Origin of the sequence: Arthrobacter sp. zg-Y919 (assembly GCF_030142045.1) — a bacterium.
In the GTDB taxonomy this organism is placed as follows: domain Bacteria; phylum Actinomycetota; class Actinomycetes; order Actinomycetales; family Micrococcaceae; genus Arthrobacter_B.
The window spans coordinates 2,346,559-2,402,313 of the sequence record NZ_CP126242.1; the positions used below are offsets into that span (position 1 = coordinate 2,346,559).

59 protein-coding genes (2 of these 59 cut by a window edge) are annotated in these 55,755 nt (G+C 65.5%); 8 read left to right on the forward strand and 51 right to left on the reverse strand.

From position 1 onward, the window contains the following. The 10 genes from QNO10_RS10975 to groES form a co-directional block, all read right to left on the reverse strand. Positions 1–1,973, reverse strand: the 5' portion of a protein-coding gene (locus QNO10_RS10975) for a DUF4011 domain-containing protein (RefSeq protein ID WP_331460322.1). 1,882 nt of this gene lie to the left of the window's left edge; the window shows 1,973 of its 3,855 coding nt (coding positions 1–1,973); its start codon is at positions 1,971–1,973; its stop codon lies off the left edge, out of view. A 157-nt stretch (positions 1,974–2,130) separates the two neighbouring features. Continuing rightward, positions 2,131–3,720 (reverse strand): glutamine-hydrolyzing GMP synthase, encoded by a 1,590-nt coding sequence (guaA, locus tag QNO10_RS10980; protein WP_229947370.1) that lies wholly within the window; start codon positions 3,718–3,720, stop codon positions 2,131–2,133. A gap of 83 nt (positions 3,721–3,803) precedes the next feature. After that, entirely contained in the window at positions 3,804–4,220 is a 417-nt protein-coding gene (locus tag QNO10_RS10985) for a DUF3817 domain-containing protein (protein ID WP_229947368.1), read from the reverse strand. Then, positions 4,217–5,035 (reverse strand): SURF1 family protein, encoded by an 819-nt coding sequence (locus QNO10_RS10990; protein WP_229947366.1) that lies wholly within the window; start codon positions 5,033–5,035, stop codon positions 4,217–4,219. Before QNO10_RS10990 ends, QNO10_RS10985 begins: the two co-directional genes overlap by 4 nt. 86 nt (positions 5,036–5,121) lie before the next feature. Next, positions 5,122–5,598 carry a PTS sugar transporter subunit IIA gene (locus tag QNO10_RS10995; RefSeq protein WP_269437810.1) on the reverse strand — a complete coding sequence of 159 codons (477 nt, stop codon included), beginning with the start codon at positions 5,596–5,598 and terminating at the stop codon, positions 5,122–5,124. 102 nt (positions 5,599–5,700) lie between these two features. After that, positions 5,701–7,425 carry a glycerol-3-phosphate dehydrogenase/oxidase gene (locus tag QNO10_RS11000; protein ID WP_229947365.1) on the reverse strand — a complete coding sequence of 575 codons (1,725 nt, stop codon included), beginning with the start codon at positions 7,423–7,425 and terminating at the stop codon, positions 5,701–5,703. Between the two features lie 99 nt (positions 7,426–7,524). Next, positions 7,525–8,664, reverse strand: a complete 1,140-nt coding sequence (locus QNO10_RS11005; RefSeq protein WP_229947363.1) for a GuaB3 family IMP dehydrogenase-related protein — start codon at positions 8,662–8,664, stop codon at positions 7,525–7,527. A 155-nt stretch (positions 8,665–8,819) separates the two neighbouring features. Next, positions 8,820–10,337: an IMP dehydrogenase gene (gene guaB / locus QNO10_RS11010; RefSeq protein WP_229947360.1), complete on the reverse strand. Its 1,518-nt coding sequence runs from the start codon at positions 10,335–10,337 to the stop codon at positions 8,820–8,822. A gap of 214 nt (positions 10,338–10,551) precedes the next feature. Next, a complete protein-coding gene (gene groL, locus QNO10_RS11015; protein ID WP_229947358.1) occupies positions 10,552–12,162 on the reverse strand; it encodes a chaperonin GroEL in 1,611 nt (536 codons plus the stop codon). Positions 12,163–12,238: 76 nt separating this feature from the next. Then, complete coding sequence (gene groES / locus QNO10_RS11020; protein ID WP_229947356.1) at positions 12,239–12,535, reverse strand: co-chaperone GroES; 297 nt, start codon at positions 12,533–12,535, stop codon at positions 12,239–12,241. Positions 12,536–12,870: 335 nt separating this feature from the next. On the opposite strand from groES, the gene QNO10_RS11025 reads away from it, so the two are divergent. From QNO10_RS11025 to QNO10_RS11045, 5 genes are all read left to right on the forward strand, one after another. After that, on the forward strand, positions 12,871–13,818 hold the full coding sequence (locus tag QNO10_RS11025; RefSeq protein ID WP_229947354.1) for a siderophore ABC transporter substrate-binding protein: 948 nt from the start codon (positions 12,871–12,873) through the stop codon (positions 13,816–13,818). Positions 13,819–13,883: 65 nt separating this feature from the next. Next, entirely contained in the window at positions 13,884–14,924 is a 1,041-nt protein-coding gene (locus QNO10_RS11030; protein WP_229947352.1) for an ABC transporter permease, read from the forward strand. After that, positions 14,917–15,933: an iron chelate uptake ABC transporter family permease subunit gene (locus tag QNO10_RS11035; RefSeq protein ID WP_229947350.1), complete on the forward strand. Its 1,017-nt coding sequence runs from the start codon at positions 14,917–14,919 to the stop codon at positions 15,931–15,933. The genes QNO10_RS11030 and QNO10_RS11035 overlap by 8 nt, the downstream gene beginning before the upstream one ends. Positions 15,934–15,970: 37 nt before the next feature. Then, complete coding sequence (locus tag QNO10_RS11040; RefSeq protein ID WP_229947349.1) at positions 15,971–16,729, forward strand: iron ABC transporter ATP-binding protein; 759 nt, start codon at positions 15,971–15,973, stop codon at positions 16,727–16,729. A gap of 173 nt (positions 16,730–16,902) precedes the next feature. Beyond that, positions 16,903–17,202 (forward strand): hypothetical protein, encoded by a 300-nt coding sequence (locus QNO10_RS11045; RefSeq protein ID WP_229947348.1) that lies wholly within the window; start codon positions 16,903–16,905, stop codon positions 17,200–17,202. Between the two features lie 41 nt (positions 17,203–17,243). Here QNO10_RS11045 and QNO10_RS11050 read toward each other — a convergent pair whose 3' ends face one another. After that, positions 17,244–18,398 (reverse strand): MalY/PatB family protein, encoded by a 1,155-nt coding sequence (locus QNO10_RS11050; RefSeq protein WP_229947347.1) that lies wholly within the window; start codon positions 18,396–18,398, stop codon positions 17,244–17,246. Positions 18,399–18,451: 53 nt separating this feature from the next. Here QNO10_RS11050 and QNO10_RS11055 point away from each other — a divergent pair, with 53 nt between their 5' ends. Continuing rightward, the gene (locus QNO10_RS11055) at positions 18,452–19,681 is read left to right on the forward strand and encodes a class I SAM-dependent methyltransferase (protein WP_229947346.1); all 1,230 of its coding nucleotides are present in this window, start codon (positions 18,452–18,454) and stop codon (positions 19,679–19,681) included. Between the two features lie 39 nt (positions 19,682–19,720). Here the strand turns inward: QNO10_RS11055 and QNO10_RS11060 are convergent, their stop codons facing one another. After that, entirely contained in the window at positions 19,721–20,533 is an 813-nt protein-coding gene (locus QNO10_RS11060) for a shikimate 5-dehydrogenase (RefSeq protein ID WP_229947344.1), read from the reverse strand. A gap of 161 nt (positions 20,534–20,694) precedes the next feature. Here QNO10_RS11060 and QNO10_RS11065 point away from each other — a divergent pair, with 161 nt between their 5' ends. Beyond that, positions 20,695–21,840, forward strand: coding sequence for a glutamate--cysteine ligase (locus tag QNO10_RS11065; RefSeq protein ID WP_229947342.1), 1,146 nt, complete (start codon positions 20,695–20,697; stop codon positions 21,838–21,840). Between the two features lie 82 nt (positions 21,841–21,922). Here the strand turns inward: QNO10_RS11065 and tsaD are convergent, their stop codons facing one another. The 13 genes from tsaD to glmS all read right to left on the reverse strand — a co-directional run bounded on the left by tsaD (position 21,923) and on the right by glmS (position 37,933). After that, positions 21,923–23,005 (reverse strand): tRNA (adenosine(37)-N6)-threonylcarbamoyltransferase complex transferase subunit TsaD, encoded by a 1,083-nt coding sequence (tsaD, locus tag QNO10_RS11070; RefSeq protein ID WP_229947341.1) that lies wholly within the window; start codon positions 23,003–23,005, stop codon positions 21,923–21,925. Further along, positions 23,002–23,487, reverse strand: a complete 486-nt coding sequence (gene rimI, locus QNO10_RS11075) for a ribosomal protein S18-alanine N-acetyltransferase (RefSeq protein ID WP_229947435.1) — start codon at positions 23,485–23,487, stop codon at positions 23,002–23,004. The genes tsaD and rimI overlap by 4 nt, the downstream gene beginning before the upstream one ends. A gap of 29 nt (positions 23,488–23,516) precedes the next feature. Then, entirely contained in the window at positions 23,517–24,185 is a 669-nt protein-coding gene (tsaB, locus tag QNO10_RS11080) for a tRNA (adenosine(37)-N6)-threonylcarbamoyltransferase complex dimerization subunit type 1 TsaB (RefSeq protein ID WP_229947338.1), read from the reverse strand. Positions 24,186–24,241: 56 nt separating this feature from the next. After that, positions 24,242–24,847, reverse strand: a complete 606-nt coding sequence (gene tsaE / locus QNO10_RS11085) for a tRNA (adenosine(37)-N6)-threonylcarbamoyltransferase complex ATPase subunit type 1 TsaE (RefSeq protein WP_229947336.1) — start codon at positions 24,845–24,847, stop codon at positions 24,242–24,244. Beyond that, on the reverse strand, positions 24,844–26,124 hold the full coding sequence (gene alr / locus QNO10_RS11090; protein WP_229947334.1) for an alanine racemase: 1,281 nt from the start codon (positions 26,122–26,124) through the stop codon (positions 24,844–24,846). Before alr ends, tsaE begins: the two co-directional genes overlap by 4 nt. After that, a complete protein-coding gene (locus QNO10_RS11095) occupies positions 26,121–26,645 on the reverse strand; it encodes a GNAT family N-acetyltransferase (protein WP_229947332.1) in 525 nt (174 codons plus the stop codon). Before QNO10_RS11095 ends, alr begins: the two co-directional genes overlap by 4 nt. Further along, positions 26,646–27,692 (reverse strand): L-glyceraldehyde 3-phosphate reductase, encoded by a 1,047-nt coding sequence (gene mgrA / locus QNO10_RS11100; RefSeq protein ID WP_229947330.1) that lies wholly within the window; start codon positions 27,690–27,692, stop codon positions 26,646–26,648. Between the two features lie 119 nt (positions 27,693–27,811). After that, a complete protein-coding gene (gene treZ, locus QNO10_RS11105; protein ID WP_229947328.1) occupies positions 27,812–29,554 on the reverse strand; it encodes a malto-oligosyltrehalose trehalohydrolase in 1,743 nt (580 codons plus the stop codon). Then, the gene (treY, locus tag QNO10_RS11110) at positions 29,551–31,887 is read right to left on the reverse strand and encodes a malto-oligosyltrehalose synthase (RefSeq protein ID WP_229947326.1); all 2,337 of its coding nucleotides are present in this window, start codon (positions 31,885–31,887) and stop codon (positions 29,551–29,553) included. The genes treZ and treY overlap by 4 nt, the downstream gene beginning before the upstream one ends. Continuing rightward, positions 31,884–34,064, reverse strand: a complete 2,181-nt coding sequence (glgX, locus tag QNO10_RS11115; protein WP_229947324.1) for a glycogen debranching protein GlgX — start codon at positions 34,062–34,064, stop codon at positions 31,884–31,886. Before glgX ends, treY begins: the two co-directional genes overlap by 4 nt. A 49-nt stretch (positions 34,065–34,113) precedes the next feature. Further along, positions 34,114–35,673: an NAD(P)H-hydrate epimerase gene (locus QNO10_RS11120; RefSeq protein WP_229947323.1), complete on the reverse strand. Its 1,560-nt coding sequence runs from the start codon at positions 35,671–35,673 to the stop codon at positions 34,114–34,116. 10 nt (positions 35,674–35,683) lie between these two features. Beyond that, positions 35,684–36,034 (reverse strand): holo-ACP synthase, encoded by a 351-nt coding sequence (locus QNO10_RS11125; RefSeq protein ID WP_229947321.1) that lies wholly within the window; start codon positions 36,032–36,034, stop codon positions 35,684–35,686. A 12-nt stretch (positions 36,035–36,046) separates the two neighbouring features. Continuing rightward, complete coding sequence (gene glmS, locus QNO10_RS11130) at positions 36,047–37,933, reverse strand: glutamine--fructose-6-phosphate transaminase (isomerizing) (RefSeq protein ID WP_229947317.1); 1,887 nt, start codon at positions 37,931–37,933, stop codon at positions 36,047–36,049. A 70-nt stretch (positions 37,934–38,003) separates the two neighbouring features. Between glmS and coaA the strand changes: the two genes are divergently transcribed. Next, entirely contained in the window at positions 38,004–39,038 is a 1,035-nt protein-coding gene (coaA, locus tag QNO10_RS11135) for a type I pantothenate kinase (protein ID WP_442860239.1), read from the forward strand. A gap of 24 nt (positions 39,039–39,062) precedes the next feature. Here the strand turns inward: coaA and glmM are convergent, their stop codons facing one another. The 26 genes from glmM to rpsC all read right to left on the reverse strand — a co-directional run. Beyond that, positions 39,063–40,433, reverse strand: coding sequence for a phosphoglucosamine mutase (gene glmM / locus QNO10_RS11140; protein WP_229947314.1), 1,371 nt, complete (start codon positions 40,431–40,433; stop codon positions 39,063–39,065). Positions 40,434–40,798: 365 nt separating this feature from the next. Further along, entirely contained in the window at positions 40,799–41,296 is a 498-nt protein-coding gene (rpsI, locus tag QNO10_RS11145; RefSeq protein WP_227918696.1) for a 30S ribosomal protein S9, read from the reverse strand. 39 nt (positions 41,297–41,335) lie between these two features. Beyond that, entirely contained in the window at positions 41,336–41,779 is a 444-nt protein-coding gene (rplM, locus tag QNO10_RS11150; RefSeq protein ID WP_227918698.1) for a 50S ribosomal protein L13, read from the reverse strand. A gap of 306 nt (positions 41,780–42,085) precedes the next feature. Next, positions 42,086–43,015 carry a tRNA pseudouridine synthase A gene (locus tag QNO10_RS11155; RefSeq protein ID WP_229947312.1) on the reverse strand — a complete coding sequence of 310 codons (930 nt, stop codon included), beginning with the start codon at positions 43,013–43,015 and terminating at the stop codon, positions 42,086–42,088. Positions 43,016–43,053: 38 nt separating this feature from the next. Beyond that, entirely contained in the window at positions 43,054–43,608 is a 555-nt protein-coding gene (gene rplQ / locus QNO10_RS11160) for a 50S ribosomal protein L17 (RefSeq protein ID WP_229947311.1), read from the reverse strand. A gap of 65 nt (positions 43,609–43,673) precedes the next feature. Next, positions 43,674–44,684 (reverse strand): DNA-directed RNA polymerase subunit alpha, encoded by a 1,011-nt coding sequence (locus tag QNO10_RS11165; protein WP_229947310.1) that lies wholly within the window; start codon positions 44,682–44,684, stop codon positions 43,674–43,676. 184 nt (positions 44,685–44,868) lie between these two features. Continuing rightward, the gene (gene rpsK / locus QNO10_RS11170) at positions 44,869–45,270 is read right to left on the reverse strand and encodes a 30S ribosomal protein S11 (RefSeq protein WP_104052715.1); all 402 of its coding nucleotides are present in this window, start codon (positions 45,268–45,270) and stop codon (positions 44,869–44,871) included. A 66-nt stretch (positions 45,271–45,336) separates the two neighbouring features. After that, positions 45,337–45,714, reverse strand: coding sequence for a 30S ribosomal protein S13 (gene rpsM / locus QNO10_RS11175; RefSeq protein ID WP_227903828.1), 378 nt, complete (start codon positions 45,712–45,714; stop codon positions 45,337–45,339). A gap of 199 nt (positions 45,715–45,913) precedes the next feature. Beyond that, positions 45,914–46,027, reverse strand: a complete 114-nt coding sequence (gene rpmJ / locus QNO10_RS11180) for a 50S ribosomal protein L36 (protein WP_012397712.1) — start codon at positions 46,025–46,027, stop codon at positions 45,914–45,916. Positions 46,028–46,111: 84 nt separating this feature from the next. After that, the gene (gene infA, locus QNO10_RS11185) at positions 46,112–46,333 is read right to left on the reverse strand and encodes a translation initiation factor IF-1 (protein ID WP_055239372.1); all 222 of its coding nucleotides are present in this window, start codon (positions 46,331–46,333) and stop codon (positions 46,112–46,114) included. Positions 46,334–46,884: 551 nt separating this feature from the next. Beyond that, positions 46,885–47,709: a type I methionyl aminopeptidase gene (map, locus tag QNO10_RS11190; protein WP_229947309.1), complete on the reverse strand. Its 825-nt coding sequence runs from the start codon at positions 47,707–47,709 to the stop codon at positions 46,885–46,887. Between the two features lie 47 nt (positions 47,710–47,756). Continuing rightward, positions 47,757–48,329, reverse strand: a complete 573-nt coding sequence (locus tag QNO10_RS11195) for an adenylate kinase (protein ID WP_229947307.1) — start codon at positions 48,327–48,329, stop codon at positions 47,757–47,759. Beyond that, a complete protein-coding gene (gene secY / locus QNO10_RS11200; RefSeq protein WP_229947305.1) occupies positions 48,326–49,636 on the reverse strand; it encodes a preprotein translocase subunit SecY in 1,311 nt (436 codons plus the stop codon). The genes QNO10_RS11195 and secY overlap by 4 nt, the downstream gene beginning before the upstream one ends. Positions 49,637–49,882: 246 nt before the next feature. Next, positions 49,883–50,338, reverse strand: a complete 456-nt coding sequence (gene rplO / locus QNO10_RS11205) for a 50S ribosomal protein L15 (RefSeq protein WP_229947302.1) — start codon at positions 50,336–50,338, stop codon at positions 49,883–49,885. Position 50,339: 1 nt separating this feature from the next. Beyond that, a complete protein-coding gene (gene rpmD, locus QNO10_RS11210; RefSeq protein WP_227918717.1) occupies positions 50,340–50,552 on the reverse strand; it encodes a 50S ribosomal protein L30 in 213 nt (70 codons plus the stop codon). After that, positions 50,552–51,232, reverse strand: a complete 681-nt coding sequence (gene rpsE, locus QNO10_RS11215; protein ID WP_229947301.1) for a 30S ribosomal protein S5 — start codon at positions 51,230–51,232, stop codon at positions 50,552–50,554. The genes rpmD and rpsE overlap by 1 nt, the downstream gene beginning before the upstream one ends. Before the next feature lie 29 nt (positions 51,233–51,261). Then, positions 51,262–51,645: a 50S ribosomal protein L18 gene (gene rplR / locus QNO10_RS11220; protein ID WP_229947298.1), complete on the reverse strand. Its 384-nt coding sequence runs from the start codon at positions 51,643–51,645 to the stop codon at positions 51,262–51,264. Between the two features lie 2 nt (positions 51,646–51,647). Beyond that, positions 51,648–52,184, reverse strand: a complete 537-nt coding sequence (gene rplF / locus QNO10_RS11225) for a 50S ribosomal protein L6 (RefSeq protein ID WP_229947296.1) — start codon at positions 52,182–52,184, stop codon at positions 51,648–51,650. Positions 52,185–52,202: 18 nt separating this feature from the next. Further along, a complete protein-coding gene (gene rpsH, locus QNO10_RS11230) occupies positions 52,203–52,601 on the reverse strand; it encodes a 30S ribosomal protein S8 (protein ID WP_146361106.1) in 399 nt (132 codons plus the stop codon). Between the two features lie 90 nt (positions 52,602–52,691). After that, on the reverse strand, positions 52,692–53,261 hold the full coding sequence (rplE, locus tag QNO10_RS11235; protein ID WP_229947294.1) for a 50S ribosomal protein L5: 570 nt from the start codon (positions 53,259–53,261) through the stop codon (positions 52,692–52,694). After that, the gene (gene rplX, locus QNO10_RS11240; protein WP_229947293.1) at positions 53,261–53,620 is read right to left on the reverse strand and encodes a 50S ribosomal protein L24; all 360 of its coding nucleotides are present in this window, start codon (positions 53,618–53,620) and stop codon (positions 53,261–53,263) included. Before rplX ends, rplE begins: the two co-directional genes overlap by 1 nt. A 3-nt stretch (positions 53,621–53,623) precedes the next feature. Beyond that, positions 53,624–53,992, reverse strand: a complete 369-nt coding sequence (gene rplN / locus QNO10_RS11245) for a 50S ribosomal protein L14 (RefSeq protein ID WP_055239356.1) — start codon at positions 53,990–53,992, stop codon at positions 53,624–53,626. Positions 53,993–54,386: 394 nt separating this feature from the next. After that, a complete protein-coding gene (rpsQ, locus tag QNO10_RS11250; RefSeq protein WP_283995865.1) occupies positions 54,387–54,692 on the reverse strand; it encodes a 30S ribosomal protein S17 in 306 nt (101 codons plus the stop codon). Further along, a complete protein-coding gene (gene rpmC, locus QNO10_RS11255; protein WP_269437801.1) occupies positions 54,689–55,018 on the reverse strand; it encodes a 50S ribosomal protein L29 in 330 nt (109 codons plus the stop codon). Before rpmC ends, rpsQ begins: the two co-directional genes overlap by 4 nt. Before the next feature lie 2 nt (positions 55,019–55,020). Beyond that, positions 55,021–55,437: a 50S ribosomal protein L16 gene (gene rplP / locus QNO10_RS11260; protein WP_055239353.1), complete on the reverse strand. Its 417-nt coding sequence runs from the start codon at positions 55,435–55,437 to the stop codon at positions 55,021–55,023. Beyond that, positions 55,438–55,755, reverse strand: partial view of a 30S ribosomal protein S3 gene (rpsC, locus tag QNO10_RS11265; RefSeq protein ID WP_229947292.1) — the 3' end only. It continues 525 nt past the right edge of the window; only the last 318 of its 843 coding nucleotides appear in the window; its start codon lies off the right edge, out of view; it ends in the stop codon at positions 55,438–55,440. It lies immediately after the preceding gene.

The following is a 55,755-nucleotide window of genomic DNA, read 5'->3' on the forward strand; positions in this document are numbered from 1 at the left end:
AGCTGGCTGAGCTGCTTCTCGAGTTCGTCCAGCTGCAGCGAGGCCAGGTCCGGATGCTGCGGCGTCTCCGCCAGGATGCCGGTGAGGGTATCCAGCTGGCGCTTCACCAGAAGGTAGGAGCGGTTGATTTCCGCCAGGCCCGTGGGCACCGACGGGTGGCGCTGGGTGGTCGCGTAACGGGTCCAGACGGCACGCTGCTGCTGGACCTCCGCCAGGGAGGCGTGCAGGTCCGAAATGTGCACGCCGGGACGGACATATTCCTTGGCCACGCGCCGCAGGCGGGAGCGGGTCATGGAGCTCATGTCGATGCCGCGCTCACGGCGCCAGGACGAGGATGCGGTGGCGGAAATCAGGTCGGTTACCGGCCGGTCGAAAATGTCCGGGGTGAACTTATCCAGGCTTTCGCGCACGGCCACCAGCAGTTCCAGCTGCTCGCCCCACTGGGCGAAGGTTTCACCGAGGCGGATTTCGGAGTGTTCGGCCACGTCCTGGACCTTGGCGCGCAGGGCGGGCAGGTCCGCGGCAAGGGTCTGGGTCAGCTCGTAGGCCTCTTCCGTTTCCTTGCGGTTGAGCAGCTTGGCGCCGTACCACGGGCTCGCCGTGGCAGCCCGGCTGAAGCTGCCGAGCTCAGCGGCGCGGCGCAGCCGGCCGCCAAGTTCGGTGCGGTCGGTGATGCTGTCCAGGACACTTCGCTTGAGCCGGACGGTGGTGGCCGGCGCCGGGTTCATGGAGGTCAGCTCGGCCAGGGACTGCATGGCCTGGTACGGGGAGCAGCCCCAGCGGCTGCGGACATTGTGCAGCGACTTTACGTGGTCGCGCAGCTGGTGGCGGTTCTCGAGCAGGACCTTGTGCAGGCTGTTCAGCTCCGGAGCCTGCGACTTTTCGTTGCGCACGATGGCCCGGACCAGCTGGTCCTTCAGCTGCTGCTGGGTGAGTCCGGCGTTGACCTGCAGGACAAGTGAGCCCAGCTGCAGCGCGTCCAGCTCGGAAACGAACTGGTTCAGGGTGCTGCGCCGTTCGGCTACAACCAGCACGGACTTGCCGGCGTTTGCCAGGGCCGCGACGGCGTTCAGTGCGGTCTGGGTCTGTCCCGTGCCTGCCGGGGCGGAGACCACCAGCGACTGGCCCGCATTGATGCGGTCCAGGACTTCCTGCTGCTGCCGGTCCGCGTCGAGGATAAGCAGCTCATCCGCGGGGTCGCGCTCATCCAGTGCCGGCAGGTCCAGCGGTGCGGCGGTGGCGGGGCCGGCGGAGCCGTCCCGGGCCGCGTTGATGAGTGCGCGGAGGATCGGATGCGCGGGGTCCAGTGCGGGGTCTTCGCTGGGGTCGGAGAGGTCGGCGAATGTCGATACCAGCAGCCGGTGCTCGATGTTGATCCCGCGGACACTGCCGGTGACGGCGCGGAGCTTTTCCAGCACCGGGTGCGGATCAAAGCGTGCCGTGCCGTAGGCGAGCCGGGTGAGGGCGTCGACGTCGATGTCCAGGCCCTGCTCGTGCTGCAGGTGGCGGACCAGCGCGGGGTTCAGTGCTGCCTTTTCGGTCAGCTGGAGCTCGTAGTCATCCTGCGAAGCATGGACCGTCAGGGCTACCGGCGTGAGCAGCACGGGGGCGGTCAGGGACTCGGGGCGGAGCGCTTCGTCCGAGGCGTAGCGCCAGGACGCCGTGCCGGCAGCCATGTAGCCGACGTCGATGCCGCGGTCGGTGCCCAGCTCGTAGATCTTCGCACGCAGCAGGCGGCCTGCCTTCATGGCGGCACCGTACTGGTCGGGATCGCGCAGCAGGGTGGACAGGCGGGTCCGGCGGCCGGCGAGCAGCTGTGCCAGCCCGGAAGGATGCGCGTGCGTCAGGTCGATGCTGTTGGCGGCGGACGGGGTGAAATGGAGCAAGGTGTCCGTTCCGGCGTGCTGTCCCAATTGTCCCAGCCACGGCAGCAGGAAGTCCGAGGGATTCTCCCCGGTATTCTGCTCAGACACTAGTGCCCTCTTTTCTGCACTTCCGCGCGTTTTCGACCAAATTGGCATACCTTCAAAACTATCGCGTCGGGCGGGGTTTCCCGAACATAGCAACGCGGGGACAGCTCAGGGACAACACAGGGGACGGCCGAAACGGCCGTCCCCTGTCCCCTTTAGGCTATTCCCACTCGATTGTGCCCGGCGGTTTGCTGGTGACGTCCAGCACAACGCGGTTGATTCCGTCCACTTCGTTGGTGATGCGGTTGGAGATGCGGGCCAGCAGATCGTACGGGAGGCGCGACCAGTCGGCGGTCATCGCGTCTTCGCTGGAGACCGGCCGCAGCACGATCGGATGGCCGTAGGTCCGGCCGTCACCCTGCACACCGACGCTGCGGACATCGGCCAGCAGCACGACCGGCATCTGCCACACTTCGTCGTCCAGTCCGGCGCTGGTCAGCTCGGCGCGGGCAATCGCGTCCGCGCGGCGCAGCAGTTCCAGCCGCTCGTGCGTGACCTCACCCACAATGCGGATACCCAGGCCGGGGCCCGGGAAGGGCTGGCGTCCAACAATTTCGGCCGGCAGGCCGAGCTCCGCGCCCACGGCGCGGACCTCGTCCTTGAAGAGCGCCCGCAGGGGCTCAACCAGTTCGAACTTCATGTCTTCCGGAAGCCCGCCCACGTTGTGGTGGCTCTTGATGTTGGCTGCTCCCTCGCCGCCGCCGGATTCGACGACGTCCGGGTATAGGGTGCCCTGGACCAGGAAACGGATGGGTTCGCCCTCTGCCTCGGCCTTGGCCATGATGGCCCGCTCGGCTTCTTCGAAGGCACGGATGAATTCGCGGCCGATGATCTTGCGCTTGGTCTCCGGGTCGGAGACGCCGGCCAGGGCAGTGAGGAAGCGTTCCTGCTCGTTGGCAACGTAAAGGTTGACGCCGGTGGCAGCCACGAAGTCCCGCTCCACCTGCTCGGCTTCGCCTTCACGGAGCAGTCCGTGGTCAACGAACACACAGGTGAGCTGGTCCCCGACGGCACGCTGCACCAGGGCTGCGGCCACTGCGGAGTCCACGCCGCCGGACAGGCCGCAGATGACGCGGGCGTTGCCGACCTGGGCGCGGATGCGGGCGACCTGCTCTTCGACGATGTTGCCGGTGGTCCAGCTGCGTTCGAGCTTGGCGCCCTTGAAGAGGAAGTTCTCCAGGACGGCCTGGCCATGGGCCGAGTGCTTGACCTCGGGGTGCCACTGGACGCCGTAGAGGCCTTTCGCCTCGTTGGCGAAGGCAGCGACGGGCGCGCCGGCGGTGCTGGCCAGGACGTCGAAGCCCTCGGGTGCTTCCTGCACGCTGTCGCCGTGGCTCATCCAGGTGTTCTGCTCCTCGGGGGTGCCTTCGAGGATGGACCGGGCGCCGCCGACGACGCGTGCGTCGGTGGACCCGTATTCCCGCAGCCCCGTCTTGGCGACCTTGCCGCCCATGGCGGCAGCCATGGCCTGGAAGCCGTAGCAGATACCGAAGACCGGCACGCCGGCTTCGAACAGGTCGGCATCAACCTTGGGGGCGCCCTCGGCGTAAACGCTTGAGGGGCCGCCGGAAAGAATAATGGCAGCCGGGTTCTTCGCCAGCAGCTGCTCGGTGCTGTAGGTGTGGGGAACCACCTCGGAGTAGACGTCTGCTTCGCGCACCCGGCGGGCAATCAACTGGGCGTACTGCGCTCCGTAGTCCACAACAAGGACGGGCCGCTCTTCAATGGGATCAGTCGCGGGATTAGTCACGTTCCAAGGATAGTCGGCCTGCCGCCGGGCATGCACACCGGCGCGGAGCCGCCGGCCCCGGGGACCGGCGGCTCAACACTGCCTTAGTAGCGCTTGGCCGCTTCAGGATGCGCTTCGAGCTCGGCCAGCACCTGCTTGTGGATGCGGCCTTCGACCACAAAGGAGAGGAACGGCACAACGCCGCCGAGCGCAATCAGGATGAACTTCGAGAACGGCCAGCGCATCAGCTGCCACAACCGGAAGTCCGAAAGCAGATACACCACGTACATCCAGCCGTGCAGGATGAGCACGCCGATGGAAAGATTCACTCCGCCGACAATGATCTCGGTGTCAAAGCCGTACTTGGCGATCATCTCCACCACGAGGGCGAGCAGCAGTACACCGGTGACGTAGGAGAAGACCTTGTAGAACTTCAGGGCCGAGCGGATCTGGGCGTGGGTACCCCCAAACCGGCGCTTCTTTTTCCTGGGTGCCTTGGCGGTGCTTGCGGATTCGGTCACTTGGTTACCTCGCTGCTGGGGTGGTCGTTTTCGGGTTCGGATGCGTCTTCATACTCGTCGTCGTACTCGTCCTCATACTCGTCATCCTCGAGGCTGCGGCGGTGCTCGTCGGCGACCAGGCGCCACCACAGGAAGACCGAGAAGCCGGCGAAAACGATCCATTCCAGGGCGTAGAAGATGTTGAGCCAGTTGACCGGGGTGTCCTCCGGCTGGGCACCCACCACCACGGTCTCCATGCTGCCCTGGTCGGCTGCTGCGCCGTCGACGGTGATCTCCGTGGCGGTGACGAACGCCGCGTAGGCGGGAGCATCCCAGAGGTTGATCAGTTCGGCGGTGGAGAGCGCGGACACGCGGCCCTCCTCGGGTGTGGCCGGCAGCGGAGCCTCGGAAGGCAGCAGGCGGCCGACGACGGCGGCGGCGCCGTCGGGTGCCTCGGTGACGTCCTCCGGATCGGAGACCCAGCCGCGGACCACCGGAATGAATTCGCCGGCGGGTGCCCCGTCGACGTTGAAGGCGGTCACGGCCCAGTAGCCCATCTCGCCGTCCTGGAGCCGCTCCTCCACGAGGACGGACCGGTCGGGGTCGAATGTCCCGGTCAGGGAGACCATCTGGTCAGCTTCGGTCTCGTACATGGGCTTGCCCGGTGTGAAGGCCTCAGTCAGCGGCCGAACGTCTTCGGTGGCCCGGGGTTCGCCGGACTCCTCCGATTCGGCACTGGAGAACTGCCATTGGCTCAACAGCACAAAGACCGTCGAGATAACGAGGGCAAAGAGCAGGCCGGCGATCCATCGCGGCTGCAGGGCAGTTTTGAGCACTCGTTAACGGTACTTCGTCAAGCTGTAGAAAACCCAATGCCCGCTCCGGGCCCAGCGGTCAAGGAAACCTCAGCACCCAGGAAGCCTCAGTGGTCAAAAAAGACGAGGGAGGAGTTGATCAGTTCGGAAATGACCTCCGCATCGTTGGCCCGGCGCAGGGAATCCCGGAAGGCCGGCCGGAACAGGGACCGGGCGAGGGTGGCCAGGACCTCCAGGTGATGGGAGAAGGAGGCCGCCGGGGTTGCGATCAGCAGGACCACGGTCGCAGGGCCGTCGGAGGCGCCGAAATCCACGCTGTGGCCATAGCGGGTGATGCCCACCGCTATGGAGGTTTCCTTGACGTAGCCACTCCGGGCATGCGGCAGGCCGATTCCGCCGGGCAGGCCGGTGGCCATTTGGTGTTCCCGGGCGCGGACCTGCTCCAGGAACCCCTCCAGATCGGTGATCCGCCCGGCCCGGTACAACCGTTCGGCCAGCTGCGCCGCGGCGTCGTACCGGTCTGCGGCTTCCATTTCGAGGATCACCAGCCCGGGCTCGGTCAGGACCGCCCCCGATTCGTGCAGGGAGACTTCTCCCGTCCGGGAGTCCGGAGGGGTTTCAGGGGCCGGAGACTGTTGTTCGTTCAAGGAGCATTCTTCGTTTCCATGGATCCGCAGCAACCAGCGCTAGATGCGCGGGGCGATGTCTTCGGCGGCCAGCCGCGCGGCGTCGGCACTTGTGTCGTCCGGCTGCTCCTGGCTGAGGCGCTCCGCGTCGACCCGCGCCAGATAATGCGCGACTTCGCTTTGCACCCGTTCCAGGTCCCATCCCAGCAGCGGTGCCATCAGGTCCGCGGCCACCGGAGCGGCCGAGACGCCGCGGTCAAAGGCCTCAATGGAGATGCGCGTGCGCCGGGCCAGGACGTCCTCGACGTGCCGGGCACCTTCGTGGGTGGTTGCATAAACCACTTCCGCGCGCAGGTAGTCGTCGGCTCCGGGCAGCGGTTCCGCGAGGGTCGGGTCCGCCTTGATGAGCTCGAGCAGGTCATAGGCCATGGAGCCGTAGCGGTTGAGCAGGTGCTCCACCCGCACCACATGCACCCCGTACTCATCAGCCGTGCGGTGCCGGCGGTTCCACGCCGCCTTGTAGCCCACCGCACCCAGGAGCGGGATGGTCTGCGTGCAGCTTTCGGGGACCTTCTCATCAAGTGCCCGTGCCGCCTCGTCCACGGCGTCCTTGGCCATGACCCGGTACGTGGTCCATTTGCCGCCAGCCACCACCACGAGTCCCGGTACCGGGTGGGCCACCACATGTTCGCGCGAAAGCTTGGCGGTGGAATCGTTTTCCCCGGCAAGCAGCGGCCGCAGGCCGGCGTACACCCCCTCAACGTCCTCGCGGGTCAGTGGGGTCTTGAGCACCAGGTTGACGTGCTCCAGGATGTAGTCGATGTCCGCCGAGGTGGCCGCCGGGTGGGCCTTGTCCAGGTTCCAGTCGGTGTCGGTGGTGCCGATGATCCAGTGCCTGCCCCACGGGATCACGAACAGCACGGATTTTTCCGTCCGCAGGATCATGCCCACGGTGGACTGGATCCGGTCCCGGGGAACCACCAGGTGAACACCCTTGGAGGCACGGACCTTCAGCTGTCCGCGGTCGGTCACCATGGCCTGCGTTTCATCCGTCCACACGCCGGTGGCATTAACCACCTGGCTGGCCGCGATGTCGAATTCCTCGCCGGTCTCCTGGTCCCGGACGCGGGCACCCACCACGCGCTCCCCTTCGCGCCGGAAGTCCACGACGGCGAGGCGGTTGACGACGGCGGCTCCGTAGTGCGCGGCGGTGCGCGCCATGGTGGCCACGTACCGGGCGTCATCCACCTGGCCGTCGTAGTAGCGGATGGCGCCCACCATGGCGTCATCCTTCAGGCTCGGTGCCATCCGCAGGGTCTGGCGCCGTGTGAGGTGCTTCTGCATCGGCACCCCGCGGGAGTTCCCCGAGGTCATGCCCAGGGTGTCGTACAGGAAAATGCCGGCGCCCACGTAGGGGCGTTCAATAAACCGCCGGGTCAGCGGATACAGGAACGGCACGGGCTTCACCAGATGCGGGGCGATGCGCTGCAGCAGGAGGCCGCGTTCCTTCAGTGCCTCCTGGACCAGCGCGAAGTCCAGCATCTCCAGGTAGCGCAGGCCGCCGTGGATGAGCTTGGACGAACGCGACGATGTCCCCGACGCCCAGTCCCGGGCCTCCACCATGCCGACCTTCAGCCCCCGCGTCACCGCGTCCAGGGCCGCGCCGGCCCCAACCACACCGCCGCCGACAATCAGGATGTCCAGTTCATTACCTGGCCGGGTGGTGGCCCGGAGCGTGTCCATGGCCTCGGTCCGGTACTCGGGGCTCAGGGCATCTGCAGTCATGGTCCAGGTTCCTCTCTAGGGTCCTGCCGTAGCTGCGTCCACTCTAGGCACTGCGCACCCGCTTTGTCAGCGCTGCCGGAATTCCTGCGCTGTAAGGAACTACAGGTTGTACTGGTACGGCGAGACCAGCACTTCAATACGCTGGAACGCCTTCAGGTCCGAGTACCCGGTGGTGGCCATGGCCCGCCGCAGCGCACCCATGAGGTTGGAGGTGCCGTTGGTGTGGTGGGAGGGACCCCAGAGGACTTCCTTCAGCGGTCCGACGGTATCCAGCCGGACCCTGTCGCCGCGCGGCAGCTCGCTGTGGTGCGCTTCCTGGCCCCAGTGCCAGCCCTGGCCGGGTGCCTCTTCGGCGCGGGCGAGTGCGGAACCGAGCATCACGGCGTCTGCGCCCATGGCGACGGCCTTGATGATGTCGCCGCTGGTGCCCATGCCGCCGTCGGCAATCACGTGCACGTAGCGTCCGCCGGACTCGTCCATGTAGTCACGCCGTGCCTCGGCAATATCGGAGATGGCGGTGGCCATCGGGGCGTGGATGCCCAGGGCCCGGCGGGTGGTGGTGGTCGCGCCGCCGCCGAAGCCGACGAGGACGCCGGCCGCGCCGGTACGCATCAGGTGCAGTGCCGGGGTGTAGCCCGCCGCGCCTCCAACGATCACCGGGACGTCGAGTTCGTAGATGAACTGCTTCAGGTTCAGCGGTTCAACGGTCTTGGACACGTGTTCGGCCGAAACGGTGGTGCCGCGGATAACGAAGACGTCGACGCCGGCTGCCAGGACGGTCTTGTAGAACTCCTGGGTGCGCTGCGGGGTCAGGGACCCGGCAACCGTCACCCCGGCGTCGCGCATTTCGGCCAGGCGGGAGCTGATCAGTTCGGCCCGGATGGGAGCCGAGTAGATTTCCTGCAGGCGGGCGGTGGCTGCGGGGTTGAAGTTGTCGCTGCTGAGGGCCGCGATTTCATCCAGCAGCGGCTGCGGATCCTCGTAGCGGGTCCACAGTCCCTCCAGGTTCAGCACACCGAGGCCACCGAGCCTGCCGAGCGCGATGGCCGACGCCGGCGACATCACCGAGTCCATCGGCGCACCGATCACCGGCATCTCGAACTGGTAGGCATCGATCTGCCAGTTGATTGAAACATCCTGTGGGTCGCGGGTGCGCCGCGAGGGCACTATTGCCACGTCATCCAGGGAATAGGCCCTGCGCCCATGCTTGCCTCGGCCAATTTCAATCTCGTTACTCACGTCCCCTAGGTTATCCCAGTGCGGGGCGTACGCCGGAAAGTTCATGTGGCCAGACGGTAACGGCATGATGCGCCGGGGCGGAAGTTCCTGCCCTTAACCCGCAGGGGCAGCCCTGCGCGGTGTGCGCAGAAGCTGCCCTTGGCGGTGGAGCGGTGTTACCGGCGGCCGTAGTTCGGTGCCTCGGCCGTCATCATGATGTCGTGCGGGTGGGATTCCTTCAGGCCGGCCGGTGTGATCCGGACGAACTTGCCCTTGGCCTTGAGCTCGGGAATAGTGCGTGCGCCTGTGTAGAACATGGTCTGGCGCAGGCCGCCCACCAGCTGGTGCGCCACGGCGGACAGCGGGCCGCGGTAGGGCACCTGGCCCTCGATGCCTTCCGGAATCAGCTTCTCGTCACTGGGGACGTCGGCCTGGAAGTAACGGTCCTTGGAGTAGGAGGTGTTCTTGCCCCGGGACTGCATGGCTCCCAGCGAGCCCATGCCGCGGTAGGACTTGAACTGCTTGCCGTTGACGAAGACCAGGTCGCCCGGGCTTTCCGCCGAACCGGCGAGCAGGCCGCCGAGCATCACGGTGTCGGCGCCGGCCACGATGGCCTTGCCGATGTCGCCCGAGTACTGCAGGCCGCCGTCGGCGATCAGCGGAACACCGGCGGGGATGGCTGCCTTGGAGGCTTCGTAGATCGCGGTGATCTGCGGAACGCCCACACCGGCAACCACGCGGGTGGTGCAGATGGAACCGGGTCCGACGCCTACCTTGATGGCGTCGGCGCCTGCGTCGATCAGTGCCTGGGCGCCCTCACGGGTGGCTGCCTGGCCGCCGATGATGTCAACGTGCGCGGCGGCGGGGTCCTTCTTGAGGCGGGCGATCATTTCCAGCACGCCGGCGCTGTGGCCGTTGGCTGTGTCGACGACGAGGATGTCGACGCCGGCTTCGACCATGGACATGGCCCGCTCGTAGCCGTCGCCGAAGAAGCCGATGGCCGCACCGACACGCAGCCGGCCCTCGTCGTCCTTGGTCGCCAGCGGGTACTGCTCGGCCTTGTCGAAGTCCTTGACGGTGATCAGGCCCTGCAGCTTGCCGGCGTCGTCCACCAACGGCAGCTTCTCGATCCGGTTCTTGCCCAGCAGCTCCATGGTCTCTTCGGCGCTGATGCCGACCCGGCCGGTGATGAGCGGCATGCGGGTCATGACCTCTTCGACCTTGCGGTTCGGGTAGTCCGAACGGGGAATGAAGCGGGTGTCGCGGTTGGTAACAATGCCCAGCAGCGTGTTGTCCGCGTCAACCACCGGCAGCCCGGAGACCCGGAAATGCGCGCAGAGGTCGTCGAGTTCCAACAACGTGGCGTCGGGGGAAATCGTCACCGGGTTGGTGATCATGCCGGATTCACTGCGCTTGACCCGGTCAACGTGTTCGGCCTGGTCGGCGATCGAAAGGTTGCGGTGGATGACGCCGAGGCCGCCCTGGCGGGCCATGGCGATCGCCATCCGGGATTCGGTCACGGTGTCCATCGCGGCGGAGAGCAGCGGGGTCTGAACCGTGATGCGTTTGGACAGCCGTGAGCTGGTGTCGGCTTCGGAAGGGATAACATCCGTGGGGCCGGGCAGCAGGAGGACGTCGTCGTAGGTCAGGCCGACGAAGCCGAACGGATCATGTTCTGGGTACTGCTGGCTCAAAGCTGCGCCTCTTTCGGGGGGACGAGAGGAAGGAGAAGGCCCGTTTTAGCCTGCACCTATCGTAAAACGAAAGGGCGCCTACCCCTATTCCATCCCGAAGGTATTCACCGCCTGTGAGAGACGCCACGGGAAATGCACAAGGCCCCGCCTCCGGAAGCAGTTTCCGGAAGACGGGGCCCAGGATGCGTTCCGCACTGATATGTGCGGTCAGCGGTTAGTGCTGGTGGCCGGAGCCTTCATCCTCTTCGGCGGGCTTCTCCACCACGAGGGCTTCGGTGGTGAGCACCAGCGAAGCGATCGAGGCGGCGTTGCGCAGTGCCGAACGGGTGACCTTGACCGGGTCGATGATGCCGGCGGCAATCAGGTCTTCGTACTCGCCGGTGGCGGCGTTGAAGCCGTTGTTGACTTCCAGCTCGCCGACCTTGGCAACGACGACCATGCCTTCGGAACCTGCGTTCTCGGCGATCCAGCGCAGCGGCTGGGCCAGTGCACGGCGGACCAGGCCGACGGCGGTGGCGGCGTCGCCTTCCAGCTTCGTCACCTCCGGATCGGTGTCCAGTGCGCGGGCAGCGTGGACCAGTGCGGAACCGCCGCCGGCCACGATGCCTTCTTCGAGTGCGGCACGGGTGGAGGAAACAGCATCTTCGATGCGGTGCTTCTTTTCCTTCAGTTCCACCTCGGTTGCCGCACCGACGCGGATGACGCCGATGCCGCCGGACAGCTTGGCCAGGCGCTCCTGCAGCTTCTCGCGGTCCCAGTCCGAATCGGTGCGCTCGATCTCGGCGCGGATCTGTGCCACGCGGTCGGCGACGTCGGCTTCGGAGCCGGTGCCGTCAACGATGGTGGTGTTGTCCTTGGTGACCGTGATGCGGCGGGCGGAGCCCAGCACCTCAAGGCCAACCTGGTCCAGCTTCAGGCCGAGGTCGGGGCTGACCACCTGTGCGCCGGTGAGGGTCGCGATGTCCTGCATCATGGCCTTGCGGCGGTCACCGAAGCCCGGCGCCTTCACAGCGACAACGTTCAGGGTGCCGCGGATCTTGTTGACCACCAGGGTGGACAGGGCTTCCCCGTCGACGTCTTCGGCAATGATGAACAGCGGCTTCGAGGTCTGCAGCGCCTTTTCCAGCAGCGGCAGGAACTCGGCAACGGAGGAAATCTTGCCGGAGTTGATCAGGATCAGTGCGTCTTCGAGGACGGCTTCCTGGCGCTCCGGATCGGTGACGAAGTACGGCGAGAGGTAACCCTTGTCGAACTGCATGCCTTCGGTGATGGCCAGCTCGGTCTGCGTCGAGGAAGACTCCTCGATCGTGATCACGCCGTCCTTGCCGACCGTGTCGAACGCCTGGGCCAGCAGTTCGCCGATCTCGGTGCTCTGTGCGGAGATTGCGGCAACGTGGGCAACCTGGTTGCCTTCAACTTCCTTCGCATTCTCCAGCAGGCGCTTGGCAACGGCGTCCACGGACACCTCGATGCCGCGCTTGAGCTGCCCGGGGGCAGCACCGGCTGCTACGTTGCGCAGGCCTTCCTTGACCAGCGCCTGGGCCAGCACGGTGGCCGTGGTGGTGCCGTCGCCGGCAACGTCGTTGGTCTTGGTGGCTACTTCCTTGGCCAGCTGTGCGCCGAGGTTCTCGTAGGGATCCTCCAGCTCAACTTCGCGGGCGATCGTGACGCCGTCGTTGGTGATGGTGGGAGCGCCCCAGGTCTTGGCCAGGACGACGTTGCGGCCGCGCGGGCCGAGGGTCACCTTGACGGTGTTGGCGAGCTTATCGACGCCGGCTTCGAGCGAGCGGCGGGCGGAGTCATTGAACTCCAACTGCTTTGCCATGTGTGTGTCCTTTCCGACAACTACATCTGCATCAGAAAACCCCGGCCAGAATCTTGGCCGGGGTTTTCCAGGGGAACTACTTTACGACGACGGCCAGCACGTCGCGGGCGGAGAGAACCAGGTATTCCTGGCCGCTGTGCTTGACTTCGGTTCCGCCGTACTTGGAGTAAATGACTACGTCGCCTTCGGCAACGTCAACCGGGATGCGGTTGCCGTTGTCGTCAACGCGGCCGGGTCCAACTGCAACTACTTCACCCTCCTGGGGCTTTTCCTTTGCAGTGTCCGGGATAACGAGGCCGGAAGCAGTGGTCTGCTCGGCTTCCAGCGGGCGGACAACAATACGATCCTCAAGGGGCTTAATAGAGACCGACACTCGGGCTCTCCTTTGCGTAGTTTCTAACGGAATGGGGCCGTTGGTCTGGCGCTGGCCGTCGTCGCGGTGCCGGTTCGCGCTTTCCCTTCGGGAGTTAGCACCCTCACGTGCGGAGTGCTAACTCAGACTTTATGCAACGGTTAGCACTCGGTCAAGGCGAGTGCCAGCGAGTAGCGCAAACAGCGGGGCCCTCCCCTGCCTGCCGGGGCGCCCCCGCCGAAGGGGGATTTGCTTAGGTTTACCTCACCGGGATAGTTTTCATCTGCGCGCACCATTAGAAAACATTTCTGTGACCTAATCCCCGGATAGGCACATCGACTCTCACCGGAGCCCCCATGATCATCAAGTCCCGCCTGCTGGCCGGAACCGCCCTTGTGTCCCTCCTCGCGCTCAGCGCCTGCTCCACCGAAGCAGCAGACGCCAATGCCGACGCCGAGTCGACCCAGGCCTCGACGGTGACGGTCGAGCACGCACAGGGAAGCACCGACGTACCGGTGAACCCGGAGACCGTCTACACGTTCGACCTCGGTGCCCTCGACACGATGGATGCCCTCGACATTGACGTCGACGGCGTGCCCGCCGCCAATTTCCCCGAGAGCCTGTCCCAGTACGGTGCCGAGGAGATCACGAAGATCGGCAGCATGAAGGAGCCGGACTTCGAGGCGATCAACGCCGGCGCCCCCGACCTGATCATCATTTCCGGCCGGGTTGCCGACTCCTATGAGGAACTGAGCAAGATTGCTCCCACCATTGACCTGAGCGTCGACAACGCCGATGCCTGGAACTCCTTCAAGAAGAACACCCAGACCCTGGGCAGCATCTTCGATAAGGAAGATCTGGTCGAAGAAAAGCTGGATGCCCTCGAGGGCAAGGTCGAGGACACCAAGGAACTGGCGGCCGACGCCGGCAACGGCCTGATCGTGATGACCAGCGGCGGGGAAATGACTGCCTACGGCGCCGGTTCGCGCTTCGGCATCATCCACGACGTCCTCGGCGTGACACCCGCAGCCGAGGTCAAGTCCGAAGGAACCCACGGCGAGTCGGTTTCCTTCAACTACATTGCAGACACCAATCCGGACCACCTGTTCGTGATCGACCGCGACGTTGCCGTCGGCACCTCCGGTGAAGCCGCCTCCGCAGTGCTGGACAACGGGCTGGTCAAGAGCACCAACGCTTCCCGGAACGGCAAGATCGTTCCGCTGGATTCCGCCAGCTGGTACCTGGTCGGATACGGCCTGAACAACGTGGACACCATGGTTAACACCGTCCACGACGCTCTCTAACCGCACCTCTGCGCTCCGCTGCCCGGAACCTGCTGTTCCGGGCAGCGGAGGAACTGGATATCCCCATGACGGTCCCCTCCACGCCGGTGCCTGCACCGGCTCCTGCCTCCGCCGCCGCTCCCCCGGAACGGCGGCGCCTTGTGCGTTCAACCGCCGCGCTGGTACTGGGGGTCTGCGCCGTCGTCGTGCTGGCCGCCGTCAGCCTTTTCGTAGGGGTTGGGGACCTTTCCCTGGCCTCGCTGCTGGCCGGGGATCCCACCACGGCCATGCTGTTCTGGGTCAGCCAGCTCCCCCGCACGCTGAGTATTGTCCTGGCGGGCATGGCCCTGAGCGTGGCCGGCCTGATCATGCAGCTGATGGCCCGGAACAAGTTTGTGGAACCGTCCACCGTCGGGACGGTGGAATCGGCGCAGCTGGGAATCCTCGCGGTGACCGTGCTGCTGCCGGGCGCGTCCATGTTCCTGAAGATGTCCACCGCCTCCGTCTTTGCCGCCGCCGGAACCGCCCTCTTCCTGCTTATCCTGCGCCGGATCCCGCTGCGCAACACCCTGATCGTTCCGCTCGTGGGCATCATGCTCGGCGGCGTGATTTCCGCCGTCACCACCTTCTTTGCCTACCGCACGGACCTGCTGCAAACCCTGAACAGCTGGATGATCGGGGATTTCTCCGGCGTCCTGCGCGGCCGGTATGAGCTGCTCTGGATCGTGGGGGCCCTGACGGTGATCGGCTACCTCGCGGCGGACCGGTTTACCGTCGCGGGCATGGGGCAGGACTTCACCACCAACCTCGGGTTGAACTACAACCGGGTGATGGCCCTTGGGCTCGTCATCGTCTCCCTGATCAGCGCCGTCGTCGTGGTCAGCGTTGGTTCCATCCCCTTCCTCGGGCTGATTGTGCCCAACCTGGTGTCCCTGCTGATCGGCGACAACGTCCGCCGGGCGGTGCCCTGGGTCGCCGTCTTCGGGGCGGGCTTCGTCCTGCTGTGCGACATCATCGGGCGCACCATCCGCTACCCGTATGAAATCCCGGTGGGTGTTGTGGTCTCGGCCGTCGGCAGCGTCATCTTCCTGTACCTCCTCCTGCGTAAGCGCGGTTCCCATGCCTGACACCTCCACCAGCGCGCTGCCCGCCGCACTCACCCGGCACCGCGGCCGGCCGGTCCGGACCGTCCCCGCAAAGTTCTGGATCATCGCCCTCGGGATCACCGCGGCCGCTTTGGTTGCGGTTTTTATGACCATTGAGCTGCGCGGCAACCTCGGCTATGCGCTGCCCCGGCGGGCCGTCAAGGTCGGGTCCATGATCCTGGTGGCCTACGCCGTGGGTGTCTCGACGGTCCTGTTCCAGACAGTCACCGCCAACCGGATCCTGACGCCGTCGATCATGGGTTTTGATGCCCTGTATGTGCTGATCCAGACCGTCCTCGTGTTTGCCCTGGGCGGTGGGACGCTGCTGTCCCTCGGCGCTCCGGTGCGGTTCTGCGTGGAAGTGCTCCTGATGGTGGGTTTCTCCTTCCTGCTGTACCGCTGGCTGTTTACCGGCGGCGGGAAGTCCCTGCACCTGATGCTGCTGGTGGGGATTGTCTTCGGCACCATGTTCCGCGGCTTCTCCTCGCTGCTGCAGCGGCTGATCGACCCGAGCGAGTTCATCATCCTGCAGGACCTGTTCTTCGCCAGCTTCAACAATGTCGATGCGGCCCTGCTGGGCTATTCAGCGGCCGCCGTCGCGGTAGTCAGCGCCGTTGCCTGGCGGATGCGCCATTCCTTCGACGTCCTGGCCCTGGGCCGCGAAACCGCTGTGAACCTGGGCGTGGACCACAAACGGGCAGTCACCGCCACGCTGATCATCTGCTCCGTGCTCGTCGCAGTGTCCACCGCGCTCGTGGGTCCCGTGACCTTCTTCGGCCTGCTGGTGGCCTCGCTGGCCTACCAGCTCTGCACCAAGTTCCGGCACGCCGCGGTGCTGCCGATCGCCGTCCTGCTGGGAATCATCGCCCTGGTGGGCGGGCAGCTGGTGCTGGAACGGATTTTCGACTTCGACACTGCCCTGAGCATTGTCATCGAGTTCGTCGGCGGCATCGTGTTCCTCATCCTGCTGCTGAGGGGTTCGGTCCGATGACTGAGTCCCGCCTGCGCCATCCGAAAGGCCCTGCCTCATGATTTCCGTCAACGGCGCCACCAAACGCTACTCCTCCACCGTCGTCGTGGACGGGGTGAGCTGCGAGCTCAAGGAAGGCGGCATCACCTCGATCATCGGACCCAACGGCGCGGGCAAGTCGACACTGCTCTCCATGATCAGCCGCCTGCTGCCTCTGGATTCCGGCACGGTCACCGTGGACGGGCTCGACGTCGTTTCCACCCCGGGCCGGGACCTGGCGCGGAAGATGGCGATCCTGCGCCAGGACAACCAGCTCACCGTCCGGCTGACAGTCCGCGACCTCGTGGGCTTCGGCCGCTACCCGCACAACGGCGGCCGCCCCGGCCCGGAGGACAAAGTCCGCATTGACCAGGCCATGGCCTACCTGGACCTGTCCGAGCTGGCGGACAGGTTCGTGGACGAACTCTCCGGCGGACAGCGCCAGCGGGCGTTCATTGCGATGGTGCTGGCGCAGGACACGGATTACCTGCTGCTCGACGAGCCGCTGAACAACCTGGATATGAAGCACTCGGTGGAAATGATGCGGCTACTGCGCCGGCTCACCGACGATTTCGGGAAGACCGTGGTCCTGGTCATCCACGACATCAACTTCGCCTCCTGCTATTCGGATGACATCATCGCGATGCGCGAGGGCCGCCTGATCCATCAGGGGCCGCCGGCCCGGATCATGCAGCCCGCGGTCCTGCGGGACATTTACGACATTGATATCCGCATTGAGGAAATCGACGGCAACCGGATCGGCGTCTACTTCGCCTGACGGTCCTGCCGGGGCCACCCGGGGGGGGGCTGTTTGGCCATCCCCGCCCGGCCACAGGCACAATCTGTACTGCCCGAGCGGGCAGTATGTGCCTGGTGCATTGTGCCGTGCTGTCCGGCACTCCTAGGTTGGAATCCGTCGCACTTTTGCGGCCCTTCGGGGAAGGACCGGCCATGGAGCCCAAACTGCGTGTCGGCATCCATTTTGACCTTGATCGCCGCACGGCACGGCTGGAAGTCCGCGGCATGGTCACCGAGCAGAACTGCAGGGTGCTTTACGTGCTGGTGCGGAGGGCGAACAGCGCCCTTCCCGGCCTGACTGTGCTCCTGGACCTGCGCCGGGCGGCGGTGACGAAGGGTGCAATGGCCGGCCTGGTCCGCAGTTCGGAAACCGGGTTCCTGCCCGTGCCCGTCGTGCAGGTCAAGGGCGGGACACTGGCTCCCCGCCAGCTGAGCATCCTCGCTCCGGCCTGATCCGGGCACCCGGCCACCGCCCTGAGCTGTAATGGGGGCCCTTACGCGGAGGACCGGATCCCAGCCAACCGCTCCAAGGCCTCGGCCAGGACCTCCGGGGAACAGGCGAAGTTCAACCGGGCGAAGCCTGCACCCGCGCGCCCGAACCGCAGACCCGGTTCCAGTGCGACCCGCGCCTGGTCCATGGCAAGGGCGGCGGGATCCGCGTTCCAGCCCAACGCACGGAAATCGAGCCAGGCCAGGTAGCCTGCCGACGGCGGCCGGTACACCACGCCAGGCAATAGGTCGGCCAGCAGATCCCCCAGCAGCTGCCGGTTATCCGCCAGGGACGCCATGACTCCTGCCAGCCAGGGTCCGCCGTCGTTGTACGCGGCGGCCGAAGCGTGCAGGCCCAGGATGCTCGTCCGTGCGGAGACTTCCTCGGGCATGGAGGCCAGCATCAGCCGGGTCCGGTCGCTTTGGGCCACCATGACGGCGCATTTGGTGCCCGCAATGTTCCACCCCTTGCTGGCCGCGGTGACGCAGATGCCGTACTCCCGGGCACTTTCCGACACGGTCAGGTACGGAGTGAAGGCCCCCGGTTCATAGGTAAGCGGGGCGTGGATTTCATCGCTGATCACTGCCACGCCGTACTGGGCCGAGAGGTCTGCGAGCGCCCGGAGGGTCTCGGCGGAGTGGACCAGCCCCAGCGGGTTGTGCGGGTTGCACAGCAGCAGGGCGTCCGCTCCGCGGGCAAAGGCCCGTTCAATCCCCGCCAGGTCCAACTGCCAGCCGTCGTCAGTGGGCAGGAGCGGCACTTCCACCACGGAGGCATCCGCTTCCACCGGCAGCTCAAAGAACGGCGGGTAGACCGGCGGGGTGATGATGACGCTGCCGTCCACCGGCACCGCCTGCCGCAGGCACTCCACGATGCCCACGCTCACGTCCGTGGTGCTCCGGACGTCCCCGGGAGCCACCATCCACCCCCAGGTGCGCCCGGCATACCCGGCGAATGCTTCCGCCACCGGCTCCGGTCCGGCGATATACCCCGTGTCGGAGGCCAGCACCCGGGCGATGATTGCCTGCTGCACCGGTTCCGCCAGCGGGTAGTCCATCTCCGCCACGAACAGTGGCAGCACGTCCTCCGGATAGGTCTGCCATTTGAAGCTGGTCCGTGCCCTCAGCGCTGCCAGCGGCTCGGCGGCGATCTTCCTCATGGCGCCAACCTACAGCTAACGCGGCGGGAGGCGGAACAACTAGGCTGGAGGGCATGCCCGATACTTCCCTTGCACATGTTCTGACTCCCGAGGGATGGCAGCTGCTGAACTCGCTTCCCCCCTACCTCGAGTCCGAATCCCTGAAACTCAACACCGACCTGCGCAAGGCCGGGCACTCCTCCGAGCTGGTGGCGGCCGTCCTGACCCAGGCGAAACTGAGGATGAAGGCCCGGGGCAAGTTCGGGCCGTTCGCCGAGCACATGGTCTTTACCTCTCCCGGCCTGGAGCAGGCCACCCGGCTGAATGTGGCTGCCCTGCATGCCCGCCGCTTCCAGGACGCCGGACTGGAAAAGGTTGCGGACCTTGGCTGCGGGATCGGTGCCGATTCCCTGGCGCTGGCCACCCTCGACCGGCAGGTGACCGCCGTCGAGCTCGATGAGATCACAGCGGCGGCCGCCACCATCAACCTCATGCCCTGGCCGGAGGCAACTGTGGTCCAGGGCAGGGCGGAGGAATTCGACCTGTCGGGGTTCGACGGCGTCTGGCTGGACCCGGCACGGAGGACCACCTCGACGTCGGGCACCACCCGCATCTTCGACCCGGAGGCGTTCTCCCCTCCCCTGTCCTTTGTGGAGTCCCTGGCCGATTCCGGCCTGCCCGTTGGCGTCAAGATGGGCCCCGGCATCCCGCACGAGGCGCTGCCGGCCGGCTGCGAGGCGCAGTGGGTGTCGGTGGACGGGGACGTCACCGAGGCAACCCTGTGGTTCAATTCCCTGCGCCGCGACGGCGTCCGGCGGGCCGCCCTGGTGATCGGGTCCGGGGGCGCGGCGGAACTGACCTCACCGGTGGACTACGACGCCGGTGCGCAGGACGTCACCATGGGGCCTGCGGAGGGATACCTGTATGAACCCGACGGCGCCGTGATCCGCGCCGGCCTGGTGGCCGACGTCGCTGCCACCCTGGACGGGCACCTCCTGGATCCCCACATTGCCTACATCTGCGCACCGGAACTGCGCGAGACGCCCTTCGCCCGCGCCTACCGGATCCTCGAAGTGCGCCCGTACAACGTCAAGGCACTCAAGGCCTGGGTCCGGGAAAACCGCATCGGGGTCCTGGACATCAAAAAGCGGGGAATGTCCGTGACCCCGGAGGAGCTGCGCAAGGCCCTGCTCACCGGCTCCGGCAAGGGGGGAAACAAGGGCGAAAACAAAGCCACGCTGGTCCTCACCCGGATCGGCGAGGACCGCGTGGCCCTGGTGGTGGAACCGGTTCCTTCCGCCTAGGCGGCGCGGTGAACGGCCGGCCGGCTCCCGGAAACCGGGTCAGGAGCGGGAGAACTCGCTGGCTTCGCGCACCTGGTCCGGTGTCGGCCGCACCCCGGTGTAAAGCACGAACTGTTCCTCGGCCTGGATGGCGATGACTTCCGCCCCGGTGATCACCGGTTTCCCTGCGGTGCGGGCGGCAGTGATCAGCGGGGTTTCCGCGGGCAGCGCGACGACGTCGAACACCACCCGTGCGGCGGCCACGGCCTCGTTGCTGAAGGACTGCACATCCTCGTCCTGTCCGGACATACCCAGCGGGGTCACGTTGATCAGCAGGTCCGCGGTGGAGGTGCCCGGCTCCGGCTGCCAGGCGAAGTCATAGAGGTCCGCGAGCGCCCGGCCGGCGGCCTCGTTACGGGCGACCACAGTGACGTCGGAGAACCCGGCGTCCCGCAGCGCGGCAGCCACAGCCTTGGCCATGCCGCCGGAACCGCGCATCAGCACCGAGTGCGTGGCCGGGACCCGGTGGTCCCGCAGCAGCCGGGCGATGGCGAGGTAGTCGGTGTTATAGGCGGTGAGCACACCGTCGTCGTTGACGATCGTGTTGACGGAGTCGATGGCTTTCGCGGACGGGTCCATCCGGTCCACGAGCGCAATCACGTCCTCCTTGTACGGCATGGACACGGCGCAGCCCCGGATCGGCAGGCCCCGCACGCCGGCAATGGCCTGCGCCAGGTCCGTGGGCGCGAACGCCTTGTAGACGTAGTTCAGGTCCAGCTGGTCATAGAGGTAGTTGTGGAAGCGCGTACCGATGTTGCTCGGCCGCGCGGCCAGGGAAATGCACAGGGTCATGTCTTTGTTCAGGATCGGCATTCCCCCATTATGTCCGGACAGGGGCGCCACCTTCCGGTTTCAGTGCAGGTTACGGGCCGGGGACCGGCCCAGGCGCCTGCGGCTATAGGATTGGTGAGGTTCCCAACGCAAAGATGCGGGTCCGGGAACTGGAGTCAGCAACGCACAAAGCAGGAGACAGTTTGGAAATCGAGTTCGCCAAATCGGCCCAGTCAACCCTGGGAGTCGAGTGGGAACTGGCCCTTGTGGACGGCACCACCGGAGACCTGGTCTCCGTGGCGGATGAAGTCCTGCGCGGTGTGAACGTCAATGACCCGGCACTGCATGAAGACGATGAGCATCCGCACATCAAGCAGGAACTGCTGGAAAACACCGTTGAGCTGGTGACCGGCATCTGCAGTACCGTAGCGGAGGCCAAGGCGGATCTGTCCCGCTCGCTCGCGGCGGTCCGGCGGGTCACGGACCCGATGGGCGTTGAACTGTTCTGCGCCGGCTCGCACCCCTTCAGCACCCCGCGTTCACAGCCGGTTACGGACAAGGAGCGCTACGCCAAGCTCATCGACCGGACCCAGTGGTGGGGCCAGCAGATGCTCATTTACGGGGTGCACGTGCACGTGGGGCTGGACAGCCGCGACAAGGTCCTCCCCGTCCTGGATGGACTGGTGAACTACTTCCCGCATTTCCAGGCCCTCTCGGCGTCCTCCCCCTTCTGGTCCGGCGAGGACACCGGCTACGCCTCCCAGCGCGCCCTCATGTTCCAGCAGCTGCCCACTGCCGGGCTGCCGTTCCAGTTTGCGTCCTGGTCGGAATACGAGTCCTACGTGCAGGACATGTTCACCACCGGCGTCATCGATTCGATCAGTGAAATCCGCTGGGATATCCGGCCGGTACCCGGTCTGGGCACCATTGAAATGCGTGTCTGCGACGGGCTGGCGGATATCCGGGACGTGGGCGCAATCGCTGCGCTGACCCAGTGCCTCGTGCACGAGTTCTCCTCGATCATCGACGCCGGCGGCACCATCCCCACCATGCCGCCCTGGCACGTCCAGGAAAACAAGTGGCGCGCTGCGCGGTACGGTCTCGAGGCGATCGTGATCCTGGACGCCGAGGGCAATGAAAAGCTCGTCACCGACCACCTGCTGGAGGACGTCCTGCCGCGCCTGGAAGCAGTGGCGGAGGAGCTGGGCTGCAGCGCCGAACTGGCCGATGTCCGGACCATCATTGAGCGCGGCGCCGGCTACCGGCAGCAGCGCCGGGTCGCGGCGGAAAACGACGGCGACCTGCGCGCGGTCGTGTTCGACGGCATCCGGCAGCTCCGCGGCGCCTGAGCCTGCGGACAGAGCCACATAGGCCCCGGCGAACTGAACTGGTCCAAAACCAGCGCCGGGGCCCTTCTGCATCTGCGGTGGGTCAGGCCCGGGCGGCCGCCACGTGGATGCTGGTGACCGGCAGGGACGGATCCGTGCCGAAGCCGATCCCCGACGGTTCGCCGCCGGCCATCACCACCTGAGCGCCCAGCGCGGCGACCATGGCGCCGTTGTCGGTGCACAGGGAAATCGGCGGGACCCGCAGTTTGATGCCCGCCGCAGCGCAGCGCTCCTCAGTCAGGGCCCGCAGCCGCGAGTTGGCAGCCACTCCCCCACCCAGGAGCAGGTTGGTGATGCCGTGCTCCGTGCAGGCCAGCACTGCCTTGGCGGTGATCACGTCCACTACCGCCTCCTGGAAGGACGCGGCAATGTCGGCAACCGGCAGGTCCTGGCCGGCAGCCTCGTACTGCTCCACGCAGCGGGCCACGGCGGTTTTGAGGCCGGAGAAGGACCAGTCGTAGCGGTGCGGCCCGGGAGCCTCCGCCGTGCCCATGTACTTAGGCTGGGTCAGCCCCCGCGGGAACCGGATGGCCTTGGGATTACCCTCGCGGGCCAGCCGGTCAATGGCCGGTCCGCCGGGGTAGCCCAGGCCGAGGATGCGTGCCACCTTGTCATAGGCCTCCCCCGCGGCGTCGTCGATGGTTGACCCGAGGAGTTCCACGTCGCTGGTGAGGTCCGCAACCCGCAGGATCTCGGTGTGTCCGCCGGAGACCAGAAGCGCGCCGAGGTTGTCCGGCAGGGCGCCGCCGTCGAGCACGCCCACGCCCACATGCGCCACCAGGTGGTTGATCGCGTAGAGCGGCTTGCCGGTGGCCAGGGCCAGGGCCTTGGCGGCGCTGACGCCCACCATCAGCGCACCGGACAGGCCGGGGCCGGAGGTGACGGCAATTGCGTCCAGGTCGTCGAGCCGCACGCCTGCTTCGGCCAGGGCCGCCTGCAGGGCGGGAACCACTGCATCGAGGTGGGCACGGGAAGCGATCTCGGGAATCACGCCGCCGAACCGGACGTGTTCCTCCATGGAGGAAGAGACGGTGTTGGTCAGCAGCTCGGTGCCCCGGACGATGCCAATGCCTGTCTCGTCGCAGGAGGATTCGATGCCGAGCACCAGGGGGTCGGTGCGGTTCATTTACTGTCCTTCGTTTCTGGTGCAGTCACGGCCGCCGTCGGCGCTCCCGACCAGCCTGCCAGGGGCAGGCGCATGATCAGGGCGGAGGCGCCGTCGCGGTAATAGCGCGGCCGGACGTGGATCTGTTCAAAGCCGAACCAGCGGTACAGTCGCTGGGCGCGCGGATTGTCGTCGCGTACTTCCAGCAGTACGTCCTCCGCGCCGCGCCGTTTAGCCTCATCCACCAGGATGGCGAGCAGCCGCGAGCCGATGCCCGCACCCTCGTTTTCGGGGACGACGGCGATGGTCTGGACGTCGGCGATGGGCAGCACGCACATCAGGCCGGCATAACCGATGACGGTTCCGGCGGGATCCACCGCCACGTAGTAGGACCGGGTGGAGGTCTGCGCCAGCTCATCGTGGAACATCTGCAGCGGCCACGCGTCGACGGGAAACAGCCTGCGCTCCAGGGCATCCACGGCGGGAATGTCCCCGGCGTCCATGGGCCGGATGCGCACGTTCTCCGCGGCGGTCACAGGGCGCGCTTCCGCGGGCCGGGGACCTTGGCGTCGGACTCGCGCAGGTACAGCGGGGTGCTGGGCAGCAGCGGCAGGCCGCGGACCAGGCGGGCGGCGGCGGTGCGCCCCAGTGCTTCGGCCGTCGGCTGGGCAGCGGAGAAACCCTCCACGGCGTGCAGGATCCCGGAGTACAGGCCGGCACCGGCGCCGTAGACCGGCAGGGCCGGGACCTCAACCGGGTCGCTCACGTGCGGCCCGTCCAGCAGTTCGGGGGTTCCGCCGGTGCTGCGGTAGGCGGCCCAGTACACCTCTTTGCGGCGGGCATCAGTGGCAACGGCGAATTCGTCGATGCCCAGGCGCCAGGCATCCAGGGCCGCGTCCACCGCAAGGGCATCCAGGCTCATCACCCCGTGCAGCGGTTTGTCCCAGGCGAACGCCAGGGTCCGGGCCGTGGCGATTCCGGCGCGGAGTCCGGTGAAGGGACCGGGGCCCACCCCTACGACCACCGCGTCCAGGTCCGTCCCGGCAACCCCTGCCTCGGCCAGCAGGCCGGCGATTCCGGGGGCGAGCACTTCGGCGTGGGAGCGGGTGTCCTCGGTGGCGAAGGACGCCAGGGTCTCTCCGTCCCCGTTGAGCAGAGCCGCACTGGCTATGGCGGAGGTATCAATGGAGAGAATCAGCACGGTGTCCATTCTACGGCGCTGTCCCCGGACCCGTTTTCCGGGCAGCGCCGCCGGGTTCAGCCCAGGTCCGGTGCCTGCTGCCAGCGCGGACCGTAGCCCGCCAGGTGGATGGTGCGTTCCTCGTCCGTGTCTTCCGCAGAGAAGTCCGTGGAGAAGTCTGTAGCCGGAATGGTTCCGGCACGGGGCTCCTGGTCCGGTGTGGAGTTCCCACCCGGGGTGTCTGCGCTGCCCGGAGCGGACTGTCCGCCCACGGCCCGGATGAGCGTGATTTCCAGGCGGCTGTCGGAGAGGTGCTCCACCAGTCCCCGGCCCCACTCGACCACCGTGACGGAACGGTCCATGGAGGCTTCGAGGTCAATGTCGTCAACCTCGCCCTCGGAACCGAGCCGGTACGCATCCACGTGGATGAGGTCCGGTCCGGAGCCCAGGTTGGGGTGCTCCCGGACCAGGACGAAGGTGGGCGAAATGATGCCCGGCCGTACGCCCAGCCCGGCGCCGAGTCCCTGTGTGAAGGTGGTTTTTCCGGCACCGAGTTCGCCCGTCAGCAGCAGCAGGTCGCCGCGGCGCAGGATGCCGCCGAGGCGTTCGGCTAGCGCCTGCGTCTCTTCGGCGCCGGCAGTCCGGTATTCGGCTTCCCAGGCTGGTGTGTCGGTGACCGTCACGGGGCTTCTACCGCCTGTGCTGTCTGCGGCTCCGGGTCCGTGGCGCCTTCCGGTGCCGTACTACTTTCCGGCGCCGCTTCCAGGGCAATGGGCAGCCCTTCGGTGTCCCCGGTCCCGCCGCGGGGTTCGCTGTCGATGTAGGTGCGGGGGACGCGGCCGCCGATCCTGCTGATGATCTCGTAGTTGATGCTGCCGGCTGCGGAGGCCCACTCGTCGACGCTTGGCCGGCCCTCGCCGCCGAAGAGGACGGCTTCCCGTCCCACGAGCGAGTCCGGGGTACCGGCGATGCCGGTCCGGTGCAGGTCAATCACCATCTGGTCCATGGCAACGCGTCCCACCACCGGGTACACCTGCCCATCCACCTGCACCGGACCGCCGGTGGCGACGCGCGGGATACCGTCGGCGTACCCCAGTGGGATGAGGGCCAGGGTTGTCCGCTCCTGAGTCCGGTAATGCAGGCCATAGGAAACACCCTGGTCGGCAGGTACTTCCTTGCAGGCCGCAATGGTGGTCTTCACAGTCATGGCCGGCTTCAGGCCCAGTTCCGCCGAGCTCTGTCCGGCAAAAGGCGAGAGCCCGTATATGCCCAGTCCAATCCGCACCAGGTCAAAGTGTGCATCGGGACGGGAGAGGGCTCCGGGGGTGTTCGCGATATGCCGCACCTCGCGGTCCACACCCGCGTCTTCGGCAACCGCGACAGCGTCACGGAACTTCCGCAGCTGCTCATCGGTTTCCGGACGGTGTGGTTCATCCGCTACGGCAAAGTGGGAGAAGATCCCCACAACCCGCAGCAGGCCTTCTTCCTGGTAGGCCAGCGCCCTGCCGACGAAGGCTTCCCAAAGGTCTTCCGGGCAGCCGTTGCGGCCCAGTCCGGTGTCGATCTTCAGGTGTACGCGGGCGGGCATTTCCAGTTCCCGGGCGGCCGCGACCACCTCTTCCAGATCCCAGCCGGAAACCCCCAGATCCACGTTGGCCCGGATGGCTTCGCCGAATTCCGCCTCACGGGTATGCAGCCAGGCAAGGACGGGTTCGGTGATGCCGGCCGAGCGGAGCGCCAGTGCTTCACTGATGTGCGCCACACCCAGCCAGGCGGCACCGGCGGAGACCGCTGCCCGCGCAGTCTCCACCGCGCCGTGGCCGTAGGCATCCGCTTTGACCACCGCCATAACGCGGGCGGGGCTGACCACATGGGCCAGGTGGCGGACATTGTGCCGGATGGCAGCCAGGTCGATGACGGCGGAACGCTCGGCCGGCGGCGGGAATTCAGGGTAGTTCACGAACCTATTGTTTCACTCCTGCCAGCCGCCAGGGTGCGGTACATGATGTGCAGTCCGGTGAACCCCTCGGTTGGATGCCGGAAGGCTTCGGGCACCGTGGCAAGGATGCCGAACCCGAGGGACTGCCACAGCCCCACCGCCCGCGTGTTGGTTTCCACCACGGCGTTGAACTGCATCGACCGGTAGCCCCGGCGCGCAGCCTCGTCCAGGACATGTTCCGCCAGGGCCCTGGCGATGCCCTGTCCGCTGAACTGCGGGGCGGTCATGAAGGACGCGTTGGCAACGTGGCTGCCGTTCCCGGACCGGTTGGGGTGCAGCTGTGCGGTGCCTGCCACCACGCCGTCCTTTTCGGCGACGAACACCACCGTGGGGGCAGGCTCCAGCCACAGCTGCCGGGCCTGCTCCCCGGTGGTTCCGGTATCCCAGCAGTACGTTTCCCCGGCACGCACAATGGGCTCCATCAGGGACCAGATGGCCGGCCAGTCAGCGGCGCGGGCCTCCCGGATGGCCAGTGCGGCCATTTACGCCTCGAGGGCTGCGGCCCACAGGTTGATCTTGGAATCGACCGCGAATTCGTCGATGCGGCGCAGTTCATCCGCGGAGAACTCCAGGTTGTTCACTGCTGCGAGTGAATCCTCCAGCTGCTTCACGCTCGAGGCGCCGATGAGGGCGGAGGTGATGGATGCGGTCCCGGGCCGGGTGCGCAGGACCCAGGCGATGGCCATCTGGGCCAGGCTCTGGCCGCGGGACTCGGCGATGCCGTTCAGGCCGCGTACCCGTTCCAGGTTCTCCTCCGAGAGCTGGGACTGGTCCAGGGACTTTCCGGCGGCTGCGCGGGAGTCCTCCGGCACACCGTTGAGGTATTTGTTGGTCAGCAGGCCCTGCGCCAGGGGCGAGAAGGCAATGGAACCGGCTCCCACTTCATCCAGGGCGGCGAAGAGGTCCGGTTCGCCGTCCTCCACCCAGCGGTTGAGCATGGAGTACGACGGCTGGTGGATCAGCAGCGGGGTGCCCATTTCGCGCAGGATCCGGGCCGCCTCGATCGTTTTTTCCGGGGAGTAGGACGAGATGCCGGCGTACAGGGCACGGCCCGACCGCACGGCGGTGTCCAGTGCACCCATGGTCTCCTCCAGCGGGGTTTCCGGATCCGGACGGTGGCTGTAGAAAATGTCGACGTAGTCCAGGCCCATGCGTTCCAGGGACTGGTCCAGGGAGGAAAGCAGGTACTTGCGGGATCCCCAGTTGCCGTACGGGCCCGGCCACATGTCGTAGCCGGCCTTGCTGGAAATCACCAGCTGGTCGCGGTACGGACGGAAATCGTCGCGGAAGTGCCGGCCGAAGTTGGTTTCGGCGGAGCCGTAGGGCGGGCCGTAGTTGTTCGCCAGGTCAAAGTGGGTGACGCCCAGGTCGAAGGCCCGGCGCAGGATGGCGCGCTGCGTCTCGAAGGGCTTGTCATCACCAAAGTTGTGCCAGAGTCCCAGCGAGACTGCCGGGAGCTGGAGCCCGCTCTGTCCGACGCGCCGGTAGGGCATGGATTCGTATCGGTTTTCCGCAGCAACATAAGTCATGGCACCATACTGCCACTGTTGCGTGGGTCACCGCTCGGGCCTGCCCTGCAGGGCGTTAAAGCCGGACCGGCCGGGACAGGCTGATGCCCGTCCCGGCCGGTCCTGCGGCTTGGGGTGACTTAACCGGCCAGGATGGCCGCGCCGTACGCGGGCAGCTGCACGGCGTCGCCGTAAAGCTCCACCGGTACGGTTTCCAGCAGGACTTCCGCCTGCTTACCGAACGGAAGCGGCACTTCCCGGGGCGTGTCGGCGAAGTTCATCGCCACTGCCGTGGACCCCCGCCGCATCACCAGCCAGCGTCCCACCTCGTCATACTCCACCTGGACGTTACGCAGGTCCGGGTCCATCAGGTCGGGGGTGTCCCGGCGCAGCGTCAGGAGCCTGCGGTACAGGTCCAGCAGCCGGCCGTGGTCACCTTCCTCCACCTCGGACCAGTCCAGCTTCGAGTTGGTGAAGGTCGTCGGGTCCTGCGGATTGGGCACCGTGTCCGGGTCCCAGCCCATCCGTTCGAATTCCTTCAGCCGACCCTCCGCCGTGGCCTTCCCCAGCTCGGGTTCCGGATGCGAGGTGAAGAACTGCCAAGGCGTGGAGGCCCCGAATTCCTCACCCATAAAGAGCATGGGGGTGAACGGTGAGGCCAGGCTCAGCACCGCGCCGAGGGCCAGCTGCTCGTAGCCCAGGGCCGCACTCAGCCGGTCGCCCGCGGCACGGTTGCCGATCTGGTCGTGGTTCTGGATGGCCGTCACCAGCTGGCGGGCCGTCACCTGCTCCTTGTCCAGGGGACGGCCGTGGCCGCGTTCCCGGAAGGAGGAGAACGTTCCGTTGTGGAAGAAGCCTTCCTGCAGCACCTTTGCGAGGGCCTCGATGGAATCGAAGTCCTCGTAGTAGCCGCCGTTTTCGCCCGTCAGGTTGGTGTGGGCGGCATGGTGGAAGTCATCGGACCACTGGCCGGCGAGGCCGTAGCCGTTGACGCTGCGCGGGGTGATGAGCCGGGGATTGTTCAAATCCGACTCCGCGATCAGGAACAGCGGCTTGTCCAGGGCCTCGGCGCACTGATCCGTCGCGGCGGCGATCTCCTCCAGGATGTGCACGGCCCGTTCATCGTGCAGGGCGTGAACTGCATCCAGGCGCAGTCCGTCCACGTGGTAGTCGCGGAACCACATCAGGACGTTGTCCACGATGTACTCGCGGACGGTGTCGGAGAGCGGTCCGTCCAGGTTTACCGAGTCACCCCAGGTGTTCGACTTCCCCTCCGTGAGGTAGGGGCCGAACATCGGGAGGTAGTTGCCGCTGGGGCCGAGGTGGTTGTAGACAACGTCCTGGATCACGCCCAGGCCGGCCTGGTGTGCGGCGTCCACAAACCGCTGGTAGGCCTCCGGCCCGCCGTAGGTCTCCTGCACCGCGTACCAGAGCACTCCGTCGTAACCCCAGTTGTGGGTTCCGTTGAAGGCGTTCACCGGCAGCAGTTCGACATAGCGGACCCCCAGGTCCACCAGGTAGTCCAGCCGGCCGATCGCCGCGTCCAGCGTTCCCTCGGGAGTGAAGGTCCCGACGTGCATCTCGTAGATCGCGCTGCCGTCGAGCCCCGGCGAGACCCATCCGGAGTCGTTCCACTGGTGCAGGTCCGGGTCAAAGGTCCGCGAGAGTGCATGTACTCCCCCGGGCTGCCGCCGGGACCGGGGGTCCGGCACCGGCGTCTCGGCGTCGTCAATGAGGTACCCGTAGTCAATGTCCTCGGTGAGTTCGGCGTGCTGGGCGTGCCACCAGCCGTTCTCTCCACGGGTCATGGACAGGCGCCGGCCGTCGGCCAGCAGTGTCATGGTGCCGGCTTTCGGTGCCCACACGTCAAAGTCGGTCCTCATTCGCCGTCCTCCCGAACAAGCAGCGCCACCGGATAGGTGCCCAACAGGTCTGCAGCCGCCAGCCGGCCGCTGCTCTTATGCGTGTTGCCGGTGATGATGTCCCGGTAGGTGCCGGGGGCCAGGACGACGGCGGTGTCCTGCCAGCCGCCGCGCCGTTCCAGTCCCAGCGGAAGGCGGGTCACCAGGGCCACCGCGCCGCCGCGGTCGAACCCAAAGAGGTGTTCCGCTGCGGATCCCTCCACCGCCACGGGAACGTACCCCGTGAACAGCTCGGGCCGGCCGCGCTTGAGCTGCAGCGCACGGGTGGTGACCAGCAGCTTCGCTGCCGCATCCTCATCCAGCGCGGGTACACCGGCGTCGGCGAACGACGCCGCAACCCCGCGCCGGCGGGCAAAGTCCACCTCGCGCCGGTTGTCCGGGTCCACCAGCGAGCGGTCCCAGAATTCCGTGCCCTGGTAGACATCCGGAACGCCCGGCATGGTCAGCTGCAGGAGCTTGGCGGAGAGCGAATTGCTGTATCCCGCCGTGCGGACCCGGTCGACCAGCGCGGTGATCACGGCGTTGACCTCGGGATTGTCGAACGCGGCATCGATGGCTGCATGCATGCGCTTCTCGAATTCCGCATTGGGAGCCGTCCAGGTGGTGCTGCTGGAGGCTTCCCGTGCGGCCTTCTCGGCGTAGGCGTGGGCACGCTCCCGGCTCAGCGGCCAGGCTCCGACGAATGTCTGCCAGAGCAGGTTCGCCATCGGCCCGTCGCCCATCGGAACCAGGGAGTCCAGGCGCGTGAACGCCTCGCTCCACTCGTCCGGAATTTCCGCGAACACGGAAATCCGGGCGCGGGTATCTTCGCTGCGCTTGGTGTCGTGCGTGGTCAGGGCAGTCATGGCCGCCGGCTGTTCCAGCTGCCGGCGGAGCAGGCGGGTGTGCATGTCGAACGGTGCCACCGAGAAATGTGCCGGGTCTGCGCCCACCTCGTTCAGCGACGTCAGGCGGGAGTACCGGTAAAACGCCGTGTCCTCCACACCCTTGGCCATCACCATGCCGGAAGTCTGCTGGAAGCGGACCGCCAGCTCCCCCAGGCGGTCGAGGGACACAGCATCCGCGGAACCGTCCGCCGGCAGCGGGTTCAGCAGCGGATGCAGGATGTCCAGGGCGGCAGCCAGATCGGGCCGGCGGACCTTCGCGGCAATAACGGCCTCGGTGAGGTGGTCGGCGCCTTCGGGCAGGTAGCTGCGGTACACCGGGAAGCAGGCCAGCAGTTCAGCAATCGCGTCAGCTGCCGTCTCTGCGTCCAGCCCGGAGTCCGCGGGAAGCAGGCGCACCAGGCGCTGGACTTCCGAGTGCAGCAGGGCATCGGCAATAACCCGCTTGGTGCCGTGGATCATGTCCGCATACGGCTCCATGGGCACCAGCGCAGTCAGTGTTTCGTTGCCCGCAGGGTCGACGAACAGCCGGTCGATGTCGGCGAGCGCGTCGTAGCCCGTGGTGCCTTCGGTCTCCCAGTCCGCGGCGAGCTTCTCGCCCGGTTCCAGGATCTTTTCCACCAGGATGTACGCGCCGCCGGTGATCTCGCGCAGGCGGGCCAGGTAACCCTTCGGATCGGCCAGGCCGTCCGGGTGGTCAATGCGGAGTCCGTCCACGAGGCCTTCGTCGAACCAGCGCTTAACTTCGGCGTGGGCCTCGTCAAAGACCCAGGGTTCCTCCACGCGGATACCGGCGAGGGTGTTGACTCCGAAGAACCGGCGGTAGTTCAGCTCGTTGTCGGCGCGGCGCCAGTTGATCAGCTCGTAGGACTGGCGGGCATGCACGTCCTGCGCGCTGTCACCAACCGAAGCGGTGCCGGCAGCCACCGGGAAACGGTGGTCGTAGTAGTGCAGTTCGCCGTCGACCAGCTTGAGCTGCTCGAGTTCGTTGCCGCCGTCGCCCAGGACGGGCAGCCGCAGCTTCCCGTCCGCGGCGTCCCAGTCGATGTCGAATGCCTCGGCATACCGGGAGTTGCGCCCCTCGGCCAGCACGGACCACCACCACTTATTCCGGTGCGGCGTGGCGATGCCCATGTGGTTGGGCACAATGTCCACCAGCACGCCCAGTCCGGCCGCGTGGGCGGCGTCGGACAGGGCCTTCAAGCCCTCCGCGCCGCCCCGGGTCGGATCCACTGAGGAGGGGTCGGTCACGTCATAGCCGTGGTCCGAGCCCTCCTCGGCGGTGAGGATGGGTGAAAGGTACACCCAGTCCACGCCGAGGCCGGCCAGGTACGGCACCAGCTCCGCGGCGTCGAACAGGGTAAAGGACGGACGGATCTGCAGGCGGTACGTGGAGAGCGGTGTCCTCATTCAGCAGCCTCGGTGTTCTGGGCTGCCATGGCGGCGAGGGACGCCGCTACGGAGTGGTCGTGCTCCTCTTCCTCTGCATGTGCCCGCAGGACCACCATCGACTTGGCGGCCACGGTCAGCTGGCCGTCAGCGGCAACCGGCTCGGAGCCTGCGTATTCACCGGCGGTGTCGATGACCGTGTCCCACATCGGGGCGTATTCCTTGGACGGAAGGGTGATCTTCACGGCTTCGTCGTGCGCGTTGAAGTACAGGAGGAAGTTCAGGTCCGTGATGCGCTGTCCACGTGCATCCTTGCCCGAAATCCCCTGGCCGTTCAGGAACACGCCCAGGGAACGGCTGACCGGGGTGTCCCAGTCATCCGGGGACATGGTGGAACCGTCCTCGTTCAGCCAAACGATGTCCGGCAGCGCCTCGCCCTCTCCCCGGCGGACCGGACGGCCGTCGAAGAAGCGGCGGCGGCGGAACGTGGGGTGCTCGGCACGCAGCGTGTTGACGGCGGCGGTGAATTCCAGGAGCGGGGCGTCCATGGTCTCCCAGTTGATCCAGCTCAGCTCGGAGTCCTGCGCATAGGTGTTGTTGTTACCCTGCTGCGTCCGGCCCAGCTCATCGCCGTGGGCGATCATCGGCACGCCCTGCGAAAGGAGCAGGGTGGCAATGAAGTTGCGCTGCTGGCGGGCCCGCAGCGACAGGACCGAGGGATCATCCGTGGGGCCCTCGACGCCGCAGTTCCAGGACCGGTTGTGGGATTCGCCGTCGTTGTTGTCTTCGCCGTTGGCCTCGTTGTGCTTTTCGTTGTAGGACACGAGGTCATGCATCGTGAAGCCGTCGTGGGCGGTAACGAAGTTGATGGACGCCACGGGGCGGCGGGCCGAGGACTCGTACAGGTCCGCGGAGCCGGTGATGCGGGAAGCGAACTCGCCCAGCGTGGAGGGTTCTCCGCGCCAGAAATCGCGGACGGTATCCCGGTACTTGCCGTTCCATTCGGTCCACTGCGGGGGGAAGTTGCCCACCTGGTAGCCGCCGGGGCCAACGTCCCACGGCTCGGCGATCAGCTTGACCTGGGAGACTACCGGGTCCTGCTGCACCAGTTCAAAGAAGGCGGAGAGGCGGTCGACGTCGTAGAACTCGCGGGCCAGGGTGGAGGCCAGGTCAAAGCGGAAACCGTCAACGTGCATTTCGGTGACCCAGTAGCGCAGCGAATCCATAAGCAGCTGCAGCGAGTGCGGGTTGCCCACGTTGAGGGAGTTACCGGTACCGGTGTAGTCCATGTAGTACTTCTTGTCGTCCTCCACCAGCCGGTAGTAGGACGCGTTGTCGATGCCCCGGAAGGACAGCGTGGGGCCCATGTGGTTACCCTCGGCGGTGTGGTTGTAGACCACGTCGAGGATGACTTCGATGCCTGCCAGGTGCAGGGCACGGACCATGGCCTTGAACTCCTGGACCTGCTGGCCCTGGTCGCCGGTGGCGCTGTAGGTGTTGTGCGGGGCGAAGAAGCCGATGGTGTTGTAGCCCCAGTAGTTCGACAGTCCCTTTTCCTGCAGGGTGGAGTCGTTGACGAACTGGTGCACGGGCATCAGTTCGATGGCGGTGATCCCGAGCTTCTGCAGGTGTGCGATCACGGAAGGATGGGCGACGCCGGCATAGGTGCCGCGCTGGTCCTCGGGCACGTCGGGGTGCGTTTCGGTGAGGCCCTTGACGTGCGCCTCGTAAATCACGGTCTGGTGGTACGGGATCTTCGGCTTCCGGTCCCCGTCCCAGTCGAAGAACGGGTTGATCACCACGCCCATCATCATGTGCGGGGCGGAATCCTCGTCATTGCGTGAGTGTTCGTCGCCGAAGTTGTAGCCGAACAGCGCCTGGTCCCAGTCGATCTCGCCGGCAACGGCCTTGGCGTAGGGGTCCAGCAGCAGCTTGTTCGGGTTGCACCGGTTGCCGTTCTCCGGGTCATTCGGCCCTTCCACACGGTAGCCGTACTTCTGGCCCGGCATCACCTGCGGCAGGTAGCAGTGCCAGACATATCCGTCGACCTCGGTCAGCCGGACCTGGTGCTCCGTGCCGTCCTCATCGAACAGGCACAGGATTACGGAATCCGCCACCTCGCTGTAGAGAGCGAAGTTGGTGCCGTTTCCGTCGTAGGTTGCGCCCAGCGGATAGGCATCTCCCGGCCAAACTTCCATGTAGTGCTCCTGAACTAGTTCCCTGACAACACAAAATTGATATGTCTACTTACTTTTTTACCTCAGACATGGATCTTACTTGAATTCGGGTACTCCCCTGTCGGGTGAGTTCCGCAACAAGCGCCTGGATCCGCGGTCCGAGTTGTGACGGCTGAACGGGGCCATCGGCGGCTGCAAGTGCTCCTGCGCGGCCGTGCAGGTGGGCTGCGGCCGCCGCCAGGCGGGCATAGTGTCCCGGTCCCCGCGCGTCCTCCGGGGTGCGGTCGGTCGCCAGCAGCGCCCCGAGGATGCCCGAGAGGGTGTCTCCGCTCCCCGCCGTCGCGAGCCACGGTGTGGCGTCGGCCTGGCTGTACACCTCGCCGGTGGGTGCTGCCGCCACTGTCGCCCAGCCCTTGAGCAGGACGGTGGCGCCGGTGCGGGCGGCCGCGAGGCGGGCGTAGCGGAGCGGATCGGCTTCGATCTGCGCACGTTCGGCGTCCTCGCCCAGGGAACCCAGCAGTGCTGACAGTTCCCCGGCGTGGGGAGTGAGCACGACGCCGGGGTGCAGCCCGGGGCGGACGGCACCGATCGCGTCGGCGTCGATGGCTGCGGGCAGCCCCGAGGCCATGGCATCCTCTGCCCGGCGGCGCTGGTCCGCGTCGTTGCCGGCGCCCGGACCGGCGAGCCAGGCCTGGACATGGGTCTGTGGAACGCTGCCTGTTCCGCAGACTGCCTCCGGATGCGCCAGGTTGATCAGCCGGGCCACGGACTCCGGCCCCAGGTAGCGGACCATGCCGACGCCGGTGGCCAGCGCCGCCCCGGCAGCCATCAGCGCGGCCCCGGGATAGGTGTCCGACCCTGCGGCAATGCCGAGGACTCCGCGGCTGTATTTATGGTCCTGCGCCGCGGGCAGGGGGATCAGTTCCGCCAGGTCCTCCGCCTGCAGCCGGTAGGCGTCCGGGCTGCCCAGATAGGGGCCGAGCCCAATATCGACGCAGTGGATTTCTCCGGCGGCGACGGCGCCCGGTCCGGCCAGCAGGCCGGTCTTGACGGCTCCGAAAGTGACGGTCAGGTCCGCCCGCAGGCAGGTTCCGCCGGTCCGGCCGGAATCGGCATCCACCCCGCTGGGCAGGTCGCAGGCGACGACCAGCGGCGACCGCCCCTGCAGCCGTGCCGTGTTCAATGCCTCGGCCAGGTCCCGCACCGGGCCGCGGAGTCCGCCGCTGCCGCCGGTGCCGAGCACGCCGTCGAGCACGGCGTCGGCCGCCAGGGCCCCGCCGGCAAGTGCTGCGGCATTGTCTTGAGTGAGGCTCACGGTTGTCCCGCCGGCCGTCTGGAAGGCGGCCAGCGCCTCGGGATGCGCGTGGGCGGAGGTCAGCACCGCCGTCGCCGCGGCTCCCCGCCCGAGGAGCCGGGCTGCGGCAAACAATGCGTCTCCCCCGTTGTTGCCGCTGCCGGCCAGCACAACAACCCGTGCACCGTAGATCCGGCCGCGGCGGGCTCCCAGCCGGGACGCCGTGGCGGCGTACAGCCCGTAGGCTGCACGCTGCATCAGCTCCCCGCCCTGCCCGGCGGCGAGCAGGGGGGCTTCGGCCCGGCGGACGGCCGTCCCGGTGTACGCACTGATCATGCGCCCGGTCCTAGCCTTCGGCGATGACCATTGCCGTAGCCATGTCCCCGTCATGACTCAGTGACAGATGCCAGGTCTGCACGCCCTTGCCCTCGGCGACGGCGGCGACAGTGCCGTCGATCTTCAGCTGCGGCGCTCCGGCGGAATCCAGCAGGACCTCGCAGTGCTGCCAGTTCATGCCGGCCGGGGCGCCGAGCGCCTTGGCTACTGCTTCCTTTGCCGCGAACCGCGCGGCCAGGGAGCGCAGGTTCAGCTCACGTTCCGCCGGGGCGAAGAGCCGCGCCCGGAGCCCGGGCGTGCGCTCCAGCTGACGGCCGAACCGCGGCACGTCCACTACGTCGACGCCGATTCCGATAATCACCGGTAATGCTCCTTATTCCACCGTGACGGACTTGGCCAGGTTGCGCGGCTGGTCGACGTCGAAGCCCTTGGCCGTCGCCAGCTCGCAGGCAAAGATCTGCAGCGGCACGGTCGTGAGCAGCGGCGCCAGCAGCGGCGGGGTTTCCGGCACGTAGAAGATGTGTTCCGCGTAGGCCTTGACGGCGTCGTCGCCTTCTTCGGCGATCACGATGGTCTTGGCGCCGCGGGCGCGGATCTCCTGGATGTTGGAGACCACCTTCGCGTGCAGGGAATCGCGGCCGCGCGGCGACGGAACCACCACGAAGACCGGCTGGCCTTCCTCGATCAGCGCGATCGGGCCGTGCTTGAGCTCGCCGGCGGCGAATCCTTCAGCATGGATGTAGGCCAGTTCCTTCAGCTTCAGTGCGCCTTCCATGGCTACCGGGAAGCCCACATGGCGGCCCAGGAACAGGACGGAGCGGGTGTTGGCCATCAACTGGGCCAGCTCCTTGATCTGCCCGGAGTTATCCAGCACCTGCTGGATCTTGTCCGGCACCTTTGCCAGGTCCGCGAGGATGTCCTTGATTTCGCCCTGGAACTTGTTGCCGCGGATCTGTGCCAGGTAGAGGCCCAGGAGGTAGGCGGCGGTGATCTGTGCCAGGAAGGCCTTGGTGGAGGCCACGGCGATCTCCGGTCCAGCGTGTGTGTACAGCACGGCATCCGATTCCCGCGGGATGGTGGAGCCGTTGGTGTTGCAGATGGCCAGGACCTTCGCGCCCTGCTCCTTGGCATAGCGGACGGCCATCAGGGTGTCCATGGTTTCCCCGGACTGGGAGATGGCGACAATCAGTGTATTCGAGTCGACAATCGGATCCCGGTACCGGAACTCGTGGCTGAGCTCCACCTCGACCGGCAGCCGGCACCAGTGCTCGATGGCGTACTTGGCCACCTGGCCGGCATACGCGGAGGTGCCGCAGGCCAGCACCATGATCTTGTTGACGTTCCTCAGTTCCTCGGGGCTGACACGCAGCTCATCGAGGGTGAGGCGTCCGTCAATGTCCGACCGGCCCAGGAGGGTGTCCCCCACGGCCTGCGGCTGGTCGTTGATTTCCTTCTCCATGAAGGAGTCGTAGCCGCCCTTTTCGGCTGCGGCGGCGTCCCAGTTCACGTGGAACTCGGTGCCTTCGGCCGGTTCTCCGAAGAAGTCGGTGATCTGGACGGAGTCGGGAGTGATGGTCACTACCTGGTCCTGTCCCAGTTCGACGGCGCGGCGGGTGAAGTCGATGAAGCCGGACACGTCCGAGCCGAGGAAGTTCTCGCCCTCGCCCAGCCCGACGACGAGCGGGGAGTTACGCCGGGCGGCAACCACCGTGCCGGGGGAATCCGTGTGGACCGCCAGCAGGGTGAACGCACCCTCAAGCTGCTGGCAGGCGAGCTGCATGGACCGTGCAAGGTCCCCTGCGCCTTCGCCGCGGTAGATCGATGCCAGAAGAGCAGCGGCGACCTCGGTGTCGGTTTCGGAGACAAACACGGCGCCGGCGGCCAGCAGTTCGGCCTTCAGCTCGGCGAAGTTCTCGATGATGCCGTTGTGAATCACAGCCAGACGGCCGTTGTCCGCGAGATGCGGGTGGGCGTTTTCGTCCGTGGGGCCGCCGTGGGTGGCCCAGCGGGTGTGTCCGATGCCGGTGGTGGCCGGAGTCAGCGGTGACGACTCCAGTTCAGCCACCAGGTTGGCCAGCTTGCCGGACTTCTTCCGGTACTCGATGCCGAGGGGAGTGAGAACGGCGACACCTGCGGAGTCGTAGCCGCGGTATTCCAGCCGCCGCAGGCCTTCCATCACTACGTCAAGGGCACCATGACCCAGCGCATTGATTCCTGCACCGGCGTCCGGACGGCCTGCATATCCAATAATTCCACACATAGCACTAAGCGTACCGGCCCGCGCACCGGTTGCCGAAAGCACGGGGGCGGGCGGGAATGGCGCGGCGTGTATGGGCCGGTCCGGCCGTTTGGGTTTGCCTGCTGTTCAGGGCAGAATTCCTTACGTGACCGAACGCCATGTAAAGGCCTCCGCGGCAACCCCGCCCGAGAGCAGTTTCACCCCCTTCGTCGAACTGGACCGGAAAACCTGGTCGCGTCTGTCACACGAGATCCGTTCTCCCCTGAACCAGGAGGACATCCTGCGGCTGCGTGGCCTCGGCGACCAGCTGAACCTCGAGGAAATCCGGGAGGTCTACCTTCCACTCTCGCGGCTGCTTAACCTTTATGTGGCTGCGGCCGGCCGGCTGCACAGCGCCACCACCACGTTCCTCGGTGAGAAGACCACCCGCACGCCGTTCGTCATCGGGGTGGCCGGTTCCGTGGCGGTAGGCAAGTCCACCACTGCCCGCGTCCTGCGCGAGATGCTGCGCCGGTGGCCGGAAACGCCAAACGTGGAACTGATCACGACGGACGGTTTCCTGTACCCCAACGCCGAACTGGAACGCCGCGGCCTGATGCAGCGCAAGGGCTTTCCGGAATCCTATGACCGGCGCCGGTTGCTGCGCTTTGTGAGCGAGGTCAAGAGCGGGGCCGAGGAAGTGCGGGCACCGAAGTATTCACATCTGACGTACGACATCGTGCCGGGTGAAGAGGTGGTGGTACGCCGTCCCGACGTTCTCATCGTTGAGGGCCTGAACGTCCTGGCCCCGGCGCGGATTCGTGCGGACGGGCGCACCGGACTCGCACTGAGCGATTTCTTTGACTTCTCCATTTACGTGGATGCCCGGACCTCCTACATCGAGGAATGGTATGTCCAGCGTTTCCAGTCGCTGCGCACCGGGGCCTTCGCCGATCCGGCGTCGTACTTCCACCGCTACGCAGACCTCACGGACGAAGAAGCACGGGCCACCGCCCTGGACATCTGGAAGCGGATCAACGAGCCGAACCTCACCACCAATGTCCTGCCCACGAGGGGCCGCGCCCAGTTGGTGCTCACCAAGGACGCGGACCACTCCGTGCGGCGGATGCTGCTGCGGAAGACCTGACCGAAGCGCCGGCCAGGTCCTCCGCTAGACTGCTGCGCCGGCGTCGGCGCTGAGCGCCAGGTTAAGCTCGACCGTTTCCGCGAGGCGGCGGGCCGTTTCAGCGGCGGTCTCCATGTCCGCTGCCTCCACCATGACCCGGACTACCGGTTCGGTTCCCGAGGGGCGCAGCAGTACCCGGCCGGTTTCGCCCAGGGCCTGTCCTGCCAGCTCGACCGCACGCTGGACCGTCTCATTCGAGTGGACGGCGGACCGGTCCACCCCCTTGACGTTAATGAGCACCTGCGGAAGCTTCTGCATCACGCCGGCGAGCTCTTTGAGGCTCTTTCCGGTCCGTGCCACCTGTGCGGCAAGCTGCAGGCCCGTGAGGACTCCGTCTCCGGTGGTTGCGTACTCGGAGAAGATCACGTGCCCGGACTGCTCCCCGCCGAGGCTGTAGCCGCCGCCGCGCATCCCTTCGAGCACGTAGCGGTCCCCCACACCGGTTTCGATCACCTGGATGCCTGCGTCGCGGAGGGCGAGCTTCAGGCCGAGGTTGCTCATGACAGTTGCCACCAGGGCATCGTCCTTCAGCTTGCCGGCTTCCTTCATGGCCACGGCCATGATCGCCATGATCTGGTCGCCGTCGACGACCGTGCCCTCATGGTCCACGGCCAGGCAGCGGTCCGCGTCGCCGTCGTGCGCAATGCCGAGATCGGCGCCGTGTGCCACGACTGCCGCCTGCAGCTGCTCCAGGTGTGTGGATCCGTAGCCGTCATTGATGTTGATGCCGTCCGGCTCCGCGCCGATGACCACCACCTCTGCGCCTGCGTCGGCAAAGACCTGGGGCGAGCAGCCGCTGGCCGCGCCGTGGGCGCAGTCCAGTACGACCTTGAGGCCCTCGATCCGGTTCGGGAGGGTCTGCAGCAGGTGGACCACGTAGCGGTCCTCGGCGTCGGCGAAGCGGTGGATCCGCCCAACGTCGCTTCCGGTCGGGCGCATGCTGGGAAGCGCCATTTCTGCTTCGATGGCGTCCTCGACGGCGTCATCCAGCTTCTGGCCACCGCGGGCCAGGAACTTGATGCCGTTGTCGGGGGCCGCGTTGTGGGATGCGGAGATAACGACGCCGAAATCGGCACCAAGGTCGGCGACCAGGAATGCTGCGGCCGGGGTCGGGAGGACACCGGCGTCGAATACGTCCACACCGGAGCTCGCAAGGCCGGCTTCCATGGCAGCGGAAATGAAATCACCGCTGATCCGGGGGTCACGCGCCACAACGGCCACCGGACGGCGGCCCTGTTCTACGCGGCGGTGGCCCAGCACTACCGCAGCGGCTTGGGCGAGCCCGAGGGCTACTTCGGCGGTGATCAGTCCGTTGGCCAGCCCACGGACGCCGTCCGTTCCAAACAATCTAGTCATTACGTATCCTCAAGCAGGTTGTAGCCACAGCGGAAACCGCCCACGGGCAACTTACTGGCCCATTCTGCCACCGCCGGGCCCCTGCGGCCGAAACGGCAAACAGCAAAGTACGCGGTTGGCGGGTAAATTCCGCCGCGGGTGTGGTGAACCCAACGTGGCAGCAGCACTTAAACGCCAAAAGGCAGCCGCCGTAGCGACTGCCTTTTGATCAAACCCCGGCACTGAACCAGCTCTTGTGCATCCAAGCGCTGAATTGGCGCTTGTGGAGCCAAGCCCCGATCGGCGCTTGTGGAGCCAAGCGCCAATTCAGCGCGAGGGACCCTTCGTGCAGTCGCTCCAGCGACTGCACGAAGGGAAGCGCTGAATTAGCGCTTGGAGTACTGCGGTGCCTTACGGGCCTTCTTGAGACCGGCCTTCTTACGCTCGATGACGCGGGCGTCACGAGTCAGGAAGCCTGCCTTCTTCAGGGCGGGGCGGTTGTTCTCGCGGTCGATCTCGTTCAGCGAGCGGGCAACGCCCAGACGCAGCGCGCCGGCCTGGCCGGAGGGGCCGCCGCCGTGGATGCGTGCGATGACGTCGTAGGCGCCTTCGAGGTCAAGAAGCTTGAACGGCTCGTTGACTTCCTGCTGGTGCAGCTTGTTCGGGAAGTAATCCTCGAGCTCGCGGTCGTTGACGATCCACTTGCCGGTACCCGGGACAAGGCGCACGCGGGCAATAGCCTGCTTGCGGCGGCCCACGGCGGAACCGGGGACGGTCAGGGCGGGGCGTTCCTTGACGTCGGCCTGAACCGAGTCAGAGGATTCCGAGGTGTAGCTCGAAAGCTCCTCGGTGTTTTCATTCAGCTCTTCAGTGTTCTGAGCCACGATTCTCCTTGAATTAATTTCTTAGTTGGCGGGCCAGAACTACTGGGCGACCTGGTTGATTTCGTAGGTCTTGGGCTGCTGAGCGGCATGCGGGTGCTCGGCACCGCGGTAGACCTTCAGCTTGCTGATCTGGTCAGCAGCCAGGGAGTTCTTGGGCAGCATGCCTCGGATGGCCTTCTCAACTGCACGTACCGGGTTCTGCTCCAGCAGTTCGGCGTAGTTGACGGAGGACAGACCGCCCGGGTAACCCGAGTGGCGGTAGGCACGCTTCTGTTCGAGCTTGGCGCCGGTGAGGGCAACCTTCTCGGCGTTGATGATGATGACGAAATCGCCCATGTCCATGTGGGGAGCAAAGGTCGGCTTGTGCTTTCCGCGCAGCAGTGTTGCGGTCTGGCTGGCAAGACGGCCTAGGACAACGTCGGTGGCGTCAATGACGTGCCACTGGCGGTTGATGTCGCCGGGCTTCGGGGTGTACGTACGCACGGTGTTTGCCTTCGTTTCTTCTTCTTAGGTGGCGCGCCGCCCATGGATGCCATGGACAGTGCAGCTTCTCTATGCGTTACCGGATGGTCAGGTGAGGACTGAATTAACCAGTGGTCCTGATATCTCGGCTATTTCCCCGGGGCCAGGTGGCTCTGCAACTGAGCCGCTCCCGTGGGCATAGGCCTATCGAGGTAGGACACGCACAACGACTATAAACAATAGCCTGCTTACGTAGTCTGGTCAAAAGCTGCCGGGCGCCGGGATATGGGATTTGCCCCCATTTTACGACCCAGACGCCGGGATGCGCTATTTGCGCTGCGCCCGGGTCAGCTCGGCCCTGAGTGCCAGGTGGGCGTCCGCCGGGTAGCGGACCTCTTCCAGCACCAGCGGGTGGGGCGGTGCCAGGAGCGATTTCGAGTCCCGGACCCGCGCAATCAGGCGTTCGGCCAGCCACTGGGGCCTCCGCTCCCCCGCGCCGACCAGCAGGGAACCGCCCACCAGCGACCGGACCATATTGTGACAGAAAGCATCTGCCTGGATGTGCGTGGTGACGATCCCGTCGGCTCCCCGGCGGAAGTCGAACTCCAGGAGTTCGCGCGTGGTGGTGGAGCCTGTCCGCGGCTTGCAGAACGACAGGAAGTCCCGGATCCCGAGGACTCCCGCGGCGGCTTCGTTCATCCGGTCGACGTCCAGGGGTGCTTTGAACCAGAGGGTGGTGTGCCGCGACAACGGGTCCCGGCTCTCCGGCAGGTCGCAGATGCGGTAGCTGTAGCGCCGCCACAGTGCCGAGAAACGGGCGTCGAAGCCTGCCGGGGCGGGGGCGGCCGACAGAACTTCCACGGCACCGCCCAAAGCGTCAATGGCACGCCGCTGGAGGCCGGCCTGCCGTGCCGGCATCGTCAGTTCCTTGTTCAGCACCCCGTGCAGCCTGCGCCGCAGGGACACCCCCGGGTCAAGGTCCCGTCCCCGGGCCAGTTCATGCCATTCGGCTTCGGTGAGGTCGAAGTGCACCACCTGTCCCCGGGCGTGCACGCCGGCGTCGGTCCTGCCCGCCACGGTCAACCGGACGTGGCGGCGCAGCAGGACTTCCAGTGCGTCCTCAACCAGGCCCTGGATGGTCCGCAGGCCGGGCTGGGCGGCCCAGCCGGAGAAGGGGGCCCCGTCATACGCGAGGTCCATCCGGACGCGGAAAGGCCCGCCGTCCATTTCGGGGACGGCGGGCCTTTCAATAGTCATAGCACCCATATTAAGGGCACCGGGACGTCAGCGAAGAATTACTTCTTCTCTTCGGTCTCTACGACTGCTTCGGGTGCCTCTTCAGCGGAGTCGGCAGACTCAGCGGAATCAGCGGAATCGGCGGACTCAGCGGAATCGGCAGATTCTGCGGAGTCAGCAGACTCAACGGCCGGAGCCGGAGCTGCGGCGGCTGCGGCGGTGCTGGCTTCAGCAACAACCGACTGCTTGGCCGAAAGGGGTTCCAGTACCAGCTCGATGACGGCCATGGGAGCGTTGTCGCCCTTGCGGTTGCCGATCTTGGTGATACGGGTGTAACCGCCGTCGCGCTTCTCGACTGCCGGAGCAATGTCGGTGAAGAGCTCGTGGACGATGCCCTTGTCGGAGATCAGGGCCAGGACGCGGCGGCGGGAGGACAGGTCCCCGCGCTTTGCGAACGTGATCAGGCGTTCTGCGTAGGGACGCAGACGCTTGGCCTTGGTCACCGTGGTGGTGATCTGCTTGTGCTCGAACAGCTGCGCGGCAAGGTTGGCCAGCATCAGGCGCTGGTGTGCCGGGCTGCCTCCGAGGCGCTTACCCTTGGTGGGTGTAGGCATTACATTTTCTCCTCAAACGGTGCCGTGCGGTGCTTCATAAGCCCGACGGCAAGAATTTGCTTCAGTTAGAGCTCGTCGTCCGAATACTCGGACTCGTCCTCTTCAATAGCTGCGGCACGGGCGGCCAGATCGAACCCGGGAGGGGAATCCTTCAGGGACAGACCCAGTTCAACCAGCTTTGCCTTCACCTCGTCGATGGACTTCGCACCAAAGTTGCGGATGTCCATCAGGTCAGCCTCGGAGCGGGCTACGAGTTCACCCACAGTGTGGATGCCTTCACGCTTGAGGCAGTTGTACGAACGCACGGTCAGCTCGAGGTCTTCGATCGGCAGTGCCATATCGGCTGCCAGTGCGGCATCCGTGGGGCTCGGACCGATTTCGATACCTTCAGCGGCGGTGTTGAGTTCACGTGCCAGGCCGAACAGTTCAACCAGGGTGGTACCGGCAGAGGCGACGGCGTCGCGCGGTGCAATGGCATCCTTGGTTTCGACGTCGACAATCAGGCGGTCGAAGTCGGTGCGCTGCTCAACGCGGGTGGCCTCCACGCGGAAGGTCACCTTCAGGACCGGCGAGTAGATGGAGTCGACCGGGATGCGGCCGATCTCCTGGTCACCGGACTTGTTCTGGCTGGCCGACACATAGCCGCGGCCGCGCTCGATGGTCAGTTCGAGTTCGAACTTGCCCTTCGAGTTCAGCGTGGCAATGTGCAGGTCGGGGTTGTGGAACTCCACGCCGGCCGGCGGAGCGATGTCCGCAGCCGTAACCACGCCGGGGCCCTGCTTGCGCAGGTAAGCCACAACGGGTTCGTCGTGCTCGGAGGAAACCGAGAGGTTCTTGACGTTCAGGATGATCTCGGTGACATCTTCCTTGACGCCGGGAACCGTCGTGAACTCGTGCAGCACGCCTTCGAGCCGGATGCTGGTTACAGCGGCACCGGGGATGGAGGACAGCAGGGTACGACGGAGGGAGTTACCAAGGGTGTACCCGAAACCGGGCTCCAGGGGTTCAATGATGAACCGTGAGCGGTTGTCGGCTACGACTTCTTCAGTGAGGGTGGGGCGCTGTGCAATGAGCACTTGCATTTCCTTTCAGCGAGCATCCGCTATATGACGCAACACAAATGGTGGAAACGACGACGACGGGTCTTCCGCGGGCGTCTTGGACGGCTAACAGCCAGCCCGGGACCGGGGACCTGCGGCGGGCAGGCCACTTCGGAAAGTGGCCGTGCCCGCCGGAGGAAACCCGGAACCGCAGTGCTGCTTATACGCGGCGGCGCTTCGGGGGACGGCAACCGTTGTGCGCGCTCGGGGTGACATCCGAAATGGAGCCAACCTCCAGGCCGGTGGCCTGGAGCGAGCGGATAGCGGTTTCGCGGCCGGAGCCCGGACCCTTCACGAAGACGTCGACCTTGCGGACGCCGTGCTCCTGTGCGCGCTTAGCGGCAGCTTCAGCAGCCATCTGAGCAGCGAACGGGGTGGACTTACGGGAGCCCTTGAAGCCAACCTCACCGGCGGAAGCCCATGAGATAACAGCACCGGACGGGTCCGTGATGGACACGATGGTGTTGTTAAAAGTGCTCTTGATATGCGCCTGGCCGAGCGCGATATTCTTCTTATCCTTGCGACGCGGCTTGCGGACCGCTCCACGAGTCTTGGGGGGCATTACTTCTCCTACAAAGAGTTTGGTTTAGGTGGCCCGGATTCGGGCCGTGGCCGAAAGACCGCTTATTTAGCGGCCGGCCTTCTTCTTACCGGCAACGGTGCGCTTCGGGCCCTTGCGGGTACGAGCGTTGGTCTTCGTGCGCTGTCCGTGGACGGGCATGCCGCGGCGGTGCCGGATGCCCTGGTAGCTGCCGATTTCGACCTTGCGGCGGATGTCGGCGGCCACCTCACGGCGGAGGTCACCCTCAACCTTGAAGTTGCCCTCGATGTAGTCACGCAGCTGAACGAGTTCAGCATCCGTGAGGTCCTTGACGCGAGTTTCCGGGCTGATGCCGGTCTCTACAAGGGTCTGCTCTGCACGGGTCTTGCCCACGCCGTAGATGTAGGTAAGCGCAATCACTACCCGCTTTTCGCGGGGAATGTCAACGCCAGCGAGACGTGCCATATCGGCGGTTCTCCTTTGGTTATTACCGGAGGTCTGAAGCAGTGCGTCCCTGTTGCCAGGTCCCCGGCCTCCGTACCGGGGGTATGCGTCACGCGTATAGACGCTGCACTGCCATATTGAATTAACTACGCGTGGGCTGATCCCTGAATCAGGGGCCCTCTTACCGTTGCCCTTGCGGACTCCGGAGCAGAAAGGCTGATTAGCCCTGGCGCTGCTTGTGGCGCGGGTTCTCGCAGATCACCATGACTCGACCGTTACGGCGAATCACCTTGCACTTATCGCAGATCTGCTTGACGCTCGGCTGGACCTTCATGGTTTTCCTTTGCGTGGTTGCAGGGTTGAGCTTGAACGGCCGGCACACCGGCAGTGCCGGTACGCTGTCCGTCTTTGCAGCGGTTTATTTGTAGCGGTAGACGATGCGACCCCGGGTGAGGTCGTACGGGCTAAGTTCCACCACAACGCGGTCTCCTGGGAGGATGCGAATGTAGTGTTGACGCATCTTTCCCGAGATGTGTGCGAGCACAATGTGGCCGTTGGCCAGCTCAACGCGGAACATCGCGTTGGGCAGGGCTTCGTTTACCGAGCCCTCGATCTCAATGACGCCGTCTTTCTTGGCCATATCCTCCGCTAACGTCTGTGTCCCCGGCAGATCACCGGAAACGGTTTTTCGAATGTGGCAGCTCCACCTGCCGGGCCAACCGCTTCGGCACACAAGGCATCGAAAGCGGTCAATCCGGGCACGAATGTAGAGACAACCAACAGATAACTCTACGGGAAGACCCCCCATAAGTTAAATCGCCCGCGCTGTCCAGTTCCTGCCGCGGGTGTTTCCCCACCCCGTCAAGGCCCCGGTGCGGTTGGTGACAATCCCGTCCGCCCCCGCATCCGCAGCTGCCGCCTACCGCGCCGGGCCAGCGTCCACGGATACACTGCGAGCCCGTCGGCACGCATCCGCAGGCCCGCAGCTCCGGCAAACGCCGGAAGGGTGTTCCCCGTGGCATCCCGCGTTGTTCACCCAGGGCCTGTTTGTCCACGGGCTGGGCGGGGCCCGTCCCGCATCCGCCCCGCATAAACAGTCAGGCCCCGTTCCGGGTGGGAACGGGGCCTGACTGTTTATCCTGCTGTATCCGCATGCTGTATCCGCCTGCGGATTACAGCTGCGGCGGATTCCTACGGAATCGGAACCGGTGTGACGCCCAGCGGTTCAAGCCGGGAGGCGCCGCCGTCGGGCGATGTGAGCACCCAGATCCCCTTTTCATGGATCGCAACGGAATGCTCCCACTGGCTGGACCGGCTGCCGTCTTCAGTGACAACCGTCCAGTCGTCATCGAGCGTGCGGGTGAGGATCTTGCCGCGAACCAGCATCGGTTCGATGGCCAGGCACAGCCCCGGACGCAGCTTGGGGCCGCGGTGTCCGGTCCGGTAGTTCAGCACATCCGGTGCCTGGTGCATTTCGCTGCCGATGCCGTGGCCGACGTAATCCTCCAGGATGCCCAGGCGCTTGCCCGGGACGCTGCTGACGTAGTCATCCACCGCCTCGCCGATGTCACCTACGAACTTGCCCTTAGCGGCGGCGGCGATGCCGTGCCACATGGCGTTCTCAGTGACGTCGGACAGGCGCTGGTCCTCGGGGTCGGGGGTGCCCACAATGACGGTGCGCGCCGAGTCCGAGTGCCAGCCGTTCACGACGGCCCCGCCGTCGATGGAGATGATGTCGCCGTCCTGCAGGACCCGGTCCCCCGGGATGCCGTGGACAACTTCCTCATTCACGGACGTGCAGACCGTGGCCGGGTAGTCGTAGTACCCCAGGAAATTGGAGGTGGCTCCCGCTTCCTTGAGTACCCGGGCAAACACCGCGTCGATTTCCCGGGTGCTGACTCCCACGTCGGCGGCCTTGACGGCTGCGTCGAGCGCGGAGATCAATACCAGGCCGGCGTCACGCATGATGCGCATCTGCTCGTTGGTTTTGTATTCGATTCGGGGTTGGCCGAACATGTGTCTTCTAACTTTTTCTAGCGGATAACTTGCAGCGCCGGGACTTCTTAGCGCAGGTCCTTCAAGGCTTCCATAACGCGCTCGGTGACTTCATCGATGGCACCGAGGCCGTCCACCCGGGTCACGATTCCGCGGTCCTCGTAGCGGGCCACGACGTCGGACGTCTGCTTCTTGTAGAGGTCCAGGCGGTGCCGGATAACGTCTTCGTTGTCGTCGCTGCGGCCTTCAACCTCGGCACGGCGCAGCAGCCGGGCAACCAGCTCGTCGTCGTCGGCGGTCAGCAGCAGCACTGCGTCGAGCTTCTGGCCGTTGCCGGCGAGGATGTCGTCCAGCTCCTCGACCTGCGCCACGGTGCGCGGGTAGCCGTCCAGGAGGAAGCCGGGCTCGACGTCGCCGTCGGCCAGCCGGGTGCGGACCATGGCGTTGGTGACGCTGTCCGGAACGAAGTTGCCGGCGTCGATGTACTTCTTGGCTTCTACGCCCAGGGGTGTTCCGCCCTTGACGTTCGTGCGGAAAATGTCGCCGGTCGATATTGCCGTGACACCGAGGCGGTCGGAAATCCGAGCAGCCTGAGTTCCTTTACCGGCGCCGGGAGGCCCGATAATGAGCATTCTTGTCATCGCAATAACCCTTCGTAGTGACGTTGCTGGAGCTGCGCGTCAATTTGTTTAACCGTTTCCAGTCCCACACCAACCATGATGAGGATTGACGTTCCGCCGAACGGGAAGTTCTGGTTAGCTCCAACCAACACCAGAGCAATCAGCGGGATCAGGGCGACAAAGCCCAGGTACAGGGCGCCGGGCAGCGTGATCCGGGAGAGCACGTACTGCAGGTATTCGGCGGTGGGGCGGCCTGCCCGGATGCCCGGGATGAAGCCGCCGTATTTCTTCATGTTCTCCGAGACCTCGTCCGGGTTGAACGTGATGGAGACGTAGAAGTACGTGAAGAAGACGATCAGCAGGAAGTACACCAGCATGTACAGCGGGTGGTCGCCGCTGACGAGGTAGTTGTTGATCCATACCACCCAGCCCGGAGGCGTTCCTTCGCTGGGCGTATTGAACTGCGCCAGCAGGCTCGGCAGGTAGAGCATGGAGGACGCGAAGATCACGGGGATCACGCCGGCCATATTCACCTTGATGGGAATGTAGGTGTTCGTGCCGCCGACGGTCCGCCGGCCGATCATCCGCTTGGCGTACTGCACCGGGATGCGGCGCTGCGACTGTTCCACGAAGATGACCAGGGCAACCGTCAGGACGCCGACGGCGATCACGGCCAGGAAGATGGTCCAGCCCTGGGCGCTGAGGATGGCACCGAGTGCGCTGGGGAAGGATGCGGCGATCGAGGTGAAGATCAGCAGCGACATGCCGTTGCCCACGCCCTTCTCCGTCACGAGTTCGCCCATCCACATGATGACGCCGGTACCGGCGGTCAGGGTGACGATCAGGAGGAGGATGGTGACCAGGTTGTCGTCCGGGATGACCGGCAGGGTGCACTGGTTGTTGAAGAGTGCGCCCGAGCGGGCCAGGGAAACGACGGTGGTTGCGTTAAGCAGGCCCAGCGCGATGGTGAGGTACCGCGTGTACTGGGTCAGCTTGGACTGCCCCTGCTGGCCTTCGTCATAGAGGGCCTGGAAGTGGGGGATCACCACGCGCAGCAGCTGAACAATGATGCTGGCGGTGATGTACGGCATGATGCCGAGGGCAAAGATGGAGACCTGCAGCAGCGCACCGCCGCTGAAAAGATTGACGAACTGGTAGATACCACCCGAGGTGGCACCCAGATTCAAGCACTGCTGCACATTGCCGTAGTCAACACCCGGGGCCGGGATAAAAGCACCCATGCGGAAGATAGTGATGATTCCCAGCGTAAACAACAGCTTGCGTCGCAGATCCGGCGTCCGGAAAGCCCGGCCAATAGCGCTAAGCAAGCGTCCTCCTGAGGTTTGGAAAGTCCAATGCGGACTTGTGACAGAAACAGAGTCTAGCCGCTCGCGGCCCGTACTGCGTTAACGGCGTACGGAGCGCGGTAGTTGCCTTAAACGGAACTGAACTCCCGGCGGACCGGGTTGGGTCCGCCAGGAGTTCAGTGGTGAATCAGTGGATCGTGCAGCCCTCCCCCGCCGGGCGCCTTACGCGTCCGGCAGGGGTGGGCAGCAGAACCGCCACGCAGGTCTTTAGACCGCGGTGGTGGATCCGCCGGCTGCAGCGATCTTTTCGGCAGCGCTGGCGGAGAAGGCGTTGGCCGAGACATCAACCTTGACGGTGATGTCGCCGGAGCCGAGAACCTTCACGGGCTGGTTCTTGCGAACCGCACCCTTGGCAACCAGTGCTTCGATGGTCACGGCGCCGCCTTCGGGGAACAGCTCCGAGATCTTGTCCAGGTTAACAACCTGGAACTCGACCCGGAACGGGTTCTTGAAGCCGCGCAGCTTCGGCAGGCGCATGTGCAGCGGAAGCTGCCCGCCTGCGAAACCGGCCTTGATCTGGTAGCGGGCAGCCGTACCCTTGGTACCGCGGCCTGCCGTCTTACCCTTGGAACCTTCACCGCGGCCTACACGGGTCTTGGCCGTCTTGGCACCGGGTGCCGGACGCAGGTGGTGGACCTTGAGAGTCTTGATTTCTTCGGGCATGTTACTTCGCCTCCTCAACCTTCACGAGGTGCGGAACCGTGTTGATCATGCCAACGGTCACGGCATCAGCAGTACGGACAACAGAGTCGCCGATGTGCTTGAGGCCAAGTGAACGCAGCGTGTCGCGCTGATTCTGCTTACCACCGATGGTGGACTTGATCTGAGTGATTTCCAGCCGAGCCGTGCTAACGACAACGTTCTTCGGAGTCGACATCAGGCACCTGCCTTCTGCATGTTGCGGAGCATCGCGTAGGGAACAACCCGGTCGAGCGGAAGGCCGCGGCGTGCTGCCACTGCCTGGGGCTCTTCGAGGCGCTTCAGCGCGTCAACCGTGGCGTGCACGATGTTGATCGCGTTGGAGGACCCGAGCGACTTGGACAGGACGTCGTGGATACCGGCGCATTCGAGAATGGCACGGACCGGACCACCGGCGATAACGCCGGTACCCGGGGAAGCCGGACGCAGCAGGACAACGCCTGCGGCAGCTTCACCCTGGACGAGGTGCGGGACGGTTCCACCGATGCGGGGGACGCGGAAGAAGGACTTCTTGGCTTCTTCAACGGCCTTCGCGATAGCGGAGGGAACTTCCTTTGCCTTGCCGTAGCCAACGCCGACCATGCCGTTGCCGTCTCCGACAACAACGAGGGCGGTGAAGCTGAAGCGACGGCCACCCTTGACCACCTTGGCAACGCGGTTGATGGTCACGACGCGTTCAATGAACTTGTCCTTCTCATCGTTGCGTCCGCCATCGCGGCCACCGCGGCCACCGCGTTCTCCGCGGCCTCCACGGTCGGAGCCGCGCTGCTCGCCCCGACGTCCGCCGCGGCGGTCGTCAGTGGCGGGAGCTGCAGCGTCCTTGGTCTCAGTTGCCTCAGCAGCTGTAGCTTCAGTCACCTGATTTTCCTTTTCCTTGTTTACCTCGGTCACAGTGCCAGCCCACCTTCACGTGCGCCGTCTGCAACTGCAGCAATACGGCCGTGGTAGCGGTTACCACCGCGGTCAAAGACAACGGCTTCGACGCCGGCGGCCTTGGACCGCTCAGCGACGAGCTCGCCGACGCGCTTGGCCTTGGCGGTCTTGTCGCCGTCCAGTGCACGCAGGTCCGCTTCCATGGTGGAGGCGGAGGCCACGGTTACGCCGCGGCTGTCATCGACAACCTGGACGAATACGTGGCGGGCCGAGCGGTTGACCACGAGGCGCGGACGAGCCGCGGTCCCGGAAATCCGCTTGCGGATACGCAGCTGGCGACGGCTGCGCAGGGCAGACTTGCTCTTGCTGTTTCGCTTCTTATTAATGCTGATGGCCATGGTTACTTACCAGCCTTTCCGACCTTGCGGCGGACAATCTCGCCGGCGTAACGAATACCCTTGCCCTTGTACGGGTCGGGCTTACGCAGCTTGCGGATGTTGGCGGAAACCTCGCCCACCTGCTGCTTGTCGATACCGGACACGGTGACCTTCGTCGGGCCAACCACGGTAAGCGTGATGCCTTCGGGGGCCTTGACGGGGACCGGGTGGCTGTAGCCCAGGGCGAACTCGAGGTCCGAGCCCTTCGCTACAACGCGGTAACCGGTACCAACGATTTCCAGGTCCTTCTTGTAGCCCTCGGTCACGCCGGTGATCATGTTGCTGATCAGCGTGCGGGTCAGGCCGTGGAGGGAGCGGGATTCGCGCTCGTCATTCGGGCGGGTAACGGTGATGGTGCCGTCTTCAAGCGATGCGGTGATCGGGCTGGGCACAGTGTGGCTCAGCTCGCCCTTCGCGCCCTTGACGGATACAACGTTGCCGTTGATGGCGATATCTACTCCGGCAGGAACCGGGATGGGCAGACGTCCAATACGTGACATTTTTCTTTCCCTTCCCTGCTACCAGACGTAGGCGAGGACTTCCCCACCTACGCCCTTCTTGGCGGCCTGACGGTCGGTCAGGAGACCTGACGACGTCGACAGGATTGCGATACCCAGGCCACCCAGCACGTGCGGCAGGTTGGTGGACTTCGCGTAAACACGGAGACCGGGCTTGGAGATGCGGCGAACGCCGGCGATGGAACGCTCGCGGTTCGGACCGAACTTGAGATCCAGGGTCAGCTTCTTGCCAACCTCGGCCTCTTCTTCCTTCCAGCCGGCGATGTAGCCCTCGGCCTTCAGGATGTCAGCAACGCGCGCCTTGAGCTTGCTGTAAGGCATGGACACGGAATCGTGGTATGCCGAGTTTGCATTGCGCAGACGCGTGAGCATATCTGCGACAGGATCTGTCATTGTCATTTGGGCTCTTGCCCTCCCTCGTAACGGTTTCCTGCAGGAGTTCCGTGCGGCTTGGCCTCACGGGTCTCCGTCGGACCTGTTACGTAGTAATTAATCTTCGGATTTGAACGGGAAGCCGAGCGCCTTCAGCAGCGCGCGTCCCTCGTCATCGGTCTTTGCAGTGGTAACCACGGTGATGTCCATGCCGCGTACGCGGTCGATCTTGTCCTGATCGATTTCGTGGAACATCGACTGCTCGGTCAGACCGAACGTGTAGTTGCCGTTGCCGTCGAACTGCTTGCCGTTCAGGCCGCGGAAGTCACGGATACGGGGCAGTGCCAGGGTGACCAGACGGTCCACGAATTCCCACATGCGGTCGCCGCGCAGCGTAACGTGCGTACCGATCGGCATGCCTTCGCGCAGCTTGAACTGGGCGATGGACTTGCGGGCCTTGGTGACCTGGGGCTTCTGGCCCGTGATCTGGGTAAGGTCGCGGACAGCACCGTCAATGAGCTTGGAGTCCTTGGCGGCATCTCCAACACCCATGTTCACGACGACCTTGACGAGGCCGGGAACCTGGTTGACGTTCGAGTAGTTGAATTCGTCCTGCAGGGTCTGCTTGATCTCCGCTGCGTAGCGGGTCTTCAGACGGGGAACGATCTTGGTGACAGTCTCAGTCATTAGAGGTCCTTCCCAGAGCCCTTGGCCACGCGGATACGCACAATGCGCTCACGGCCATCTTTTTCGACGGTTGCGGTGCGGAAGCCAACGCGGGTCGGCTTCTTCGTCTCCGGGTCGACAATGGCGACGTTGGAAACGTGGATCGGGGCTTCGACAACCTCGATGCCGCCGGTCTTGGAACCGCGGGAGGACTGGCCAACCTTGGTGTGCTTGGTGACGCGGTTGATGCCCTCAACGAGGATGCGGTTGCTCTCGGGGAAGACCTTCAGGACCTTGCCCTGCTTACCGCGGTCGCCGCCGCGCTCAGCCTTTGCGCCGGTGATGACCTGAACGAGGTCACCCTTCTTGATTTTTGCCATGGACTACAGCACCTCCGGAGCCAGCGAAATGATCTTCATGAACTTCTTGTCGCGAAGTTCGCGGCCAACGGGCCCGAAGATACGGGTACCGCGGGGGTCGCCGTCATTCTTCAAGATCACTGCAGCGTTCTCATCGAACTTGATGTAGGAACCGTCCTGGCGGCGGCGTTCCTTCTTGGTACGGACGATGACGGCCTTGACCACGTCGCCCTTTTTGACGTTGCCGCCGGGGATTGCATCCTTGACGGTGGCAACAATGGTGTCGCCAATGCCTGCGTAGCGACGGCCGGATCCACCGAGAACGCGGATGGTCAAGATTTCCTTGGCACCCGTGTTGTCGGCGACCTTCAGTCGCGACTCCTGCTGAATCACTTATTACTCCTGTCGTCGCGCCGGTTCTCTAATGAGCCTTGCGGAACGGATATGGGTGGACCCCGTAATACTGGTACTCAACGCCGGCTCTGCGGGCCACACGCCAGTGCGGCCGCGTTGCGGCGTCGAACAAGATTATCGGGCTTTTGTCTCATTCGGCGGTGAGGAAACAGTGCCGGGTCCTGGCCGGATTCCTTGTCGGACTTCCGACCGGACTCTGGACACACTTCCGCACCACACAGACAAGATTTCAAGTTTATCGCGAAAAGGCCCCGGATGCGAAATCGAAGATGATAACGCGGCCGGGGCCCTCACGCTGTGGACGGTGCCGGTGTGTCCCAGACTCAAAGCCTGGTTCACACCGGCGGGCCGGCCGGTACTTCTTACTACTAGGTTACTTGGCCTTTTCGAGGATCTCGACCAGGCGCCACCGCTTGGTAGCGGACAGCGGCCGGGTCTCGGCGATCAGCACGAGGTCACCAATGCCGGCAGCGTTCTGCTCGTCATGGGCCTTGCGCTTCTCGGTCCGGCGAATAACCTTGCCGTAAAGGGCGTGCTTTACGCGGTCTTCAACCCGGACGACGATGGTTTTGTCCATCTTGTCCGAGACCACGTAGCCGCGTGCGGTCTTCCGGTACCCGCGGGCATCGGCGCCGTTTGCGTCAGTTGTCACTGCTGCCTCATTCTTGTTTTCGCTCACTTGGCATCATCCTCAGCGACCTTGGCTTCAGCTTCAGACTCAGTAGCCTTCTTCTTGGACTTCTTCGGTGCCTCAGCTGCTGCTTCCGGTACGGAAACGGCAACGTCGGGACGAATGCCCAGTTCACGCTCACGCAGCACCGTGTAGATGCGGGCGATGTCGCGCTTGACTGCGCGCAGACGACCGTGGTTCTCCAGCTGACCCGTGGCCGACTGGAAACGGAGGTTGAACAGCTCCTCCTTGGCCTTGCGCAGTTCCTCTACGAGACGGTCCTTATCGAAGCCGTCCAGCTGCTCAGTAGTCAGCTCTTTTGATCCAACTGCCATTTCTATTCACCACCCTCGCGACGCACAATGCGTGCCTTCAACGGCAGCTTATGGATCGCCAGGCGCAGTGCCTCACGAGCTACCTCTTCGGAAACACCGGAGAGTTCGAAGAGAACCCGGCCCGGCTTGACGTTTGCAACCCACCACTCCGGAGAACCCTTACCGGAACCCATACGGGTTTCAGCAGGCTTCTTCGTCAGCGGACGGTCCGGGTAGATGTTGATCCAGACCTTACCGCCGCGCTTGATGTGGCGTGTCATGGCAATACGTGCAGCTTCAATCTGGCGGTTGGTGACGTATGCAGGCGTCAGAGCCTGGATACCCCACTCGCCGAAGCTGACGGCAGTGCCGCCGGTTGCAGCGCCGGAGCGACCCGGGTGGTGCTGCTTACGGTATTTGACTCGACGTGGGATAAGCATTTAAGCCTGTCCTCCTTCTGCTGCGGGGGCAGCTGCCTCAGCGGCCGGAGCCTCTGCAGCAGCAGGCGCGGCGGCTTTGTCGCCACGCTCGGGACGACGACGGCGGTCGCCGCCACGGTCACCGCGGTCGGCCGGGCCGCGGCCCGGACGGTCGTTGGTGCGTCCGCGGGACGGTGCAGCAGCCTGCTGTGCAGCCAGTTCCTTAGCGGTAACGTCGCCCTTGTAGATCCAGACCTTTACGCCAATGCGGCCGAAGGTGGTCTTGGCTTCGAAGAAACCGTAGTCGATCTGCGCGCGGAGGGTGTGCAGGGGCACACG

What these genes read in the sequence shown, in the direction of transcription:
- rpmD (WP_227918717.1), bottom strand. Translation starts at nt 50,552, where the DNA reads ATGTCGACTCCGAAGAACGTTGTCGTTAGCACGGCTCGGCTGGAAATC.
- rpsK (WP_104052715.1), bottom strand. Translation starts at nt 45,270, where the DNA reads ATGCCCCCCAAGACTCGTGGAGCGGTCCGCAAGCCGCGTCGCAAGGAT.
- rplF (WP_229947296.1), bottom strand. Translation starts at nt 52,184, where the DNA reads ATGTCACGTATTGGACGTCTGCCCATCCCGGTTCCTGCCGGAGTAGAT.
- rplX (WP_229947293.1), bottom strand. Translation starts at nt 53,620, where the DNA reads ATGGCAAAAATCAAGAAGGGTGACCTCGTTCAGGTCATCACCGGCGCA.
- rimI (WP_229947435.1), bottom strand. Translation starts at nt 23,487, where the DNA reads ATGGACGCCGGGGACATTCCCGCCGTGGATGCCCTGGAGCGCAGGCTG.
- QNO10_RS11060 (WP_229947344.1), bottom strand. Translation starts at nt 20,533, where the DNA reads ATGCCGATCCTGAACAAAGACATGACCCTGTGCATTTCCCTGGCCGCG.
- treZ (WP_229947328.1), bottom strand. Translation starts at nt 29,554, where the DNA reads ATGAGGACCGACTTTGACGTGTGGGCACCGAAAGCCGGCACCATGACA.
- QNO10_RS11040 (WP_229947349.1), top strand. Translation starts at nt 15,971, where the DNA reads ATGATTTCCGTCAACGGCGCCACCAAACGCTACTCCTCCACCGTCGTC.
- mgrA (WP_229947330.1), bottom strand. Translation starts at nt 27,692, where the DNA reads ATGACTTATGTTGCTGCGGAAAACCGATACGAATCCATGCCCTACCGG.
- QNO10_RS11035 (WP_229947350.1), top strand. Translation starts at nt 14,917, where the DNA reads ATGCCTGACACCTCCACCAGCGCGCTGCCCGCCGCACTCACCCGGCAC.
- rplR (WP_229947298.1), bottom strand. Translation starts at nt 51,645, where the DNA reads ATGGCCATCAGCATTAATAAGAAGCGAAACAGCAAGAGCAAGTCTGCC.
- QNO10_RS11095 (WP_229947332.1), bottom strand. Translation starts at nt 26,645, where the DNA reads ATGGCCGCACTGGCCATCCGGGAGGCCCGCGCCGCTGACTGGCCGGCC.
- QNO10_RS11055 (WP_229947346.1), top strand. Translation starts at nt 18,452, where the DNA reads ATGCCCGATACTTCCCTTGCACATGTTCTGACTCCCGAGGGATGGCAG.
- QNO10_RS11050 (WP_229947347.1), bottom strand. Translation starts at nt 18,398, where the DNA reads ATGAGGAAGATCGCCGCCGAGCCGCTGGCAGCGCTGAGGGCACGGACC.
- infA (WP_055239372.1), bottom strand. Translation starts at nt 46,333, where the DNA reads ATGGCCAAGAAAGACGGCGTCATTGAGATCGAGGGCTCGGTAAACGAA.
- map (WP_229947309.1), bottom strand. Translation starts at nt 47,709, where the DNA reads ATGTTCGGCCAACCCCGAATCGAATACAAAACCAACGAGCAGATGCGC.
- rpmJ (WP_012397712.1), bottom strand. Translation starts at nt 46,027, where the DNA reads ATGAAGGTCCAGCCGAGCGTCAAGCAGATCTGCGATAAGTGCAAGGTG.
- QNO10_RS11045 (WP_229947348.1), top strand. Translation starts at nt 16,903, where the DNA reads ATGGAGCCCAAACTGCGTGTCGGCATCCATTTTGACCTTGATCGCCGC.
- coaA (WP_442860239.1), top strand. Translation starts at nt 38,004, where the DNA reads ATGGGCCGGTCCGGCCGTTTGGGTTTGCCTGCTGTTCAGGGCAGAATT.
- rpsM (WP_227903828.1), bottom strand. Translation starts at nt 45,714, where the DNA reads ATGGCACGTCTCGCTGGCGTTGACATTCCCCGCGAAAAGCGGGTAGTG.
- rplO (WP_229947302.1), bottom strand. Translation starts at nt 50,338, where the DNA reads ATGCCCGAAGAAATCAAGACTCTCAAGGTCCACCACCTGCGTCCGGCA.
- groL (WP_229947358.1), bottom strand. Translation starts at nt 12,162, where the DNA reads ATGGCAAAGCAGTTGGAGTTCAATGACTCCGCCCGCCGCTCGCTCGAA.
- QNO10_RS11155 (WP_229947312.1), bottom strand. Translation starts at nt 43,015, where the DNA reads ATGACTATTGAAAGGCCCGCCGTCCCCGAAATGGACGGCGGGCCTTTC.
- rplQ (WP_229947311.1), bottom strand. Translation starts at nt 43,608, where the DNA reads ATGCCTACACCCACCAAGGGTAAGCGCCTCGGAGGCAGCCCGGCACAC.
- rplP (WP_055239353.1), bottom strand. Translation starts at nt 55,437, where the DNA reads ATGCTTATCCCACGTCGAGTCAAATACCGTAAGCAGCACCACCCGGGT.
- QNO10_RS11195 (WP_229947307.1), bottom strand. Translation starts at nt 48,329, where the DNA reads ATGACAAGAATGCTCATTATCGGGCCTCCCGGCGCCGGTAAAGGAACT.
- treY (WP_229947326.1), bottom strand. Translation starts at nt 31,887, where the DNA reads ATGAGGACACCGCTCTCCACGTACCGCCTGCAGATCCGTCCGTCCTTT.
- glmM (WP_229947314.1), bottom strand. Translation starts at nt 40,433, where the DNA reads ATGACTAGATTGTTTGGAACGGACGGCGTCCGTGGGCTGGCCAACGGA.
- QNO10_RS11000 (WP_229947365.1), bottom strand. Translation starts at nt 7,425, where the DNA reads ATGACTGCAGATGCCCTGAGCCCCGAGTACCGGACCGAGGCCATGGAC.
- glmS (WP_229947317.1), bottom strand. Translation starts at nt 37,933, where the DNA reads ATGTGTGGAATTATTGGATATGCAGGCCGTCCGGACGCCGGTGCAGGA.
- QNO10_RS11120 (WP_229947323.1), bottom strand. Translation starts at nt 35,673, where the DNA reads ATGATCAGTGCGTACACCGGGACGGCCGTCCGCCGGGCCGAAGCCCCC.
- rpmC (WP_269437801.1), bottom strand. Translation starts at nt 55,018, where the DNA reads ATGGCAGTTGGATCAAAAGAGCTGACTACTGAGCAGCTGGACGGCTTC.
- rplE (WP_229947294.1), bottom strand. Translation starts at nt 53,261, where the DNA reads ATGACTGAGACTGTCACCAAGATCGTTCCCCGTCTGAAGACCCGCTAC.
- QNO10_RS11030 (WP_229947352.1), top strand. Translation starts at nt 13,884, where the DNA reads ATGACGGTCCCCTCCACGCCGGTGCCTGCACCGGCTCCTGCCTCCGCC.
- tsaD (WP_229947341.1), bottom strand. Translation starts at nt 23,005, where the DNA reads ATGAACCGCACCGACCCCCTGGTGCTCGGCATCGAATCCTCCTGCGAC.
- rpsH (WP_146361106.1), bottom strand. Translation starts at nt 52,601, where the DNA reads ATGACAATGACAGATCCTGTCGCAGATATGCTCACGCGTCTGCGCAAT.
- QNO10_RS11025 (WP_229947354.1), top strand. Translation starts at nt 12,871, where the DNA reads ATGATCATCAAGTCCCGCCTGCTGGCCGGAACCGCCCTTGTGTCCCTC.
- glgX (WP_229947324.1), bottom strand. Translation starts at nt 34,064, where the DNA reads ATGGAAGTTTGGCCGGGAGATGCCTATCCGCTGGGCGCAACCTACGAC.